This is a genomic window from Saccharopolyspora ipomoeae, from assembly GCF_029952525.1.
GTDB classification, from domain to species: Bacteria; Actinomycetota; Actinomycetes; order Mycobacteriales; family Pseudonocardiaceae; genus Saccharopolyspora; species Saccharopolyspora ipomoeae.
Genome location: NZ_JASAOF010000020.1, coordinates 56,109 through 107,544, shown reverse-complemented (window position 1 = coordinate 107,544; position 51,436 = coordinate 56,109). Strand labels below are relative to the sequence as shown.

Below are 51,436 nucleotides of genomic sequence, written 5' to 3'. Positions count from 1 at the left end.
ACTTCGTGGGTGGGGGAAGTTTTCATGAAAACTTCCCCCACCCACGAAGTGGGGAGCGGGGTGGGACTCAGTCCTGGTGGGCTTCGACGAAGGCGTAGACGTCGGCTTCGTCGACCCCGGGGAAGGTGTCGGCCGGTAGCGCCGCCAGGACGTGCGAGTGGGCTCGCGCCGACGGCCAGACCATGCCCTCCCAGCGGCTGGCGAGCTCGGCCGGCGGGCGCTGGCAGCACTCGCCGTTCGGGCAGCCCGACTTCGAGTGGTTGTTGGTGTCACGACCCCGGAACCAGCGCGACTCCGTGTAGGGCACGCCGAGGGTGATCGCGAAGTCCCGGCCGCGGCTCGGGTCGACGTGCCCGACGCACCAGTGCGTGGCACCCGGCTTGTCGGTGTACTGGTAGTACGTCGAGTACCGGTCCGGTGAGGCGAAGACCTGCCGCCCGGCCCAGTACCGGCACATCCGCTGACCCTCGATCGCGCCCGTCGGGTCGGTGGGGAACACCAGCCCGTCGTTCTCGTAGGCCTTGTGGATGATGCCGGTCTCGTCGTTGCGGACGAAGTGGCAGACCAGGTCCAGGTACTGGGTGGCCAGGTTGGTGAACCGGTGCGCCGCCATCTCGTAGGACACCGAGAACACGTCGCGAAGGTCCTCCACCGCCAGGTCGCGCTCGGCCTTGGCGTCCTGCAGGAACGGCACCGCCGACTGCTCGGGGACCAGCACGGCGGCGGCGAAGTAGTTGGCCTCCACCCGCTGCCGCAGGAAGTCGGCGAAGTCGCGCGGCTGGCTGTGCCCCAGCGTCAGGTGGCCCAGCGTCTGCAGCAGGATCGTGCGCGGGCTGTGCATGCCCAGCGATTCCCTGCGCAGGAAGATCCGGCGGTTCTTCTGGTCGGTCACCGAGCGCACCGAGCGCGGCAGGTCGGTGACGAACTTCAGCCGGTAGCCCATGTGCGTGGCGATGGACTGGATGAGCCCCTCCGAGAGCGGCCCGCCGTGGTACCCGATGCGCTTGAGCAGGTCGCTGGCGGCCTTCTCGATCTCGGGGAAGTAGTTGTTGTGCTCGCGCATCATGCCGCGCAGCTCGGCGTTGGCCTTGCGGGCCTCCTCCGGGGTGGCGACCTTCTGCGTCTCGCGGCGCTTGAGCTCCTCGTAGAGGCTCAGCACGTGTTCGAGGGCCTCGGTGGGCAGCCGCTTGCCGACCTTCAGCGGTGGCAGCGACAGCCGCTGGTAGATCGGGTCGAGCTGGGCCTTCTCCACCGCGATCTCCAGCTCGGCGCGCCGGTTGGGGGCCTTCTTCGACAGCAGTTCGTCGACGGAGGTGCCCAGCGCGTCGGCCAGCGACCGCAGCAACGACAGCTTCGGCTCGCGGTGGCCGTTCTCCAGCAACGACAGCTGTGACGGCGCTCTCCCCACGCGGTCGCCGAGCTCAACGAGGGTCAGTCCGGCGGCTCGGCGCAAGTGCCTGAGGCGCTGACCAAACACCAGAAGGTCGTGTTCCGTAGAAAAACTACGGTCTTCTTCGCTCGCGAACTCCGTCATGGCGTTGATGCTAGCAGAAAAACTCGGAAATTTACCTCGAAAATCTGGCCCAGTTTCGCTTGAAGGCGCGCAATATTGATTCCAGCAGGTCGCCAGCGATCCCGGAAGGGGAAAAAATCATGAGCATCCGCGAGCAGGCGAAGAAGGCCGCTGAGGAGCTGCAGCGCGAGTGGGACACCAGCCCGCGCTGGAAGGGCATCGAGCGTACGCACTCGGCTGAGACCGTCGTCCGCCTCCGCGGCTCGGTGCAGGAAGAGCACACCCTGGCCCGTCAGGGCTCGGAGCGGCTGTGGAAGCTGCTGCACGAGCTCGACTACGTCAACTCGCTGGGCGCGCTGACCGGTAACCAGGCGGTCCAGCAGGTCCGCGCCGGTCTCAAGGCCATCTACCTGTCCGGCTGGCAGGTCGCCGCCGACGCCAACCTGGCCGGCGAGACCTACCCGGACCAGTCGCTGTACCCGGCCAACTCGGTCCCGCAGGTCGTCCGCCGCATCAACAACGCCCTCAAGCGCGCCGACCAGATCAACTGGGCCGAGGCGCTGGACCCGGAGGGTGGCGCCATCGAGGGTGAGGACACCCACTGGCTCGCCCCGATCGTCGCCGACGCCGAGGCCGGCTTCGGTGGCGTCCTCAACGCCTACGAGCTGATGCGCGGCATGATCGCCGCCGGCGCCGCGGGCGTGCACTGGGAGGACCAGCTCGCTTCCGAGAAGAAGTGCGGTCACCTGGGCGGCAAGGTGCTCATCCCCACCAGCCAGCACGTCAAGACGCTGAACGCCGCCCGCCTGGCCGCCGACGTCGCCGGTGTGCCGTCCCTCGTCATCGCGCGTACCGACGCCGAGGCCGCGACGCTGCTGACCAGCGACATCGACGACCGCGACAAGCCGTTCATCACCGGTGAGCGCACCGCCGAGGGCTTCTACAAGGTCCGCAACGGCATCGAGCCCTGCATCGCCCGCGCCAAGGCCTACGCGCCGTACTCCGACCTGATCTGGATGGAGACCGGCACGCCGGACCTGGAGATGGCCCGCAAGTTCGCCGAGGCCGTCAAGTCCGAGTACCCGGACCAGATGCTGGCCTACAACTGCTCGCCGTCCTTCAACTGGAAGAAGAACCTGGACGACAGCACCATCGCCAAGTTCCAGCGCGAGCTCGGCCACATGGGCTTCAAGTTCCAGTTCATCACCCTGGCGGGCTTCCACGCCCTGAACTACAGCATGTTCGACCTGGCCAAGGGCTACGCCAGCGACGGCATGACCGCCTACGTCGAGCTGCAGGAGAAGGAGTTCGGCTCGGAAGACCGCGGTTACACCGCCACTCGCCACCAGCGCGAGGCCGGTACCGGTTACTTCGACACGATCAGCACTGCCATCAACCCGGACTCGTCGACCACCGCGCTGGCCGGTTCGACCGAGACCGCGCAGTTCCACTGATCGTGTGGTTGATGGTGGCCGGCGCGCCTGCTGCGCCGGCCACCCCCTGAACGCACCAGCGGCCCTGTGGCGGGGTGTCGGAAAAATCGCAATGGTGCGAAAGCGGGAGGGACCCAGGCGTCGGGTCCCTCCCGTTTTTTCTTTTGTGATGGCGGTGGTTGCTGCCGGGGCTCTTCTGGTGTCGAAATCTCCTGTGCTGTGGGTGGTTTCGTCTACTGACAAGACTCCGTGGTCCCTGTGCTCGGCGGTGCCGGAAGCGGAACCTGAGCGGCTCTCTGGCTCCGGGATCCGAGACTTATGTATGCCAATACACGGCGTGTCGGCTGTCCTCCCCAGAGAGCCGCTCAGAACCCGCGGCGGTGCGGGTTGCGAGGGTGGGGTAAGGAGAAACCGGCTTCGCCGGTTGCCCTATGGGGTCTTCTCGTTCGGGTTTGGTGAACGGTGGGGGTGTTGTGGGGTTGTTCGGAGGTAGTTTTTGAGCATGATCTTTTCGGGGCGGGTTCCTGTGGTGGGGGCGCCGATGGCAGGTGGGCCCAGCACTCCTGAGCTGGCCGCCGCGGTGAGCGGGGCCGGGGGAGTGGGGTTCCTGGCCGGGGCTCTGCTGAGCGAGGAGAAGCTCGGTGAGCAGATCTCGCGGATCCGGGAGCTGACTTCCGAGCCCTTCGGGGTGAACCTCTTCGTGCCGAGCGAGCGGCGGGACCTGCCACTCGACGAGTTCCGGGAGCGGGTCGCCGAGGTCGCCGGGCGGCACGGTGCGGAGCCCGGTCCGGCGGACTGGGACGACGACTCCTACCCGGCCAAGGTGCGGCTCCTCGTCGAGGCGCGGGTTCCGGTGGTGTCGTTCACCTTCGGGCTGCCCGAGGCCGCCACCGTGGACGAGCTGCACTCGGTCGGCTCCGAGGTCGTGATCACCGTGACCACCGCCGACGAGGCCCGGCAGGCCGCGCGGGTGGGGGCCGACGCGGTGTGCGTGCAGGGCATGGAGGCCGGTGGGCACCGCGGGGTGTTCTACGACGACCCCACCGAGCCCGGCGGCGGGCCGCTGCTCGGGTTGCTGGCGGCGATCCGCTCGGTGCGGGACGCGGTCGACCTGCCGATCATCGCCGCGGGCGGTCTGGTGCACGGTGCTGACGTGGCCGCGGTGCTCACCGCCGGTGCGGTCGCCGCGCAGCTGGGGACCGCGTTCCTGGTCTGCGACGAGGCCGGTACGCAGCCGGTGCAGCGCGCCGAGATGGCCGACGGGCAGCGGCAGACCGCGATCACCCGCGCCTTCAGCGGTCGCCCGGCGCGCGGTCTGGTGAACCGCTTCATGACCGGCAACCCCGACGCACCGGCGGCATACCCGCAGGTCAACAACCTCACCAAGCCGATGCGCGGTGCCGCGGGCAAGGCGGGGGACGCCGAGGCCATCTCGATGTGGGCGGGCCAGAGCTACGCCCACGCCCGCCCGATGCCCGCCGCGGAGCTGGTCGCGGTGCTGCGCCGGGAGGCCCAGGAGGCGCTGCGGTCGGTCACCGACCGGCTGTGACCTTCGCGGCCGCGAAATCCGCTGGGGCCGTTGGTCGAGGTCGGATACGTTGATCTCATGAGCGCTGTGACGTCGGTGAACCTGGCAGTAGTGCGGACCGGGGAGTGGACCGGTCGCATCGGGAAGTCCGGCATCGACAAGCGCCCGGCCGGGGGCCCGGTGCGATTCACCGACACCGGTGTCGCGGGCGACTCGGTCTGCGACACCAAGCACCACGGCGCCTGGTACCAGGCCGCCTACGCCTTCGACGCCGAGGAGCTCGCGTTCTGGTCGGCCGGGCTCGGCGCGGAGCTCGTGCCCGGCAACGCGGGCGAGAACCTGACGCTGTCCGGCGCCGACAGCACTTCGGCGCTGATCGGGGAGCGGTGGGCGATCGGCGGCGCCGTGCTGCGGGTGACCGGTCCGCGCCAGCCCTGCCGGGTGTTCGCCGGGTTCTGGGACCTGCCCGGCCTGGTCAAGCGCTTCACCGCGCACGGGCGCACCGGCGTCTACCTGGCCGTCGAGCAGCCCGGCGAGATCAGCGCGGGCGACGAGATCCGCGTGCTGTCCCGACCGGACCACGGCGTGGAGGTCGCCGAGCTCTTCGCGCTGACCATGCGGGGGCGCAGCGACCTCGCCGAGCACGTCGCGGGCTGCCTGCCGGACCTGCCGGAGAAGTGGCGCGCCGCGGCCGCCGCCAAGATCGAATCGGCGCGCGTCACGACCTGACACCGCCGGTCACCAACAGTGATCGCGATGATCACTCGCACGCCCGAGCGGAATGCCCGTCCGGGTGTTGGCCGGGCGTCGAGGGCGCTGCCAGGTTGGTGTCATGGCGAGCGATTTGCAGCGTAAGAAGGTCTCCGTCGTGTTCACCGCGATGGACGCCGACGAGGACGGATTCCTGGAGCGCGCGGACTTCGAGGCGCTCACCGACCGGTGGACGGGCATCCGCGGCGGTGACGGCGCCGACCTGCGCGAGATCATGATGCGCTGGTGGGACGCGCTGAGCGCCACGGCCGATGCCGACCGCGACCAGCGGATCACCCAGGAGGAGATGCTCGCCGCCGTCGGCAACCTCCAGGCGATGCTCGACCTCGTGGTGGCGACCGGTGAGGCGATGTTCGAGGCCGTCGACGAGGACGGCGACGGCCGCGTGGCCGAACCCGAGTACGCCCGCATGATCGAGGCGTGGACCGGGCGCAGCGCGCCGAGCCGCGGCGAGTTCGGCCGCCTCGACCGCAACGGCGACGGCACCCTGTCGAGGTCCGAGTTCGTCACCCACTGGCTCGAGTTCTGGAGCGGCGACGACGAAGGAGCCCCCGGCAACCACCTCTTCGGCCTGATCTGACAGCGATCGGAATTCGTGGTCACCCCGCTCGGCGGTGCCGGCCGGTCCCACATCTGAAGCAGCGCCCCCGCCGCATTCTCACCAGCTGCACCTCCGCTTATCCGGTCTTTCCCGCGTGCTCCGCTCCAGGTGGATGGAACGGCGTGAAGTGCGCAGAATCGATACTGTGACGCGGCACACCCTGTTGTGCGGGCGTTCATTGTGGGAAAGATTGGGCTACAAACAGTTTGGCTTCCTAGTATTTGTGGGGGCCGGTTCGGCGGAGGTGCGGCGAGATGACGAGCGAGCTGGAGCACTTCATCGGAGGCAAGAGGGTGCCGGGGACCTCCGGCTCCTTCGGTGACGTGTTCGACCCCAACACGGGGCGGGTGCAGGCCAGGGTGCCGCTGGCCTCGGTGGACGAGGTCGCGGCCGCGGTCGACAACGCGGCCGCGGCGCAGCCGGCGTGGGCCGCGCAGAACCCGCAGAAGCGGGCGCGCGTGCTCATGAAGTTCCTGCAGCTGGTCAACGACGAGATGGAGGACCTGGCGCGGCTGCTGTCCTCCGAGCACGGCAAGACCGTGCCCGACGCCAAGGGAGACATCCAGCGCGGCCTGGAGGTCGTCGAGTTCGCGATCGGCATCCCGCACCTGCTCAAGGGCGAGTTCAGCGACAGCGTCGGCACCGGCATCGACGTCTACTCGCTGCGCCAGCCGCTGGGCGTGGTCGCCGGCATCACCCCGTTCAACTTCCCGGCGATGATCCCGCTGTGGAAGGCCGCGCCCGCGATCGCCTGCGGCAACGCCTTCGTGCTCAAGCCCTCCGAGCGCGACCCCTCGGTGCCGCTGCGACTCGCCGAGCTGTTCATCGAGGCGGGCGGCCCGCCCGGCATCTTCAACGTCGTCAACGGCGACAAGACCGCCGTCGACGCGCTGCTGACCGAACCGCGCATCGAGGCCGTCGGCTTCGTCGGCTCCTCCGACATCGCCGAGTACATCTACTCCACCGCCGCCGCCCACGGGAAGCGCGCGCAGTGCTTCGGCGGTGCCAAGAACCACCTCATCGTCATGCCCGACGCCGACCTCGACCAGGCCGCCGACGCCCTCATCGGCGCCGGGTACGGCTCGGCGGGCGAGCGCTGCATGGCGATCTCGGTGGCCGTGCCGGTCGGGGAGGCCACCGCGAACGCGCTCGTGGACAAGCTCGTCGAGAAGATCGCGGGCCTGAAGGTCGGCACCAGCTTCGACGCCGACGCCGACTACGGCCCGCTGGTCACCCGGCAGGCTTGGCAGCGCGTCCACGATCTCATCGGCGCCGGCGTCGACGAGGGCGCGAAGCTCGTGGTCGACGGCCGCGACTTCGCGCTGAAGGGCAACGAGGACGGCTTCTTCATGGGCCCGACGCTGTTCGACGACGTCACCGCGGACATGCGGATCTACCGCGAGGAGATCTTCGGCCCGGTGCTGTCGGTCGTGCGCGCCGCCGACTACGAGGAAGCGCTGCGGCTGCCCAACGACAACGAGTACGGCAACGGCGTCGCGATCTTCACCCGCGACGGCGACGCCGCCCGCGAGTTCGTCAACCGGGTCAACACCGGCATGGTCGGCGTGAACGTCCCGATCCCGGTGCCGATCGCCTACCACACCTTCGGCGGCTGGAAGCGGTCCGGATTCGGCGACCTCAACCAGCACGGGCCCGACTCGATCCGCTTCTACACCAAGACCAAGACGGTCACCTCCCGCTGGCCCTCCGGACTCAAGGAAGGCGCCAGCTTCACCATCCCGACCATGCACTGATCGCGCGGGTGGGGACCGGCGAACCCGGTCCCCACCCGGCCGCGAGGAGGGAGTCGACGTGTCCGTCGCAGCAGTGGCGAGCTCGCCCTTCGAGCTCACCGACGACCAGCGCGCCATCCGCGAGGCCGCGCTGGAATTCGCCCACGACCAGCTCGCCCCGCACGCCGTGGAGTGGGACCAGGACAAGCACTTCCCGGTCGAGACGCTGCGGGCAGCCGGAGAACTGGGCATCGGCGGCGTCTACGTCGACGAGGCCCACGGCGGCAGCGGGCTGAGCAGGTTCGACTCGGTGCTCATCTTCGAGGCGCTGGCCGGGGGAGATCCGTCGATCGCCGCCTACATCTCGATCCACAACATGTGCGCGGGGATGATCGACCGGTTCGGCAGCGACGCCCAGCGGGCGCGCTGGCTGCCGGGGTTGTGCTCGATGGAACGCCTCGCCAGCTACTGCCTGACCGAGCCCGGCGCGGGTTCCGACGCGGCCGCGCTGCAGACCAGGGCGGTCCGCGACGGCGACGACTACGTGCTCACCGGGGTCAAGCAGTTCATCTCCGGCGGCGGCAGCTCCGACGTCTACGTGGTCATGGCCCGCACCGGCGAGCCCGGCCACAAGGGCATCTCCACCTTCGTCGTGGAGGCCGGGGCCGAAGGGCTCTCCTTCGGCGCCAACGAGAAGAAGATGGGCTGGAACGCCCAGCCCACCCGCCAGGTCATCTTCGACGGCGTCCGGGTGCCCGCCGACCAGCGGCTGGGCGAGGAGGGCATCGGCTTCCGGATCGCCATGGCCGGGCTGGACGGCGGACGGCTCAGCGTCGGCGCCTGCTCGCTCGGCGGCGCGCAGGCCGCGCTGGACAAGTCGCTGGGCTACGTCCGCGAGCGCAGCGCGTTCGGCTCCAAGCTCAGCGAGTTCGAGGCGCTGCAGTTCAAGCTCGCCGACATGGCCACCGAGCTGGAGGCCGCGCGGCTGCTGCTGTGGCGGGCGGCCTGGGCGCTGGACACCAAGGACCCGTCGGCCACCAGGTTGTGCGCGATGGCCAAGCGGCTGGCCACCGACGTGGGGTTCACCGTGGCCAACGAGGCACTTCAGATCCACGGGGGATACGGATACCTTGCCGAGTACGGCCTGGAGAAGATCGTCCGCGACCTGCGGGTGCATCAGATCCTGGAAGGCACCAACGAAATCATGCGGCTGATCATCTCCCGCGGTCTGCTGGCGGCCTGACCGCCGCCGCGGGGGCAGCACCTTGCACAACGATGGAGTTTCCGATGACGGAGTCCGAGATCCTGGTCGCCGAGAACGGCTCGCTCGGGCGGATCACGCTCAACCGCCCGAAGGCCCTCAACTCGCTGACCCTCGGCATGGTCCGGGAGATGACCGAGGCGATCGAGGGCTGGCGCGACGCCGGGCACATCCGGGCGATCCTGATCGACGGAGCCGGTGAGCGCGGCCTGTGCGCGGGCGGCGACGTGCGCGCCCTGCACGACGCCGCCAAGGCCGGGGACGAGTCGCTGCCCTCGGCGTTCTGGACCGAGGAGTACCGGCTCAACTCCGCGCTGGCCAACTACCCGAAGCCGGTCGTGGGGATCATGGACGGCATCTGCATGGGCGGCGGCGTCGGCATCACCGCCCACGGCTCGCACCGGGTGGTCACCGAGCGCTCCAAGGTCGGCATGCCCGAGACCGGCATCGGCTTCATCCCCGACGTCGGCGGCACCTACCTGATGTCGCGCGCCCCCGGCGAGCTGGGCACGCACCTGGCGCTGACCGGCAGCGCGGTCGGCGGCGCGGACGCGCTGTACTGCGACCTGGCCGACCACTACGTCGACAGCGCCCGGCTGCCCGCGCTCGTCGAGGCGCTGAGCAGCGGCGACGTCGACGAGGTGCTGAGCCGGTTCGCCGCCGAGGCGCCCGAGCCGCCGCTGGCCGAGCACCGCGAGTGGATCGACGCGGCCTACGCGGGCGACGACGTCGAGGCGATCCTGTCCCGGCTGGCCGAGCGCCCGGAGCAGGCCGCGCAGGACGCCGCGAAGACCATCGGCACCAAGTCCCCGACCGCGCTGAAGGTGACGCTGCGGGCGCTGCGCAGCGACTACGCCTCGCTGGAGCAGGCGCTCACCCAGGAGTACCGGCTGGCGATGGCGTGCGTGCGCATCGGCGACTTCGTCGAGGGCGTGCGCGCCGCCCTGGTGGACAAGGACCGCAACCCGCAGTGGTCGCCCACCAGCCTGTCCGAAGTGGACGAATCGCGGGTGCAGAAGTTCTTCGAACCGGCAGCCGACGAGCCGACGATCTTCGGCTGAGCAGCGGGTGCCGGGGCCTTGGCGGTAGTTCGAGCAGAAGGGTAGTGACAATGGCTGTCATCGGTTTCATCGGACTCGGTCACATGGGCGGTCCGATGTCGGCGAACCTCGTCAAGGCCGGGCACGCCGTGCGCGGTTACGACCTCGTCCCGACCGCGCTGGCCACCGCCGCCGACAACGGCGTGACCACGGTGTCGTCCATCGCCGAGGCGGTGGACGGGGCCGACGCGGTGATCACCATGCTGCCCAGCGGGAAGCACCTGCTGGACGCCTACGACGAGGTGCTGCCGAACGCCGCCTCCGGCGCGCTGCTGATCGACTCCTCCACGGTGGACGTCGCCGACGCGCGCACCGCGCACGACCGCGCGCAGCAGGCCGGTTTCGGCAGCATCGACGCCCCCGTCTCCGGCGGCACGGCCGGGGCCGAGGCGGGGACGCTGACGTTCATGGTCGGCGGCTCGGAAACCGACTTCCAGCGCGCCGAGAGCGTGCTGGAACCGATGGCGCGCAAGGTGATCCACTGCGGCGGTCCCGGCAACGGGCAGGTCACCAAGATGTGCAACAACCTCATCCTGGGCGCCTCGATGATCGCCGTCGGCGAGGCGTTCGTGCTGGGCGAGCGGCTGGGGCTGTCGCACGAGGCGCTCTACGACGTCGCCTCGGTCTCCACCGGCCAGTGCTGGGCGCTGACCACCAACTGCCCGGTGCCCGACCTGGTGGAGACCAGCCGCGCCAACCACGACTACGAACCCGGCTTCGCCGCGGCCCTGATGCTCAAGGACCTCAACCTGGCGGTGTCGGCGGCCGAGCAGTCCGGCACCGACACGGCCATCGGCCGCCTGGCCACCGAGCTCTACCGCCGCTTCAACGAGGAAGGCGGCGGCGGTCAGGACTTCGGGGCCATCATCAAGTCCATCCGGGAGCACTCCGGGAGCTGACGCCGCTGAGCGCTCGGCCGGGTGACGACGTCGCCCGGCCGAGCGCTGTGCGACGGGCGCCACGGTCACCCGCCGGGGGTGCGCGCAGTGCGGCGGTGCCGCGCGTACGCTGCGCGTTGTGTTGGAGTTGCTGGTCGAGTGGTACGACGGCGTCGAGCTGTGGTTGGTGCAGCTCGTCTACCCGCTGCAGGTCGCCCTGGTCCTCGCAGTCCTGGTGCCGTTGTGCTGGGGGGTGGCGCGAGTCGTCGACCGCGCGGTGGACGGCATCAGCGCCCGATTCACCCGCGCGAGTGACTCCGAACCGCCGATCGAACGCGGCGACGGGGAGATGACCGGGCGGAGGGGAAGAGCTGCGTGAGCTCGCGGAAGCGCATTACGTCGGCGTTGGTCGGGCTGGTCGCCCTGGTCGTGCTGGGGTGGTTCGGCAAGGACGTCGTCGCCGACTCGCCGACCAGCACCGAGGTGCCGGGTGCCAGCCAGTCGGGGCTGCAGGTCCAGCAGCTGTCGAAGCTCCCGCCGGAAGCGGGCAAGACCTACCAGCTGATCGTCAAGGGCGGGCCGTTCCCGTACCCGGGCAAGGACGGCTCGACGTTCGGCAACCGCGAGGGCGAGCTGCCCGCGCAGAAGTCCGGGTACTACAAGGAGTACACCGTGCCGACCCCCGGATCGAAGGATCGCGGGGCGCGCAGGCTGGTCACCGGCAGCCAAGAAGAGGTGTACTACACCAGTGATCACTACGAGTCGTTCGTGGTTGTGGATACGACGGGTTGAGTGCCATGTTCGGGACGAAACGGGCCAGCAGGTTGCGGAAGGAGCAGCCGGTGAGTGACCAGCCGACCGCCGACGTCACGACGCGCGAGGCCGTCGCCGCCGCCGAGGAGCGGGGCGCGACCGCTCACGTCCTCGACGGCGTCGACCTGACCAGCAAGCGCACCACGCTCGACGGGATCGCCGCGGTCCTGGACTTCCCGGAGTGGGCGGGGCGCAACCTGGACTCGCTGTTCGACTGCCTGACCGACCTGTCCTGGCTGCCCGAGGGCGAGCACGTGCTGATCTGGTCGGGCTTCCAGGACCTGGCCGACCACGATCCGAAGGCCTTCAACGGCATCAACTCGGTGCTGCGGGACGCGGCCGAGCGCCCCATGTGCGGCCGCCGCTTCACCGCGGTCCTGACCCGGTCGTGAACAGCCGCTGGTAATGGCGAATGCCGATGGCCGGTGGAACTTCCACCGGCCATCGGTCGTTTCGGGGTCACTTCAGGGCGTCGGGGACCCAGTTGGGCTTGCGCTTCTCGGCGAAGGCCGTGATGCCCTCCTGGCCCTCCTCGCCCGCGAAGTGCTTCGCCGAGAGCTGCAGCATCTCCGCGAAGTCCTCGGACATCGACGCCGGGCGCTGGGCGGTGAGCATGGCCTTGGTGGCGGCCAGCGCGTTCGGGCCGCCGAGGGCGAGCATGTCGGTGTAGCGCTTGACCTCCGCGTCGAGCTGCTCGGCCGGGACGGCGGAGTTGAGCAGGCCGATCTCCGCGGCGCGGGTGCCGTCGAAGGTCTCGCCGGTGAGGAACAGCTCGTGCGCCTGGCGGGCGTCGAGGCGGGGCAGCACGGTCACCGAGATCACCGCCGGGACCACGCCGATGCGGACCTCGGTGAAGGCGAACGTGGCGGACTCGGCGGCCACCGCGATGTCGCAGGCGGCGACGAGACCCACCCCGCCGGCGCGGGCCGGGCCCGCCAGCTTCGCCACGACCGGCTTCGGGCTGGTCCAGATCTGCTCCAGCAGCGCCGGGAACTCGTTGACGCCCTGCTGGTCGGAGTCCGCCGAGCGCGACTCCTTGAGGTCCATGCCCGCGCAGAACACCTTGCCGGTGTGGGTCAGGACGATCACGCGCACCGCGTCGTCGTCCATCGCGGTGTCCAGGTGCGCCTTGAGCTCGCGGCGGAGCTGGGCTGACAGGGCGTTGCGGTTGTGCGGCGAGTCCAGGGTGATCGTTCCGACCCCGTCCGCCACCTCGAAGTGCACGAGCTCATCCATGCCCGAGACGTTAACCAGCCCAACACCTCCGGCGCCACACCCGTTCCTCGACCTGGGTGCGGTTTTCGGGGAGGGGTAGTGGGACAGTTTTAGCCATAATTGTCCGGACAAAAAGGACATTGATCATGGGTGATTATGGCTAAAACTGTCCCACTGCCGAGCACCTTCGGCGCCCCCGGGGGGGAGAGACCTCGGGGGTGGGGGTCAGGTGGGTGGGTAGCGGGTGGTCCAGGTGGGTGGGCGGGGGCCGAACTCCTGGACTGCGTCTTGGGCGAGTTGGGCTATGACGTCGTGGAGTTCCAGTTCGGCGGTCCAGCGCTGGGGGATGGCGGCAGCCCCCGCGCCTGCGGCCGTGAGGGTGCCTGCGATGGCCGTGGTGGCGGCGCTGTTGCCGGAGTGGTTGGCCGCGATCGGGAGGGCGCGGTCGAACTCGCCGCCGGCTGCCAGGGCCGCGTGGAGGCCGATCGCGAGCGCCTCGGCGGCCGTGCCCGCCGTGCCGAGCTCGCGCTCCAGCTCCTCCGGGGTGAGCCGCTCTCCGGCCGCGAGGTCGCGGGCGGCCGTGAGGCGGCGGGTGACCTCCTCGTGCCCGGTGTGCGGGGCGAGCTGGGCGAGGACGCCGGTGGCCGCGTCCGCGAGCGGCTCGCCGACCAGCAGCCGCGAGACCAGGAACCCGAGCGCGCCCGCGCTGAGCAGCGCCGTCGGGTGGCCGTGGGTGAGGGCGGCGCTGCGCATGCCCAGCGCGAAGACCTCCGACGGGTCGTCCGACCACAGCGCCGCCGGGACCGCGCGCAGGATCGCGCTGCTGCCCGCCGAGTCGCTGACCGGCCGCTCCGGGGTGCCCATCGGCTGCTGGCCCTTGGCGAACGCGATCAGCGTGCGCATCATGGTGCGCCCCGGGTTCCGGGTCTGGAACAGCGCCCGCTGCTGCACCAGCCAGCCGTCGGGTTCCGGCGTGCCGCTCAGGAACTCGCCCGCGGCGCGCGGCCAGCTCAGGTGCTGGGTGTGCAGCCAGCGCTGGTACGCGTGCTGCAGGTGCCGGATCGGGTCGTCGGTGTCGCCGCTGCGGCGGGCGACGTTGGCGCGCAGCACGCCCTCGACGGAGAACAGCAGCAGCTGGGTGTCGCTGCCGACCCGGCCCGACGGGTGCCCGGCGGGGACGTAGTCGGTGAGCCCGTCGGCGCCGTGCCGCGCGCGGATCTCGTCCCACGGGTCTGAGGCGATCGGCATGCCCATCGCCTCGCCGACCGCGCAGCCCAGCACTGCGCCCAGGAACCGGTCCCGCGAGGCCGCCAGCCGCGGCACGCCGCTCAACCCGGTCCGGTAGTCCGATGTGGACGGAACGGCGGCGCCCGCGGAGTCGTCGGCGGGGTAGCGGCCCTCCCAGGCGGCGGATTCGTCGGGCTCGGGCCCGAACTCGGTGAGCGCGTCCCGCCCGAGCCGCTCCACCACCTCGACGATCGGCAGCCGCTCCAGCAGCTCGGCCGGGATCGCGGTGGGGCCGTGCAGCGCGCCGAGCAGCTGCCCGCACAGCATCGCCGCGCTCGCCGGGTCGCCGTCGTGCTCGGCGGCCGAGTCGATCGCCGTGCCGAAGTCGTCCTCGCAGGCCAGCGCCACCCGCGCGGCCGCCGCCAGCACGCCCAGACCGCTGCGGGAGGTGCCCAGGTGCGTCGAGCGCGGGCGGACGCCCGCAGGGCTGAGCAGACCCAGCCGCAGCGCCTCGCCGAGCGCCGTGCGACCCGACTGCCATCCCGAGATGCCTTGCCGCAGCGAGGTTTCCAGGTCGTGTCCGCGCAGCAGCCACAGCGTCGCGGCGCCGAGCACGCTCGCCGGGTTGTGCCCGTGCGGATGCCCGTGGGTGAGCGCGGCCAGATCGCCGCCGAGCGCGAACACCGCGCCCGGATCGCCCGACCACAGCGCGGCCAGCGCCCCCAGGGGCACGGCCGTGGCCGAATCGGCGTGGTTGATCGGGTGCTGCCTGCTGCCCTGCGGGTGCCCGGCGACGACCTTCGCCACCGAGGTCAGCAGCGTCGGCTCGTCGCTGGCCCGATCGCGCAGGCCGGGCTCGGTCACCAGCGAACCGCTGGGCCGGGGCGCGTCGCCGCCGCAGTCCCGCCACGGCACTCCGCGCGTGTGCAGCCAGCGGCGCAGCGCCGACTGGACGGCCGCGGTCGGCTCGCCGGAACCGGTGGAGCGCAGCTGGGTGTGCGCGCGGATCAGCCCTTCCAGCGCGAACAGCAGCGCGCCGGTGCGCTGACCCACGCGGCCGAGCGCGGCGAACTCGCCGACCGCACCGCCCAGCAGCAGGCCGAGCACGCGGGCCGAGGCACCGGGCAGACCGCCGTCGCGGCCGGCGAGACCGGTGTCCGCTGACCCCGCCTCCGGCGAGAGGCGGTGCTGGAGCTCGGCCGCCCACAGCGGGCGGGACGCGGGGTGGCCGTCCCAACGGCGCCAGACCGCCAGCAACCGGCGCTCCACCGGGTCGCGCCGGCAGGCGGCCAGCAGCGCGCGTTCGTCCGAGTCCAGCCCGCGTAAGTCCACTGAGGATTACCCGGCGTGCTGCGCCGCGGGTTCGGGCGTCTCGACGGGTTCCGGCCGCTCGACGGGTTCCGGGGCCTCGACCTCGGACGTGTCCGCCTCGGCCAGCAACCGCTCCAGGAGCTCTCTCAGCTCCAGCTGTTCGAGCCACTCCGGCGGGAGTTCGCCTGCTCCGCGCGCGGTGCCCATCAGGGCGCCGCAGATCGCCGCGGTCGCCGCGCTGTTGCCCGCGTGGGTGGCCGCCAGCGACACCGCGTCGGACACCGAGTTCGGGTGCGACAGCGCCGCCGCCACCGCGATGGCCAGCGCCTCCGGCGCGTGCCAGCCCAGTCCCAGCGACTCCAGCACCGTCGGCGACACCGGGCCGCTGGTGGCGATCTCCACCGCCGCCCGCAGACCGCGAGCGGTGTTCTCGGCGCCCTCCATCCGGTCCAGCTCGGCGAGCACGGCCTGCGCGGAGTCGATCAGCGTCCGGCCGCCGTCCAGCCCGCACACCAGGCCCGCCAGCGCCGCCGCAGGCAGGTAGCCGTCCGGGTGGCCGTGGGTGAGCACGCCGATGCGGGCACCCAGCTCGACGGCCTCGGTCAGGTCGGCGGCCTGGAAGCCGACCACCGCGCCGCGCGCCGCCGCGGTGGCGTTGCGGGCGTCGTTGGGCGGGTTGCCGGGGGTGGGGTTCTCGCCCCGGTCGCCCCAGCGGGCCATCGCGGTCAGCGTCGCTTCGTCCGGGAACCGCTGCGCGCGCAGCACGTCGGTCCCGGCGAGCGCGCCGCCGCCGTCCGGCGTCGGGCGGCCGCCCTGGGTGCGCACCCAGTCCCGCAGCGAGGCCCGCACCAGCGACGGCTTGTCCGGGTTCTCGCCGTTCAGCCCGGCAAGCACGAACGCGGTCTGCTGCGCGTAGGACGTGCCGGAGCCCCGGCGGCCGAACAGCTCGGCGTACTCGCGGACCCCGTCGGGGTTCTCGCGAAGCGTGGTGAGCAGGTCGCTGAACATCCAGGGCGCGCCGAGCGCGTCGCCGACGGCCGTGCCCAGCACGCAGCCGGTGAACCGGTCGTGGCGGCTGGGCCGGACCTGCTCCTCCTCGACGAGCTCGGGTTCCTCCTCGGGAACCTCCTCCTCGGCGGCGGCTTCGCCGACGAGCTGCGCGGCGCGCTCCTCGCCGAAGGCCTCCGCCAGGAGCTTGTGCAGGCCCTGGCCGAGGTCGGCGTTGGTGCTGCCGTCGTCGTTGTCGCGGAACTTGCGCCACGCCAGCAGCAACCGCAGTTCCTCGTCGGAGAGCCCGTCGTCGTCGGATCCCTGCTCCGCCGCCGATGCCTCGGCGGCGGGCTGCTCGGCAGCGGGCTCGGGGGTCGGCTCCTCGACCGGGGTCGCCGCGACGGGAGCTTCCTCCTCGACGACGGTCACCTCCGGTTCCGGCTCCTCCTCGATGACGGCGTCCTCGACGACGGGGGCGTCCTCGACCTCGGCATCCTCGACCGCGGGGGCGTCCTCGACCGCGGGGGCGTCCGGTCGCTCCTCGGGAACCGGGTAGCGCGCCGCCCACAGCTTCCCGGACGACGGCTTCGGGCCGAACTCCAGATCCGCGTCGGCGGCCAGGAACTCCAGGGTCTCGCGCAGCTCCAGCTTGTCCTGCCAGTGCGGCGGGATCGCGGTGGCGGTGTGGGCCGCGCCCATGATGCCGCCGCAGATCGCCGCGGTGGAGTCGCTGGCGCCGGAGTGGTTGGCGGCCAGCACCAGCGCGTCCGGGAACGACTCCGGGTGGGTGAGCGCCGCGCAGACGGCGATCGCCAGCACCTGGGCGCCCGAGTGCGCGGTGCCGAAGGCCTCCTCGATCTGCTCCGGCGTCGGCGTGCCGGTGGCGGCGAGCTCGACGGCCTTGCGCAGCGCGGTGATGGTCTCCTCGTGACCGTCCCACTCGGACAGCGCGATGAGCGTGCGATCCACCGCTTGCGGCAGCGAGCGGTTGGCCAGCAGCTGGTGCACCAGCAGCGCGAGCGCACCCGCGGGCAGGTAGGCGCTGGCGTGGCCGTGGGTGAGCAGCGCGGTCCGCACACCGGTGCGGAAGGCCTCGGCCGGGTCGTCGGACCACAGCGCGGCCGGGGCCGAGCGGGTCACCGCGCCCCAGTCGGCGGCGTCGTTCGGCGGCTTGTCCAGCGAGCCCTGCTCGTTGCCCCCGGCGAAACCGCGCAGCGCCTGCATGCTGGTCATGCCCCGGGCCCGCCGGTCGAACAGCTCGCGCTGGTCGACCAGCCAACCGTCGGGCTGCTCGCCGCTGCCGCCCGCCTCGGCCCAGTCGACGCCCTGGGTGTGCAGCCAGCGCTGGTAGGCCTGCTGCACGTGGACGGCCGGGTCGGCCGAACCGTGCAGGCGGCGGGCGGTGGAGGCGCGGATGAGGCCCTCGGTGGTGAAGGCGGTCAGCTGCGTCTCGTCGCTGATCGACCCGGCGGGCCGGTGACCGTCGACGTAGTCGATGAGCCCGGAATCGCCGTACTTGGCGCGGATCTCGGCCAGCGAGTCGGCCTCGATCGGGAAGCCGAGCGCGTCACCGGCAGCGGTGCCCAGCAGCATCCCCAGGATGCGCTGGGTGCGCAGGTCCTCCGGGGTGCTCGGCGGGGCGGGCGCGGCCGATTCCGGCGGCGACACCACGGATTCGACCTCCGGGGCGGTCACGACCGGTTCGGGGGACTCCTCCGGTTCCCCTGCGGTGCCCGGGGTTTCGCCGTCGTCGGCGGGGGTTTCGGCGCTGGGAGCTTCGGCGCCCGGGGTTTCCGGGTCGGGGGTTTCCGGGTTCGGCGCCTCCGCGCGCGGCAGGGAGGCGGCGAAGTCCAGGTCGGAGACGTCGCCGGCGGCCGGGTAGCGCTTGGCCCACGCGTCGCCGGTGGGCGGGGTGCCGCGGAACTCCAGCAGACCGTCCTTGGCCAGGGATTCCACGACCTCGCGCTGCCGCAGGTCGCGCAGCCACACGCCGGGCAGCGCGGCGGCGCCGTGCCGGGCGCCGACGATGTTGCCGCAGATCGCGGCGGTCGAGTCGCTGTCGCCGGAGTGGTTGATCGCGATCATCAGCGCGTCGGCGATGGTGTCGGTGCTCAGCGCCGCGCACACCGCGATGGCCAGCGCCTCGTGCCCGGACCAGCCGCTGCCGAGGACGTCCTTGACCTGCTCGGGCGTGGGCTTGCCCTTCCCGGCGAGGTCGACGGCGGCCTGCAGCGCGCGTTCGGTGTCCTCGTGGTCGCGGCAGGTCTTGAGCAGCTCGCGCGCCTGCGCCAGCGCGGACTCCAGGGATTCCTCCCGCAGCAGCCGGTGCACCAGCACCGCCAGCACACCGGCGGGCAGGTAGGCGTTGGGCTGGGAGTGGGTCAGCGCGGCGGTGGCGGCGGCGAGCTCGAAGACCGAGCGGGCGTCGTCCGACCACAGCGCGACCGGGGCGGCGCGGACCACGCCGCCGCAGTCGTCGGAGTCGTTGATGGGCCGCTCGAACGTGCCGGGCGCCCCGACCGAGGCGAACTCGCGGAGCGCGCTGATGGAGCTGCTGTTGGGGGAGCGGACCGCGAACAGGTCGGACTGCTCGACCAGCCAGCCGTTGGCCTTGGGGTGCTTGGCGGCGAACGGGCCGGCCGAGCGCATCCACGCGTAGCCCTGGGTGTGCAGCCACCGCTGGTAGGCCAGCTGCACCGCGGGCAGCGGACCGGCGGAGTCGCCGCTGCGGGCCAGGCTGTGCGCGCGGATCAGGCCTTCCAGCGTGAACAGGGTCAGCTGGGTGTCGTCCGTGAACTCGCCGGGGTGCTCGGCGTTGCGGTCGTACTCGGTGACGCCGTCGTCGCCGAAGCGGCTGCGGATCTGGTCGATCGGGTAGAACTCCACCGGCGCGCCCAGCGCGTCGCCGATCGCCCCGGCCAGCATCGATCCCAGGAACCGGCGGCCGAACTCGGTCTCGGCCGGGTCGGCGGGAGCGGCGGAGCCGGCAGGCGTGGTGGGGACGGCGGGGGTGGCGGGACCGACCGGTACGGCCGGGGCCGGGGTCGGCGGCACCGGGGGCACGGCGGTCCCGGCGGGCGGCGACATCGGCGTGCCCGCGGGCGGGGAGGCCGGAGGTCCCGGGGGCACCGGAGTGCCCGGAGCGACCGGGGTGCCGGCGACCGAGTTGCCGGCGACCGGGGTGCCGGCGGGCGGGGACATCGGCACGCCAGCGGGTTTCGGCGGCACCGAGGCGGCGATCCGCACCAGGTCCTCACCGGGCATCCGGGCCTTGACCGGGCTCGTCGGGTTGATCTGCAGGTCGACCCCGGCGAGGGGGTTCGCGGCCAGCTGCCTGCCGGTCATGCGCTGCCAGGTCGTCCAGTTCGGCGGCAGGAAGCCGTCGGAGGTGAACACCTGGAGCTGGCGGCGCCCCGACTCGTGCTCCATCGTGAACAGCCCGCTGCCCTGCGGCTGGGCGAACAGGATCAGCTCGGAGTCGAGCATCGCGGCCAGCAGCGCCTGGCCCTGGGCGTACCCGGTGGTGGTCAGCTGCAGTGCGCGCTCGACGTCGTTGGTAGGCGCGGGAAGGCGCAGCGCGACCGGGGACGGGCGGTAGTTCGGGTTGGGGGAGAAGTCGTCGGTGATCTCACCCTGCTCGTCGACGCGGTAGCCGCCGATGAACCCCCACGGCGGCACCTCCGCGTTCGGGTCGGTGAAGATCGGGTCGACCACGTACAGCCAGGTGTTGGGCTGCTTCTTGGCCTGTTCCCGCATAGCCGGTGTGATGACCGGTCGACTCGGCTGCTGCGTGTTCATCTCGCCCTGTTGTCCCTGACTCCCTGTCCAGCCTTGCATTGATCGCCCCCACAGCGACGGTCACTCGAACGCGCGGGCCTGGCGGGCGAACGATGCACGGTGAGCTGCCGGTACCCCGTCCAGACGCCGCCCTGCACTCTCTCATGACCTCATGGGATGAATCGTAGTCTTTGAGAGAACAACTCTGCGTGAAAACTCAGCGGCGCGGGGTCCGGTGGATCACACGGCGGCCGGGGCGGGGAGGGTTCACCCGGCGGGACCGGAGCGCTCAATCGGACAGCGCGGCGGCCATCAGGCAGCCCAGGCACGGCATGCCCGCGGGCCCCTCCAGCGCCTCGGCCTGGCCGGGCGCGATGCTGAAACCGCAGTAGGCGCGCAAGGTTTCGGGAAGCGGGCCGCCGCTGGGCACGGGGAAGAAGTGACAGGACTTGTCCTGCTCGCTGCGCGCGAACTCAGGGCGGACCCGCGCGATCAGGTGCGGGATCGAGCTCATCGGGCACTGACCCCCTGCGCGCGCAACCCTGGCATCAACGGCACAGATCACATCATGCCGATCGCGTTGTGAGCGCGAACCCACTTGGCGAATTCTCGCCAATGCGTTGCGCGCGAGACGAATCGCGCTCCCGCTCAGGTCAGAGCGGGTACGGGAGCCTCGACCGAGGCCAGGTCGTAGCGGTGCAGCACCAGATCGGCGACACCCGCGTCGTCGGCCATCGGCGCGGCGAGCAGCGGCGCGCCGGCGTGCGCCGAGGCGAGCTCGACGATGCGGTCCGGCAGCAGACCCGGCGCCAGGAACCAGGAACCGACGGCGAACCGGCGCGCACCCCGGGCGCGCAGCAGCTCGATCGCCGCCGGAACGTCCGGTGCTGCGGCGGCCGCGAACGTCGCCACCGTGCCCGCCCACGCGGTGCGGGACTGCCAGCGGGCGGCCACGTCGGCCACCAGCCGGTTGGCCGGGGCGTGCGAGGAACCGGCCCCCGCCAGCAGCACGCCCAGCTCCGGGTCGTCCGGATCGGCGCCGGTGGCCAGCAGGCGCCGCCACGCGGCGGCGTCCAGGCGCGGGTCCGGGCCGAGCACGTCACCGATGCGCACCCGCAGGTCCGGGTGGCGCTGCTGCGCCTCGGCCACGGCCGCGGGCACGTCGACGCGCGCGTGGAAGGCGTGGCCGAGCAGCAGCGGCACGACCACGGCCTCCCGGTGCCCGTCGGCGCGCACGGCGTCGAGGACGTCGCCCAGCAGCGGCTGGGAGAGGTCCAGGAACGCCGCGCGCACGTCCAGCTCCGGCCGCAGCGCGCGCACCACGCCCAGCAGCCGGTGGACCGTCTCGGCGGAGCGAGGGTCCCGGCTGCCGTGCGCGACGGCGACCAGCGGCGCGGAGGTCATCGCGACGCTTCGGCGAACGGAGCCAGCGGAACGCCGATCAGACCGGCGGCCAGCGTGGTGCCGTCGGCGGGGTCGATCACCAGGAACGACCCGTTGCGGCGGCTGGCGGAGTAGTCGTCGACCGGCAGCTGCTCCGCGGTGCGCAGCTGCACCCGGCCGATCTCGTTGAGCTGCAGCGAATCCGGCGCGGCCACGCTGGTCAGCTGCTGCTCGTCGAAGCGCGCCGACAGCTCGGTCACCATCGCCTGCACCGTGCGCGCACCGTGCTTGACCAGCACCTTCTGGCCCGGGTTCAGGGCCTTCTCGGCCAGCCAGCAGACCGTGGCGTCGAGCTCGTCGGTCAGAGCCGGCGCGGTGTCGGCCGCGGCGATGAGGTCACCGCGCGAGATGTCGACGTCGTCGTCCAGCAGCAGCGTCACCGAGTGACCGGCCGCGGCTTCCGCGCGCTCGCCGTCGGCGGTGTCCACCTTGGACACCTTGGTGCGCACCCCGGCGGGCAGCACGACGACGTCGTCACCGGCCCGCACCACACCGGCGGCGACCTGACCGGCGTAGCCGCGGTAGTCGGGGTGCTCGGCGGTGCGCGGGCGGATCACGTACTGCACCGGCATCCGGAACGGCGCGTCGTGCGGGTCCGGCGCGACCGGCACGCTCTCCAGGTGCTCCAGCAGCGACGGGCCGGAGTACCACGGCGTGTTCTCCGAGCGCTCCATCACGTTGTCGCCCAGCAGCGCCGACACCGGGATGGTCACCACGGCGTCGTCGGCGTAGCCCAGCGCCTCGGCGTGCGCGGCGAACTCCGCGGCGATGCGGGTGAAGGTCGCCTCGTCGAAGTCCACCATGTCGATCTTGTTGACCGCGAGCACCAGCTGCGGCACGCCCAGCAGCGCCAGCACCGCCGCGTGCCGCCGGGTCTGCTCGACGACGCCGTTGCGGGCGTCGACCAGCAGCACCGCCAGCTGCGCGGTGGAGGCGCCGGTCACGGTGTTGCGGGTGTACTGCACGTGGCCGGGGGTGTCGGCCAGCACGAAGGTGCGCTTCGGCGTGGCGAAGTAGCGGTAGGCCACGTCGATGGTGATGCCCTGCTCGCGCTCCGCGCGCAGGCCGTCGACCAGCAGCGACAGGTCCGGCGTGGCCAGGCCGCGGTCCGCGCTGGCGCGGTGCACCGCGTCCAGCTGGTCGGCCAGCACCGACTTGGTGTCGTGCAGCAGCCGACCCACCAGCGTGGACTTGCCGTCGTCGACGGAGCCCGCGGTGGCCAGGCGCAGCAGGTCGGTGTGCACCGGCAGCGTCACCTCGGTGCCGCTGTCCGGAGCGGTGCGGGTCGTGGTCTCGGTCATCTGGAAACCCACTCCTGGTGGTAAAGGCTTGGTCGTCGGGAAAGTTTCAGCGGGTCGCGAGGGTCGGGCGTCAGCCAAGCGGCGTGAGCCGCTTTCTCTTCCACCACCTGAGCAAATCGCACCGCCGGGGGTTCTGAGCGGCTTCGTGGTGAGGACGCCGCGACGCCGTGTATTGGCATACATAAGGAGTGGCGCCCGGAGCCACGGAGCCGCTCAGGTTCCCCTACTGGCACCGCTAAGCAAGTCAAGTGCGACCCAATTTGTCAGAAGTAGCCTTCGCGCTTGCGGTCTTCCATGGCCGCTTCGCTGATACGGTCGTCGGCTCGGGTGGCGCCGCGCTCGGTGAGGCGGCTGGCGGCGACCTCGGCGATGACGTCGTCGACCGTGTAGGCCTCGGACTCGACCGCGCCGGTGCAGGAACCGTCGCCGACCGTGCGGTAGCGCACCGTCTTGGACTCCGGGTTCTCGCCCTCGCGCGGACCGCCCCAGGGGCCGGAGGTCAGCCACATGCCGTCGCGCTGGTAGACCTCGCGGCGGTGCGCGAAGTAGATCTCCGGCAGCTCGATCTTCTCCCGCTGGATGTAGCGCCAGATGTCCAGCTCGGTCCAGTTCGACAGAGGGAACACGCGCACGTGCTCACCCGGGCGGTGCCGTCCGTTGTAGAGGTTCCACAGCTCCGGGCGCTGCCGGCGCGGGTCCCACTGCCCGAAGGCGTTGCGCAGGCTGAAGATGCGCTCCTTGGCGCGGGCGCGCTCCTCGTCCCGGCGACCGCCGCCGAAGACGGCGTCGAACTTGTTGTCGCTGATGGAGTCCAGCAGCGGCTGGGTCTGCAGCGGGTTGCGGGTGCCGTCGGCGCGCTCGGCCAGCCGCCCGTCGTCCAGGTAGTCCTGCACCTTGGCCACCACCAGGCGCAGCTGGTGCTTCTCGACGATGTCGTCGCGGAAGTCCAGCACCTCCGGGAAGTTGTGGCCGGTGTCGACGTGCAGCAGCGAGAACGGCACCGGGGCGGGCCAGAACGCCTTGATCGCCAGGTGCACCAGCACCGTGGAGTCCTTGCCGCCGGAGAACAGGATGACCGGGCGGTCGAACTCCCCGGCCACCTCGCGGAAGATGTGGATCGCCTCGGACTCCAGCGCGGCCAGGTTGTCCACCTGCGGCGGCGCGGACACCTCGGTGTCTGCTGTGGTCATTTCCCCTCCGTCGTCTCCCCGGACACCCGAACCCGGGTCAGAAAGTCGTTCTCGTGCGGCTGAGAGCTCAGCCGTGCAAACCGCATTCGGTCTTGGAGCTGCCCGCCCAGCGCCCGCTGCGCGGGTCCGCTCCGGGCAGCGGCTTGGCGGTGCAGGGCTGGCACCCGATGGACGGGTACCCCGCCGGAACCAGCGGGTTGACCAGCACGCCGTTGTCGTCGATGTAGCGCTGCATCTCCTCGTCGGACCACGCCGCCAGCGGGTTGACCTTCACCAGCCCGTTGCGGTCGTCCCAGGTCAGCACCGGGGTGTTGGCACGCGTCGGGGCCTCCACCCGGCGCACGCCCGTCACCCAGGCCTCGTAGCGGGACAGCGTGTTGCGCAGCGGCACGACCTTGCGCAGGAAGCAGCAGCGCTGCGCGTCGCGCTCGTGCAGGCGCGGACCCTCGGTCGCGTCCTGCTCGGCCACGGTCTGCTCCGGCAGCGCGTTGACCATCTTCACGTCGTAGACCTGCTCGACCGCGTCGCGCGTGCCGATGGTCTCGGCGAAGTGGTAGCCGGTCTCCAGGAACAGGATCTCCACGCCGGGCATGGCCTTGGCGGCCAGGTCGACCAGCACCGCGTCCTGCATGTTGGAGGCCACGATCAACCGGCCGTCGCCGAAGTTCTCGGCGGCCCAGCGCAGGGACTCCTCGGCCGTGGCCTCGGCCAGTTCCGGCGCGGCCTTCTCGACCAGGGCCTTGAGCTCCTCGTCGCTGCGCCGCGACCCGATCTTCGTGGTGGTGGTTTCGGCGGTCATCAGTCTCCGTTCCCTCCCAGCGCCAGCCCGACCATCCGGACGGTGAACACCCGTCGGCAAGCCTGGCACTTCCAGGCCCCGGAGGGTTCTTCCTCCGGGGTGAGGTCCTCGTCACCGCAGTACGGGCAGTACTGCGGCACCGCCCGCTCGCTCACTTGAGGTCGTCTTCCTCGGCCCGGGCCACCCACTGCGCGAACCGCTCGCCGTCCTCGCGCTGGTCCAGGTAGTTGCGGACGAGCCGCTCCACGTAGGGGCCGACCTCGGCGGAGGTGACCTTGTGGCCGCGGATCTTGCGCCCGAACCCGGCGTCGACGGTCAGCCCGCCGCCCAGGTGCACCTGGAATCCCTCGACCTGGTTGCCGTCACCGTCCGGGACCATCTGGCCCTTCAGGCCGATGTCGGCGACCTGGGTGCGGGCGCAGGCGTTCGGGCAGCCGTTGAGGTTGATCGACACCGGGTCGGTGACCCCGGCCTGGACGTCGTCGAGCCGCTTCTCCAGCTCGGCGACCAGGTCGATCGCGCGCTGCTTGGTCTCGACGATCGCGAGCTTGCAGAACTCGATGCCGGTGCAGGCCATCACGCCGCGCCGCCACGGCGACGGGTCGGCGTGCAGGCCCAGCTCCGCCAGGTCCGCGATGAGACCGTCCACATCGGACTTCGCGACGTCGAGCACCAGCAGGTTCTGCTCGACGGTGGTGCGCACCCGCTTCGAGCCGACCCGCTCGGCGGCCTTGGCGACCTCCATCAGCGTCGAACCGCTGACCCGACCCGCCGCGGACTTCACGCCCACGTAGTAGTTGCCGTCGACCTGCTCGTGCACGCCCAGGTGGTCGCGGTGACCCGAGGGGGCCTCCGGCGCCGGGCCGTCGACGAGCTTGCGGCCGAGGTACTCGTCCTCCAGCACCTGGCGGAACTTCTCGGCACCCCAGTCGGCGATGAGGAACTTGATGCGCGCGCGGTGCCGCAGCCGGCGGTAGCCGTAGTCGCGGAAGATCTGCACGACCCCGTGCCAGACCTCGGCGACGTCCTCCTGCGGAACCCAGGCGCCCAGCCGCACCGCCAGCTTCGGGTTGGTCGACAGCCCGCCGCCGACCCACAGGTCGTAGCCCGGTCCGTGCTCGGGGTGCACCACGCCGACCAACGAGATGTCGTTGATCTCCGGAACGGTGTCCCAGCGCGGCGAACCCGAGATGGCGCTCTTGAACTTGCGCGGCAGGTTCGACAGCGACTTGTCGCCGATGAAGCGCTCGGTGATCTCGGCGATCGCCGAGGTGCCGTCGATGATCTCGTCGGCGGCGATGCCCGCCACCGGCGAACCCAGCACGACGCGCGGGCAGTCGCCGCACGCCTCGGTGGTCGACAGGCCGACGCTCTCCAGCTTCTCCCAGATCGTCGGCACGTCCTCGACCCGCACCCAGTGCAGCTGGATGTTCTGCCGGTCGGTGATGTCGGCGGTGTCGCGCGCGTAGGTCTGCGAGACCTCGCCGATCACGCGCAGCTGCTCGGTGGTCAGCGCACCGCCGTCGATGCGCACCCGCATCATGAAGTAGCGGTCGTCGAGCTCCTCGGGCTCGATCGTGCCGGTGCGAGCGCCCGGGATGCCCGGCGCGCGCTGCGTGTACAGACCCCACCAGCGGAAGCGACCGCGCAGGTCACCGGGATCGATCGAGTCGAATCCGCCGCGGGCGTAGATGTTCTCGATCCGCTGGCGCACGTTGAGCGGGTTGTCGTCCTTCTTGGAGCGCTCGTTGGCGTTGAGCGGTTCGCGGTAGCCGAGCGCCCACTGGCCCTCGCCGCGACCCTTGCGCTTGCGGGCTGGACGTGCAGGCGATTCCGTCGGGGGAGCCATGTCCGCGACCTCCGGGACTTTCAGGCGCGAAACCCCCGCGTGGCAGCACCGTCGGCGTGACGGCTCTCACTCCTCGGAGGCCCGGCGCCGACTGAACAAGACAAAAAGACGGCGGGGGATCAGGACGTGCCGAGGCACAGCGCGCTGGCCACCCGCCGCAGGTCAACGTACCGGCGGGCGACCAGGAGAAGCTTCAGCACAGTCGCACCCACGTCGCGCAGCCTGCCACGCGAGAACCGGCGGATCCAACCCGATCCGCATGGTGAGACAGTGGAGGTGTGCCTGCTCAACCCCCTACCGGAGAGCCCGCTCCGGCCGACGGGAGCCTGCCCGGAACGGCCTTGACCGGGCTGGGTTCGCGCCCCTTCGGCGTCTACGTCCACGTGCCCTTCTGCGCCACCCGCTGCGGGTACTGCGACTTCAACACCTACACCGCCGATGAGCTGGGCTCTTCGGCGAGCTTCGGCAGCTGGCTGGACGGTCTGCGGGCCGAGCTGGAACTGGGCGCGAAGGTCCTCTCGGCGGGTCCCGCACCGGCCGCCGACACGGTCTTCGTCGGCGGCGGAACGCCGTCCCTGCTCGGGGCCGAGCGGCTGGGGGCGGTGGTCGATGCGATTCGCGACACATTCGGCCTGGCAGCGGGCGCCGAGGTCACCACCGAGTCCAACCCGGAGTCCACCTCCCCGGAGTTCTTCGAACGGATTCGAAACTCCGGTTTCACCCGCGTGTCCCTCGGCATGCAATCGGCCGCCGAGCACGTCCTGAAGGTCCTCGAACGCACCCACACGCCCGGGCGCGCCGTGGCCGCCGCCCGCGAGGCCCGCGCCGCCGGGTTCGAGCACGTCAACCTCGACCTCATCTACGGCACACCGGGGGAACGCGAGCAGGACCTCGCAGCATCCCTGGACGCCGTCCTGGAGGCGGGCGTGGATCACGTCTCCGCGTACTCGCTGATCGTCGAGGACGGCACCGCGATGGCCCGCAAGGTCCGCCGCGGCGAACTGCCGATGCCCGACGAGGACGTCCTCGCCGACCGCTACGAGCTCATCGACGCGAAGCTCGCCGCGGCCGGGCTGCACTGGTACGAGGTCTCCAACTGGGCGACCGACGCCGACGCCGAGTGCCGCCACAACCTCGGCTACTGGCAGGGCGGCGACTGGTGGGGCGCCGGTCCCGGCGCGCACAGCCACGTCGGCGGAGTCCGCTGGTGGAACGTCAAGCACCCCGCCCGCTACTCGGCGGCCCTCGCCGAGGGGAACTCCCCGGCCCAGGCCCGCGAGCTGCTCACCGCCGAGGACCAGCGCATCGAGCGCGTCATGCTCGAACTCCGCGTCCGCAGCGGCCTGTCCGTCGACGCGCTCGACGACGACGGCCGCCGCGCCGCCGAGCGGGCCGCCACCGACGGCCTGCTGCACCCCGCCGCCCTCGACGCGGGCCGCTGCGTCCTCACCGACCGGGGCCGCCTCCTCGCCGACGCCGTCGTCGCCGACCTCCTGGGCTGAGAGCTGCGGCTCTCGGATCTGGAGGACGAACACCGTAAACTCGAAGGGGGTGCCCGGGGCGCCAAGCTCCGGGTGCGCGGATTCGCGTGGGCCCGTCCGCTCGCGAAATCCGCTGGGCAGGCTGTTGAGGAGGTGGCGCGGGTTGAACGCCGATGAACGCCGTTTCGAGGTCCTGCGGGCGATCGTGGCCGACTTCGTGTCGTCCAAGGAGCCGGTCGGGTCCAAGGCGTTGGTCGACCGCCACAACCTCGGTGTGTCCAGCGCCACGGTCCGCAACGACATGGCCGCGCTGGAGGAGGAGGGCTTCATCGTCCAGCCGCACACCAGCGCCGGGCGCATCCCCACCGACAAGGGCTACCGGTTGTTCGTCGACCGGTTGCACGAGGTCAAGCCGCTGACCGGTCCCGAACGCCGGGCCATCCGCAACTTCCTGGACGGCGCGCTGGACCTCGACGACGTGATGCGCCGCAGCGTGCGGCTGCTCGCGCAGCTCACCCAGCAGGTCGCGGTCGTGCAGTACCCCACCCTGACCCGGTCCACCGTCCGGCACGTCGAGGTGGTCACCATCACCCCGGCGCGGCTGATGCTGGTGCTCATCACCAACACCGGCCGCGTCGACCAGCGCATGGTCGACCTCGGCGACGTGATCACCGACGACGACGTGGCCCGGCTGCGCACCGTGCTCAACTCGGCGATGGCCGAGAAGCGGCTCGCCGACGCGTCGGCCGCGGTGGCCGAACTGCCCGACCAGGCCCCGCCCGAACTGCGCGACGCGCTGATCCGGGTGTGCAGCGTGCTCATCGAGTCGCTCGTGGAGCACCCGGAGGAGCGGATGGTGCTGGGCGGCACGCCCAACCTCACCCGCAACGTCGCCGACTTCCCGAACTCGTTGCGCCAGGTCCTCGAAGCACTGGAGGAGCAGGTGGTGGTGCTCAAGCTGCTCGCCGCCGCCCGCGACTCGAGTACCGTGCGCGTCAGCATCGGGGCCGAGAACGAGGCCCTGGAGATGCAGACGACTTCGGTGATCTCCACCGGATACGGTTCGGACGGCATGGTCTTGGGCGGCCTGGGCGTCGTGGGCCCGACCCGCATGGACTACCCCGGAACGATGGCGGCGGTCCGCGCCGTGGCCGCGTACGTGGGTGACATCCTGGACGGCCGGTGAGGTGGCACCGGCCTTGAACGGCGTTCACTCGACTTGAATCCAGCAGAGGAAGTACGGAGAAGGTGGCCAGGGACTACTACGCGACCCTCGGGGTTCCCCAGGACGCGACACCCGAGCAGATCAAGCGGGCGTACCGCAAGCTCGCCCGGGAGCTGCACCCCGACGTCAACCCGGACGATGCGGCGCAGGAGCGCTTCGCGGAGGTGACCACCGCCTACGAGGTGCTCTCCGACCCGAAGAAGCGCCAGGTCGTCGACCTCGGCGGGGACCCGATGGGCAACGGCGGAGGCGCCGGGGGAGGCATGGGCGGCGATCCGTTCGCCGGCTTCGGCGGCCTCGGCGACATCATGGACGCCTTCTTCGGCGGCGGGGGCGGAGGCGGCGGAGGCCGCGGCCCGCGCAGCCGCGTCCAGCCCGGTTCCGACGCGCTGCTGCGCCTGGAGCTCACGCTGGAGGAGTGCGCCAGCGGCGTGAACCGCGACATCACCGTGGACACGGCGGTGCTCTGCGACGTCTGCGACGGCGGCGGCTCGAAGGCCGGCAGCGCGCCCTCGACCTGCGACACCTGCGGTGGTCGCGGCGAGGTGCAGTCGGTGCAGCGGTCCTTCCTGGGCCAGGTCATGACCTCCCGCCCCTGCCCGGTCTGCCGCGGCTTCGGCGAGGTCATCACCGACCCGTGCCAGCAGTGCTCCGGCGACGGCCGGGTCCGCGCGCGGCGCACCATCACCGTCAAGATCCCGGCCGGTGTCGGCGACGGCATGCGCGTCCGGCTCGCCGGTGAGGGCGAGGTCGGTCCCGGCGGCGGACCGGCCGGCGACCTGTTCGTCGAGGTCGAGGAGCAGCCGCACGAGCGGTTCACCCGCGACGGCGCCGACCTGCACTGCAACGTCGAACTGCCGATGACCGCGGCCGCGCTGGGCACCGTGCTGCTGCTGGAGACGCTGGACGGCTCCCACGAGGAGGTCACCGTCGAGCCCGGCACGCAGCCCGGCACCGAGCACGTGATCACCGGTCGCGGCCTGCCCAAGCTGCGCTCCAACGGCAAGGTCAGCGGGCACGGCGACCTGCACATCCACCTCGACGTCGTGGTGCCGACCAACCTCGACGACACCCAGGCGGAGATGCTGCGCGACCTGGCCAAGCTGCGCGGCGAGGAGCAGCCCGAGCCGACCGTGACCGCCAACGGCAACGGCAGGCAGGGCCTGTTCTCCCGGTTCCGCTCCTTCGGGCACCGCTGATCCCGTGTCGCTGCCGGTCTTCGCCGTGGAACGGCTGCCCGCCGTCGGCCCGGCCACCCTGGACGGCCCGGAGGGCAAGCACGCGGCCACCGTGCGCCGCCTGCGCGTCGGCGAGGAGCTGCTGCTCTCCGACGCGCAGGGCGGCATGGCGCGCTGCGTCGTGGAGTCCGCCGAGCGCGACTCGCTGGGCCTGACGGTGTCGCAGACGTGGCACGAGCCGCTGCCCGACCTGCGGGTGCGCGTGGTTCAGGCGCTGGTAAAGGGGGATCGCGGGGAGCTCGCGGTCGAGCTGGCCACCGAGGCGGGCGTCGACGGGGTCGTGCCGTGGCGCGCGGCGCGCTGCGTGGCCAAGTGGGACGACGGCCCGCGCGGCGCGAAGGCCCTGGCCCGCTGGCGCAGCACCGCCGCCGCGGCCGCCAAGCAGGCCCGGCGCGCCTGGACCCCGGAGGTCGCCGAGCCGGTCGGCACCAAGCAGCTGGCCCGGCTCGTCGCCGAGGCCGACGCGGTGCTGGTCCTGCACGAGTCGGCGACCCGCCAGCTCACCGACGTCGAGCTGCCGGAATCCGGCGAGCTGCTGCTGGTGGTGGGCCCGGAGGGCGGCATCACCGACGACGAGCTCGCCGCGCTGAGCGAGGCGGGAGCCCAGGTCACCCGCCTGGGGCACACGGTGCTCCGCGCGTCCACGGCCGGTGCGGTCGCGCTCGGCGCGCTGGGAGCGCTGACGACCCGCTGGGCCTGACGCTCGGCACATCAAGATCAAAAACCCGGTGTGTTGCGTAGCGCGATCGGTTGATGCGGGGTTACGCTCGGTGGCGACACTCGCCGGACTCCTCCCCCCTTGGTCCGGCGAGCGCTGCGCCGCAAGTGGAGCCCCTCCCCCCAGCCCCGGTTGCGGCGCAGCACCCTCAACCCCTCGTTCCCAGGGCCTGCGAAGTTTTCATGAAAACTTCCCCACCCACCCACCACAACGGAAGTGACCAGGGGTTTCGAGTCGCACCGGAGAGGTCGTCTCTCGTAGGTGGGGGGAAGTTTTCATGAAAACTGCGCAGACCCCCGCCGAGGTCGCCTGGACGTCGACGTTGCGTTGGGTGGGGGAAGTTCTCATGAAAACTTCCCCCGGGGACTCGAACATCCACTTCGGATAACCTGCGGGCATGAGCGAGGAGACGGAGCTGTTCCTGCGCATCATCGCGCGGGAGATCCCGGCCGACGTCGTGCGGGAGAACGAGCGGGTCATCGCGATCCGCGACATCAACCCGCAGGCGCCGACGCACGTGCTGGTCATCCCCAAGAAGCGGTACCGCAACGCCGCCGAGCTCGCGGCCGCCGACCCGGCGCTGCTGAGCGAGCTGATCAGCACCGCCCACGAGATCGCCGAGGCCGAGGGAATCGACGAGTCCGGTTATCGGTTGTTGTTCAACACCAACGCCGACGCGGGCCAGACCGTCTTCCACGTCCACCTGCACCTGCTCGGCGGGGAATGGCTCGGCGGCATGACCGGCGGTCCGCTCAAGGGCTGACCGGGACGTTCCGGGGGAGCAGGTCGGCAACTCGGTTGCTCCCTTGGACTACCATCGGTGCCAGGGAGAACTGACCGAACGACCCGCGCGCTACGCGCAGAAGGTGGGCCCGAACTACGTGGCCGGTTTCGCAGCGGGTGGCGCCGCCGCCCAGTCCGGTGAGCAGTCGCAACCCGCAACCGCTCAGTCCAAGGTGAACGTCCCCGACGACGTCGTGCTGACGCTGGTGGGGAGTCGGGACGAGAATCTGCGGGTGATCGAGGACCTGCTCGCCGCCGACGTCCATGTCCGGGGCAACGAGGTGACGCTCTCCGGGGATCCTGCGGAGGTCGCGTTCGCCGAGCGGGTGTTCGCCGAGCTCATCAGCCTCATCGGCAAGGGCGGTCAGCTCAAGCCCGACGTCGTCCGCCGCAGCGTGGGGATGCTCGCCGCCGACGACCAGGAGTCGCCGGCCGACGTGCTCAGCCTCGACATCGTGTCGCGGCGCGGGCGCACCATCCGTCCCAAGACGCTCAACCAGAAGCGCTACGTCGACGCCATCGACCACCACACCGTGGTGTTCGGCATCGGCCCGGCGGGCACCGGCAAGACCTACCTGGCGATGGCCAAGGCCGTGCAGGCGCTGCAGGCCAAGCAGGTCAACCGGATCATCCTGACCCGCCCGGCCGTCGAGGCCGGGGAGCGCCTGGGCTTCCTGCCCGGCACCCTCCACGAGAAGATCGACCCGTACCTGCGGCCGCTCTACGACGCGCTGCACGACATGGTCGACCCGGAGTCGGTGCCCCGCCTGACCCAGGCCGGCACGATCGAGATCGCGCCCCTGGCCTACATGCGCGGCCGGACCCTGAACGATTCCTTCATCATCCTCGACGAGGCGCAGAACACCACGCCCGAGCAGATGAAGATGTTCCTGACCCGGTTGGGCTTCGGGTCGAAGATCGTGGTCACCGGTGACGTCACGCAGATCGACCTGCCGGGCGGCCAGCGCAGCGGCCTGAAGATGGTGCAGGAGATCCTCGGGGACGTCGAGGACGTGCACTTCTCCCAGCTCGACAGCCACGACGTGGTGCGGCACCGCTTGGTCACCGACATCGTCAACGCGTACGACCGCTGGCACGCGCTCCACGACGACGACCAGCACGACGGACGACGCAACGGCCAGCGACGAGGACGAGCATGACCATCGAGATCGCCAACGAATCCGGCGTCGCGGTGCCCGAGGAGACGATCGTCTCGGTGGCCCGCTTCGCCCTCGACAAGATGAGCGTCAGCCAGCTCGCCGAGCTGTCCATCGTGCTGGTGGACCTCGACGTGATGGCCGACCTGCACGAGCGGTGGATGGACCTGCCCGGTCCCACCGACGTGATGTCGTTCCCGATGGACGAGTACGACTCGGCGCGCCGCCCCGACTCCGCCGGATCGGGTCCGGCGCTGCTCGGCGACATCGTGCTGTGCCCGGCGTTCGCCCGGGACCAGGCGAAGAAGGCCGGTCACAGCACGCTCGACGAGCTGCACCTGCTGACGGTGCACGGCGTCCTGCACCTGCTCGGCTACGACCACGCCGAGCCGGAGGAGGAGCGCGAGATGTTCGGCCTGCAGAACCGCATCCTGGCCCAGTACCGCGAGGCGCGGGACGAGGACGAGCGGGCGAAGACGCAGCGCAGCATGGACGACAAGGTCCTGGGCGCGGTCGGACTGGACGAGGAGCCGGGCTCCGGCCCGGCCCCGGCGAACTAGGGGAGTGGCGTTGGCCGGTTCCACCGCGTTCCTGGTGCTCGCGGTGCTGCTGGTGCTGGCGGCCGGGGTGTTCGCCGCCTCCGAGGCGGCCATCACGGTGGCCTCGCAGGCGCGCGCCGAAGACCTGGCCCGGCAGGGCCGCACCGGCGCCAAGCAGCTCATCGCGCTCCTCGGCGACCGGCCGAGGCACGTCAACCTGCTGCTCCTGCTCCGGCTCGCGTGCGAGATGGGCGCGACCGTGCTGGTCACGGTGGTCGCGCTGCGCATGGCCGAGTCCGAGACCTGGGCGCTGGTCATCGCCGTGCTGATCATGCTGGTGGCCTCGTACGTGCTGGTCGGCGTCGGTCCGCGCACGCTCGGCAGGCAGCACCCGTACGGCATCGGGCTGAAGATCGCCGCGCCGGTGCGGGTGCTGGCCCGGGTGCTCAACCCGCTGACCCGGCTGCTGATCCTGATCGGCAACATGATCACGCCCGGCAAGGGCTTCCGCGAGGGTCCGTTCTCCACCGAGGTCGAGCTGCGCGAGCTGGTCGACCTGGCCGGGGAGCGCGGCGTGGTGGCCGCGGGCGAGCGGGAGATGATCCACTCGGTCTTCGAGCTCGGCGACACCCTCGCGCGCGAGGTGATGGTGCCGCGCACCGAGATCATCTGGATCGAGCAGACCAAGTCCGCTCGGCAGGCGCTCGCGCTGTGCCTGCGGTCGGGCTTCTCCCGGATCCCGGTGATCGGCGACAGCGTCGACGACATCGTCGGCCTGGTCACGCTCAAGGACCTCACCCGGCTGGTGCTGGAGACCACCGACGCCGCCGGGCCCGCCGTGGCGGACCTGATGCGCCCGGCGAGCTTCGTGCCGGACACCAAGCGCCTCGACGAGCTGCTGCGCGAGATGCAGATCTCGCGGGCGCACCTGGCCATCGCCGTCGACGAGTACGGCGGGACGGCCGGGCTGCTGACCATCGAGGACATCGTGGAGGAGATCGTCGGGGAGATCACCGACGAGTCCGACCGCGAGGAGCACCGCCCGGTCGAGCGCCTGGAGGACGGGATGGTCCGGGTCAGCTCGCGGCTGCCGGTCGAGGACCTGGGCGAGCTGTTCGACGTCGAGCTCGACGACTCCGACGTGGAGACCGTGGGCGGCCTGCTGGCGCAGCGGCTGGGCCGGGTCCCGCTGCCGGGCGCCGAGACCGAGATCGCCGGGCTGCGGCTGCGCGCCGAGGGCGGCAAGGACCACCGGGGACGGATCCGCATCAACGCGCTGCTGGTCCGCCCGGTGAACAACGATCAAGCGCCGCTGCGCGGTGCCGAGCAGGAGGGAAGCAACAGCCGTGGCTGAGCACGTCGAGAAGGCGGCACCGCAGGAGCTCGACCCGGAGGACGCCAAGATCGTCACGCTCGCGCGCTCCTCCCGCGCCCGCAACGGCGCCGCCGAGGGAGCCGCGGTCCGCGACACCGACGGCCGCACATACGCGGCCACCACGGTCGCCCTGCCGTCCCTGCAGATCACCGCCCTGCAGGCCGCGGTCGCCGCCGCGGTCTCCAGCGGCGCCGAAGGCCTGGAGGCCGCCGCCGTCGTCACCGACGCGGAAGCCCTGGATCACGCCTCGATCGCCGCAGCCCACGACCTCACCAAGAACACCCCGGTCATCCGCGCCAACGCCCGGGGCGAAGCCCAGGGCCTCATCGCCGACTGACCCGACCAGCTCCTGCCGGGTTCCCGATTTCAACGGAAGTCGGGGACCTGATTTCCATTGAAATCGGGAACCCGGCTCCGGGACGGGGTGGTGGGTGGTGAGCAGCGGGAGACCGGGAGCCGTCACAATGGGGCGGTGACCTCCGAAGATGCCCACCGTTCCGGATTCGCCTGCTTCGTGGGCCGGCCCAACGCCGGCAAGTCGACGCTGACGAATCGCCTGGTCGGAACGAAGGTGGCGATCACCTCCAGCAAGCCCCAGACGACCCGTCACGCGATCCGCGGCATCGTGCACCGCCCGGACGCCCAGCTCATCATCGTCGACACCCCCGGTCTGCACCGCCCGCGCACGCTGCTCGGCCGCAGGCTGAACGACCTGGTCTACGAGACCTGGTCCGAGGTGGACGTCGTCGGTTTCTGCGTGCCCGCCGACGAGAAGGTCGGCCCCGGCGACCGGTTCATCGCCGAGCAGCTCAAGAAGGTCGCCCGCCGCACCCCGGTGGTCGGCGTCGTCACCAAGACCGACCTGGTGCCCAAGCAGCAGGTCGCCGAGCAGCTGCTGGCGCTGCAGGAGGTGATGGACTTCGCCGAGCTCATCCCGGTCTCGGCCAAGGACTCCTTCCAGGTCGACGAGCTCTCCGACGTGCTGGTCTCGCAGCTGCCCGAGGGCCCGCAGCTCTACCCGGACGGCGAGCTGACCGACGAGCCGGAGTCGACGCTGATCGCCGAGCTGATCCGCGAGGCGGCGCTGGAGGGCGTGCGCGACGAGCTGCCGCACTCGCTGGCGGTCACCGTCGAGGAGATGGTCCCGCGCGAGGGCCGCGACGACCTCATCGACGTGCACGCGCTGATCTACGTCGAGCGCTCCAGCCAGAAGGCCATCGTGATCGGCCGGGGCGGGGAACGCCTGCGCACGGTGGGTTCGCAGGCGCGCAGGCAGATCCAGGCGCTGCTGGGCAGCAAGATCTACCTGGACCTGCACGTCAAGATCGCCAAGGACTGGCAGCGGGATCCCAAGCAGCTGCGCAAGCTGGGGTTCTGATCACGTTTTGCTCGCGGGTTTCGCGGAACCGCCTTCGCGCGGTGTGCGTCTGAGCTACGTTTCCGAACGGCCTCGCAGCGGGCCTTCAGACGCTTCGAAAACCCTGTGACAAAAGGAATCCTGTCGTGAATTACCCCTACGGCGGCCCGCCGTCCGGTCCGCAGCAGCCTTACGGCGGCCCGCCTTCGGGCCCGCAGCCGCAGCAGCCCTTCGGTCCCCCGTCGGGGCCCCAGCCCCAGCAGCCGTACCCGCCGCAGCAGGGCTACCCGGGCCAGTACCCGCCGGCGCCCTACGGTGCGCCGGGTGCGCACCCGGCCGGTCAGCTGGCCGAGTGGGGCACGCGCGTGCTGGGCTACCTGATCGACGGTGGCATTCCGATGTTGGCGTTCTTCGTCCTGTACATGATCTCCGGCGCGGTGATGGGTGGTGTTCTGGCCGGTACCGGCGGCGATGAGGACACCGCGATGACCACCCTGATCATCTTCGGCATCGTGATGGGGATCTTCTACCTCGCGCTGCTGGTGTTCACGATCTGGAACACCTGCTACCGGCGCGGCACCACCGGTCAGACGATCGGCCAGAAGGTCGCCAAGATCAAGACGGTTTCGGAGGCGACCGGGCAGCCGATCGGTTTCGGCAACGCCTTCCTGCGCCAGATCTGCCACGTCCTCGACTCGGCGATCTGCGGTCTGCCCATCGGCTGGCTGTCGCCGCTGTGGGACGAGAAGAAGCAGACCTGGGCGGACAAGATCATGAAGACCGTCGTGGTCGCGGCCCCGGACGTGCCGCAGGCCCCGCAGGCGCCGGGAGCGCCGGGCGCCTTCCAGCCGCCGCAGCAGGGCTACGGGCAGCCGCCGCAGCAGTGGTGAGCTCGACCCGGATCGATGCCGTCGCGGGACGTCCCGCGACGGCATCGTCGTTCCTCCACCGGATGCGGCTGCCCGCCGCGACGGTGCTGGTCGGCTGCGCGGGCGCCGCGCTGGTGCTCGCCGCCGACCCGACCTCGGACGGCGGTTTCCCGCTGCCGCCGTGCCCGATCAAGCTCCTGACCGGCCTGGACTGCCCGGGCTGCGGGGGCACGCGGATGCTGTTCAGCCTGCTGCACGCCGACCTGCCCGCCGCGTGGCACTACAACGCGCTCGCCGTCCTGCTGCTGCCGCTGCTGGCCTGGTCGTGGATCGCGTGGGCGGCCGGTCGGCTCGGCACCGCCCTGCCGACCTGGACCCGGTGGCGCGGGACCCCGCACGTCCTGCTGGCCGTCACCGCCGCGTGGGTCGTCCTCCGCAACACCGTCCCCGCCCTGCGCGTCTAGCTCGGCGGACGACACCGTGCGGACCGCGGGATCGAAGTACCGTGGCCGGGCGAGACCGATACATGGGGGTGGAGCGATGACCGAGGAACCCGCACCGCAGGGCCAGCAGCCGCCGAGCGTCGAGCAGCCGCCGAACGTCGAGTACCCGCCGCCCGGGCAGTTCCCGCAGCCGCAGTTCAACTTCACCCCGCAGCCGCCGATGCCGATCAGGAACCACCTCGGCTGGGCGATCGCGGGCATGCTGCTGTTCTGGCCGCTCGGCATTCCCGCGCTGGTCAAGTGCGTGGAAGTCGCCCCGCTCTGGTACCAGGGCAACTACCGGGGAGCCGAGGACTCGTCGCGCGCGGCGAAGAACTGGGGCAAGGCCGGTGTGATCACCGGGGCCGTGCTCTACGGGCTGCTCTTCCTGCTCATGATCGTCTACTTCATCGCCTTCTTCGCCGTGATCAACCAGATGCGGCAGGAGATGCCGTACTGATCCGCGCTCACGCGCGTCCGAGGCAGGGCGGCCACGTGCGAAAATGGACGGGTGAGCCTCTACCGGGATACCGCGGTCGTGCTGCGGGTGCAGAAGCTGGGTGAGGCGGATCGGATCATCACGCTGCTGACCCGCCGCTACGGGAAGGTGCGCGGGGTCGCCAAGGGCGTGCGCCGCACGACCTCGCGCTTCGGTGCGCGGGTCGAGCCGTTCTGCCACGTCGACGTGCAGCTCTACACCGGCCGCACGCTCGACGTCATCACCCAGGTGCAGACCGTCGACGCCTTCGGCGTGCAGATCGTCGAGGACTACCAGCGGTACACCGCGGCCTGCGCGGTGCTGGAAACCGTCGACCGGCTGGCCGCTGAGGAGGGCGAGCCGGTGCTGCGCCTCTACCTGCTGGCCGTGGGCGCGCTGCGCGCCCTGTCCGGCCGGGACCGCGACTCCTCCCAGGTGCTCGACGCCTTCCTGCTGCGCGCCATGTCCTTCGCCGGGTGGGCGCCCGCGCTGACCGAGTGCGCGCGCTGCGGCCAGGCCGGCCCGCACGCGACGTTCAACGTCCAGGCCGGTGGCGCGGTGTGCGCGACGTGCCGTCCCGCTGGATCGGTCCGGCCATCGTCGTCGACGTTGCCGCTGATGGAGGCGTTGCTGCACGGTGACTGGGACGCCGCCGAGGCCGCCGCGAACCCGGTCCGCCGGGAGGCCAGCGGTCTGATCGCCGCGCACCTGCAGTGGTACATGGAGCGGCAGTTGCGGTCCTTGCCGTTGGTGGAGCGGACGGTGCCCGAGCTGATCCGCGAGCGGGCGGCGGAAGCGGCGCTGGTCGGAGTGGCGGAGGCCGAGAGCGGGCAGCCGCTGAACGGGTGACCGCGCTCGACGGGGACAATGGCCACGCACGTCGAGCACGCCGAAGGAGAACCTGGATATGTTGCGACGCCGCGGACGAGGCAAGGACGACCCGACGGTCCGGGCACCTGAGCCGCACTCCTCGGGGGCCGAGCCGCCGGCGTTGCCGGCCGAGTTCGTGCCCAACCACGTCGCGGTCGTCATGGACGGCAACGGGCGCTGGGCCAACGAGCGCGGGCTGCCGCGCGTCGAGGGGCACAAGCGCGGCGAGGCCGTGGTGCTTGAGCTGGCCAAGGGTGCCATCGAGCTCGGCGTGAAGTGGCTGTCGCTGTACGCGTTCTCCACGGAGAACTGGAAGCGCAGCCCCGAGGAGGTGCGCTTCCTGATGGGCTTCAACCGGGACGTGATCGCGCGCCGCGTCGACGAGCTCGACGAGATGGGCGTGCGGGTCCGCTGGGCGGGGCGCAAGCCGAAGCTGTGGCGCAGCGTGGTCAACACCCTGCAGGACGCCGAGGTTCGAACCGCTGGCAACGAAGTGCTCAACCTGACGATGTGCGTGAACTACGGTGGGCGCGCGGAGGTCGGTGACGCCGCGCGGGAGATCGCGCGACTGGCGGCCGCCGGGAAGATCAACCCGGACCGGGTGGACGAGCGGACGATCGCGAAGTACACCTACCAGCCGGAGATGCCGGACGTGGACCTGTTCATCCGGCCGTCGGGGGAGCAGCGGACGTCGAACTTCCTGCTCTGGCAGTCGGCCTACGCCGAGATGGTCTTCCAGGACACGCTGTTCCCGGACGTCGATCGCACGCACTTCTGGCAGGCGTGCGAGCAGTACGCGCGCCGGGACCGCCGCTTCGGCGGCGCAATCGATCGGTCGGCGACAGCCACGTCGGCCCAGGAGGGCTAGTTGATGACCCAAGAGGCCGCAACCACCGCGCGGTTGATGACCGCGGCCAAAGAAGCGCTGGAGAACTACCACGACGTGCACGTCGACGACGACGGTGCGCTGACGTTCCGGCACTCGGAGGTGCCGTGCGCGGTTCAGGCGATGCAGCTGGCCGAGGGCCTGACGGTGCTGAGCCTGACCTGCGTGGTCGCGTGGGACCTTCCTGCGGGCGACGAGCTGGCCCAGTCGGTCGCCGAACGCGCAGGTCAGGGGCTGTTCGGCACGTTGGGCGTGGTGCGCACGGAGCGGGGCGTGGACGTGACCCTGCGCTACGCGTTCCCGGCCGAGGGCATGGACCCGTCGCCGCTGGGCACGCTGCTGATGCTGGTGGTCGCCACGGCGTCCCAGCTGCGCTCGGAACTGCTCGCGGAGTCCGAGGGGACCGCCTGAGCCTCACCAGGTGACGGTTTTAGCCATAATCACCCGTGATCAAAGTCCGCTTTGTCCGGACGATTATGGCTAAAACCGTCCGCACGGCACTCGCGCGGGTGACTCGCCGGTGTGTCGGGAGTCCGACTGACCTGGGGCTTCGTCACATCGGCGGTCGCGGCCCCGCGGATCGGCCCGGGCCACTGGCACGATGGCGCTCGTGACCGAGATCGCCGACCCGCAGCGGATGCCCGGACCGCGACGAACGCGCCGTCCCGTCATCACCTCGCTGGAGGTGATGTGCGGGCTGCTCGTGCTGGCCGTGATCTTCCAGCCGCAGCTGACCGCGGTGCTCGACGTCCCGGCGCTGCGCACCGGGGCCACCGTGTTCGTCGCGGTGTGCGTGCAGGCCATGCCGTTCCTGGTGTTCGGGGTCCTGCTCAGCGGCCTCATCGCGGCGTTCGTGCCGCCTCGGGTGCTGCGCCGCGCGCTGCCCGCGCGCACCGGCGCGGCGGTGCCGGTGGCCGGTCTGGCCGGGGTCGCGCTGCCCGGATGCGAGTGCGCGTCGGTGCCGGTGGCGCGACGGCTGATGCAGCAGGGCGTCACCCCGGCCGTCGCGCTGACGTTCCTGCTGGCCGCGCCCGCGGTGAACCCGGTGGTCCTGGTCTCCACGGCGGTGGCCTTCCCCGCCGATCCGTGGATGGTGCCCGCGCGCTTCCTCGGCTCGCTGCTGACCGCCTGCGCGATGGGCTGGCTGTGGGCGAAGCTCGGCCGCGCCGAGTGGCTCGCCGAGCGCGCGCTGCGCCGCGTCGAAGCCCACCACGGCGAGGGCGGCCGGTGGGCTGTGTTCGCCGAATCCGCCCGGCACGACCTCGTCGAGGCGGGCGGGTTCCTCGTCCTGGGCGGGCTGACCTCGGCGGTGTTCAACGTGCTGGTGCCCGCCGAATGGCTGGAGACCCTCGGCGGCCAGCTGCTGCTCGGCGTGCTGGTCATGGCGGTGCTGGCGGTCGTGCTGGCGCTGTGCAGCGAGGCCGACGCGTTCGTGGTGGCCTCCATGCCCGGTCTGCCGCTGCTGCCGAAGCTGGTGTTCCTGGTGGTCGGCCCGGCGGTCGACCTCAAGCTGATCGCGCTGCAGTCCGGGGCCTTCGGCCGCCGCTTCGCCGCGCGGTTCGCACCGGCGACGTTCCTGGTCGCGATCGGATGCGCGTGCGCCGTGGGCGCCGCGCTGCTGGGAGGTGCCTGATGCGGCGGGAGAGCCAGAACATCCTGCTGGTGCTGCTCGGCGGCGCGCTGCTGAAGATCGCGCTCACCGGCGACTACCTGCGCTACGTCAAGCCCTCGCTGCACCCGTGGCTGATCGCCGCCGGGGTGGTGATGATCGCGCTCGCCGGTGTCGCCATCGTCCGAGACGTCCGCGCCGGGCACGCCGTGGACGGGCACGAGCACGGCACCCGCAGCCCGTGGATGCTGCTGCTCCCGGTCTTCGCGATCTTCTTGGTGGCCCCGCCCGCGCTGGGCTCGGACTCGGTCACCCGCGACCGCGCCGCCGCCGCTCCGGCCGAACCGAGCCAGGCGCGCTTCCCGCCGCTGCCACCGGGGGAGGCGCCGATGCTGAGCATGTCGGAGTTCCTGACCCGCGTGGTCTGGGACGACACCGGCGAGCTGAACGACCGCACGGTGCGGCTGCAGGGCTTCGTCGTGCACCCGACACCGCAGACCACCCAGCTCGCCCGGATGCGGATCAGCTGCTGCGCGGCCGATGCCACCCCGGTCAAGGTCGACCTGGCCAGCCCGCGCGCCGAGCAGCTCCCGGCCGACACCTGGATCGAGATCACCGGACGCCTCCGCCCGGGCACGGCCACCGAGGCCAACGACTACGTCCCGACCGTGGACCCGCAGACGATCAAGCAGATCCCGGCCCCGCCGGACAGCTACGAGTACTAGGTGAGGTCTCCCGGGTCCCGCTGCCGGCACCGCGCAGCACAGAACCTCGACACCGTCGTCAGAGGCCCTTGGCGGTGCAGTCCGGGCAGGTGCCGACGATCTCGACGGTGTGGCTGACGTCGGAGAAGCCGTGCTCGGCGCCGATGCGCTCGGCCCAGCTCTCCACCGGCGGGTCGGCGACCTCGACGGTGCGACCGCAGTGCCTGCACAGCAGGTGATGGTGGTGGTGGCTGGAGCAGCGGCGGTAGACCGCCTCGCCCGAGGGCGTGCGCAGCACGTCCACCTCGCCGGCGTCGGCGAGGGTCTGCAGCGTGCGGTAGACGGTCGTCAGACCGATCCCCTCGCCCTGCCGCCGCAGCTCCTCGTGCAGCTCCTGGGCCGAGCGGAAGTCGTTGACCTGGTCAAGCAGCTGCGACACCGCAGCGCGTTGCTTGGTGGCCCGCAGTCCCGGTACTCCGACGGTGGGCTCCTGGCCGGTGGTCACGCTGTCTCCGTCTCCTGTCCGCCGTTGCTCGCGTCGTCACCCGCGCGCTCGCGGGAGATCTCCTCGGCGTGGGCCGCCGCGTCCACCACGATATGCGCCAGGTGCTCGTCGACCAGTCGGTACATGACCTCCCGGCCGTGCCGCTCGCCGTAGACGACGCCCGCCGACTTCAGCACCCGCAGGTGCTGGCTGATCAGCGGCTGCGCGACGCCCAGCGCGTCGACCAGCTCGTGCACGCAGCGCTCCGAGGTGCGCAGCTGCAGCACGATCGCGATCCGCACGGGCGCGGCCAGCGCGCGCAGCAGCTCCCCGGCGTCGTGCAGCACCCGCTGGTCGCGCACCGGAACCGGCCGCACCTCGCGGTCCGGCGAGTGGACGTGGTCCTCCGGCCGGTCCGGACGCGGAGCCGCGCTCTGGTCGGGGGCCACGCCATGACGTTCCACGCGCCCCATCCTACGGGTAGCGGGGGAGCGCCCCGATCGGTCGATGCCGGTCCGATCACCCGCCGCGAGCGCACGGCGCCGCAGCGCGCACGGCCCAGCTCGAAAGCGGCGGTCGCGGCATCGGTACGCTGGGAAACCCCAGCTGGAACGGCTGGTTCGACAGGTTTCCAGTGACATCTCCGGAGTGAACGTGCCCGCCGACCAGATCGACACGATCGTCAGCCTCTGCAAACGCCGCGGATTCGTGTTCCCGTCCGGCGAGATCTACGGCGGTACCCGGTCGGCCTGGGACTACGGACCGCTGGGCGTGGAGCTCAAGGACAACATCAAGCGCCAGTGGTGGAAGCACATGGTGCAGGGCCGCGACGACGTCGTCGGCCTGGACTCGTCGGTGATCCTGCCGCGCCAGGTCTGGGAGGCATCCGGACACGTCGGCGCCTTCCACGACCCGCTGGTGGAGTGCACCTCCTGCCACCGCCGCTTCCGCGCCGACCAGCTCGCCGAGGAGTACTCCGAGCGCACCGGCAAGGAGGTCACCGAGGACGACCTGTCGGACGTCCCGTGCCCGAACTGCGGCAACCGCGGCCAGTACACCGAGCCGCGCGAGTTCAACATGATGCTCAAGACCTTCCTGGGCCCGGTGGAGTCCGAGGAGGGCCTGCACTACCTGCGGCCGGAGACGGCGCAGGGCATCTTCATCAACTTCGCCAACGTGATGACCACCGCGCGCAAGAAGCCGCCGTTCGGCATCGGCCAGATCGGCAAGAGCTTCCGCAACGAGATCACGCCCGGCAACTTCATCTTCCGGACCCGTGAGTTCGAGCAGATGGAGATGGAGTTCTTCGTCGAACCCGGCGAGGACGAGCAGTGGCACCAGTACTGGATCGACCAGCGGATGCGCTGGTACACGGACCTGGGCATCGCGGCGGACAACCTGCGGGAGTACGAGCACCCCGCCGACAAGCTGTCGCACTACTCCAAGCGCACCGTCGACATCGAGTACCGGTTCCGCTTCGGCGGTCAGGAGTGGGGCGAGCTGGAGGGCATCGCCAACCGCACCGACTTCGACCTCACCACGCACTCCAACCACTCGGGCGTGGACCTGACCTACTTCGACCAGGCCAGCAACTCCCGCTACCGCCCGTACGTGATCGAACCGGCGGCGGGCGTGGGCCGTCCGATGATGGCGTTCCTGATCGACGCCTACACCGAGGACGAGGCGCCCAACGCCAAGGGCGGCGTGGACAAGCGCGTGGTGCTCAAGCTGGACCGCAGGCTGGCTCCGGTGAAGGCCGCGGTGCTGCCGCTGTCGCGCAACGCCGAGCTCTCGCCGAAGGCCCGCGACGTGGCGGCGATGCTGCGCCGCAACTGGAACGTCGACTTCGACGACGCGGGCGCGATCGGCCGCCGCTACCGGCGGCAGGACGAGATCGGCACGCCGTTCTGCGTGACGATCGACTTCGACACCCTCTCCGACCAGGCGGTCACGGTCCGAGAGCGGGACACGATGAGCCAGGAGCGGGTGGCCGTCGACAAGCTGGAGGAGTACCTCGGCGCCCGGCTGATCGGCTGCTGATCACGATGCGGAACACCGGATCGCCGGGTCCGTCCCAGGACGGGCCCGGCCCGGTCGCGGCCGGGTGCGGGTCTGCGAGGATGCCTGGGTGAGCGCACATCATCCCGCCCACCGGTCGCGCACCGGGCGCATCCTCTCGCGTGCCCTGCTCGGCACGCTGCTGGTGGTCGTCCTGGTGATCGGCGGTACCGCGATCCGCGTGTGGCAGGTCGCCCGCGCCGACGACCGGCAGCCGGTGGACATCGTGGTGGTGCTGGGTGCCGCGCAGTACCACGGCAAGCCGTCGGACATCCTCGAAGCGAGGCTGGAGCAGGCCCTCGGGCTCTACGAGGACGGGCTGACCGACTACATCGTCACCGTCGGCGGCCGCAAGGCGGGCGACACCTACACCGAGGCGCAGGCCGGCAAGAACTGGCTGGTGGAGAACGGCGTTCCGCGCGACAAGATCGTCGACGTCGACGTCGGCAGCGACACCCTCGGCAGCATGCAGGCCGTCACCGACCTGGCCGAGCAGCGCCGCTGGGACACCGCTCTGATCGTCAGCGATCCGTGGCACTCGCTGCGCGCCCGCACGATGGCCACCGACATGGGTCTGGAGTCGTGGGCGTCCCCGGCCCGCTCGGGTCCGGTGGTGCAGACCCGCGAGATCCAGATGAAGTACATCGTCCGCGAGACCGGCGCCCTGCTCTACTACCGCCTCACCCACGCCCCGGCGGAGCTCAACGGCGACGGCCTGGGCTGAAGGCCGCGTTCTTCGCGCGGCGGTGCCGGTCGCTTGCTCGGGATGGGGCGAAAGCGCCTGCGGCGTTCGCCTGACGGTTAGGCCGCTCGTCGGGGTCGTGACGAGGTTTTGTCATCCCTGGGCTTTAGCCTCGGAGCGATGAGCTCCGTGAACCTGGCCGGGTACGGCGAGCACGACCTCCAGCGGTGGCACCCCGAGACGCCGAAGGAGGCCGCGTCGGCGCACCCGGACGACCGGACGCCCTTCGCGCGCGACCGCGCCCGGGTGCTGCACTCCGCGGCGTTGCGCCGACTCGCGGGGAAGACGCAGGTCATGGGCCCGAACGAGGGCGGTGACGTGCCGCGCACGCGGCTGACGCACTCGCTGGAGGTCGCGCAGATCGGCCGGGGCATCGCCACCGCGCTGGGCGCCGACGCCGACCTCGTCGACACCGCGGGACTGGCGCACGACATCGGCCACCCGCCCTTCGGGCACAACGGGGAGAAGGCCCTCGACGAGCTCGCGACCGGCTTCGGGGGTTTCGAGGGCAACGCGCAGACGTTGCGGATCCTCACCCGGCTCGAACCGAAGGTCACCGACGACGGCGAGATCGGGCGCGGCCTGAACCTCACCCGCGCCTGCCTGGACGCGGCGACGAAGTACCCGTGGCCGCAGCGCCCGGGGGAGACCAAGTTCGGCGTCTACGGCGATGACCTGGAGGTCTTCGGGTGGCTGCGCGAGGGTGCGCCCGAGGGGCGCCGGTGCCTGGAAGCGCAGATCATGGACTGGGCGGACGACGTGGCGTACTCGGTGCACGACGTCGAGGACGCGGTGATCTCCGGCCGGATCTCGCTGCGCGCGCTGACCGATCCGCAGGAGCGCGCGCAGATCGCCAAGCTCGCCGACGAGCGTTTCCTGCGCAGCGGGGAGACCGCGCTGCTGGAGGCGGCGGCCGAGGACCTAATGCGCTGGCCGGTGGTGGCCGCGGTGCTCGACCACGACGGCACGCTCTCCGCGCAGGTCGCGCTCAAGCGGCTGACCAGCGAACTCGTCGGACGGTTCGTGGCGGCGGCGGTCTCGGGCACGGTGGCCCGCTTCGGCCCGGGGCTGACGCGCTACCGCGCTGACCTGGTGCTCCCGGAGAAGGCGGTGGCCGAGGTGACGGTGCTCAAGGCGATGGCGGTGCGCTACGTGCTGCACGACGCCGAGCGCAGGCGCAAGCAGGCGCGGCAGCGGGAGCTGCTGGCCGAGCTCGTCGAGGCGCTGGCCGCGAGCGCCCCGGCGTCACTGGATCCGGTGCTGCGCGATGCCTGGATGCGAGCTTCGGACGATTCCTCCCGGTATCGGGTGGTTCTGGACCAGGTGGCGTCGCTGACGGATGCGCAGGCGGTGACCTGGCACGAACAGCATGTACACAACGTGTCCAAACCACTGTGACGTTAATCCGAATGGGGGTGAATGGATCTCGCTTCGTCGGGGACAATCCTTACCCAGAGTGGCGTCCGGCGGTTCTGCCGGCGGCACTGTGCCCTGATCCCCGTACCGCGCGGCACCCCGAGCCGAGCGGCGGCGGCCCGTCGTTCCCCCGACGCCGGGCCGCGAGGAGACCCCGAATGCGCAACCGGCACTACATCCAGAAGCTCGTCGTCGGTGGAGAGCCGTACGTCAACGCCGACAACCTCGCCGATTGGATCAAGGACCTCCGCTGGCAGGACCCCGCCGGCCAGCGGGCGGCCGAGTACATCGCCCAGGAACTCCGCCTCATGGGGCTCAGCGACATCGAGGAGTCCCTCCGCTGAGGCGGAACGGGAAAACCGGCTAGGAACCGGCGGCGTTCGCAGGCCGGTCCGACCTCCGCGCTCTGGCAGACTCGGGATCAAGCCCGAGCCCCCTCGACGCGGAACGGAGCCCTGCGGACGTGAACCACCTCGACTTCGCCCTGGCCCTGCACGAGTGCCTGGCTCCACCGCCGACGAAGACCTTCTGCTGGTCGCCGTACTCGGTGAGCAGCGCGCTCGGGCTCGCCGCCACCGCCACCGGCGGCCGCACCAGGCAGGAGCTGGTCGGCGCGCTGCGCGACGAACCGGCGACCCTGCTGGAACTGCTCGGCGCGTCCGCGGAGCTGACCGCGGCCTCCGGTGAGCAGCCGGTGCTGGCCGTCGCCAACACCCTCTGGGCGCACGCCGAGCTGCCCGTCGAGGACTCCTACCGGCTCGCGCTCCAGGACTGGCCGGGCAGCGCGGTGCGCAACGCCCCGTTCCGCGACGACCCGGAGGCGGCCCGCAAGCTCATCAACGCCGACGTCGCCGAGACCACCCGCGACCTCATCCCCGAGCTGCTGCCCGCCGGATCGGTCCACCCGCAGACCGTCGCGGCCCTGGTCAACGCCCTCTACCTGAAGGTCTCCTGGAAGGAGGCGTTCGAGGAGACCAAGACGGCCCCGCACCCGTTCCACGCGCCCGACGGCGACCGCGACGTGCCCACCATGACGGCCTCGCGGACCCTCGGCCACGCCGCCACCGACGGCTGGCAGGCCGTCGCGATCCCGGCCGCCGGGGGAGTGGAGGCGATCGCCCTGCTGCCTGACGAGGACCTGGCCACCGCCGAAGCCGGTCTCGACGCCGCGCGGCTGTCCGGCCTGCTCGGGGCGGTGGAGCAGCGCAAGGTCGAGCTGCTGATGCCGCGCTTCAAGGTCACCGGCGGAGCCGAGCTCACCGAACCCCTCGGCGCGCTGGGCGTGCACGACCTGTTCACGCCCGCCGCCGACTTCACCCCGCTCACCGACCGGTCGCTGCGGGTCTCGGAGGTCCTGCACGAGGCGGTCCTCGACGTCGACGAAGCGGGCCTGGAAGGAGCGGCGGCGACGGCGATGATGATGCGGCTGACCGCCGTCGTCCGCGAACCCGACCCGGTCCGCGTCGAGATCGACCGCCCGTTCCTGTTCCTGGTCCGCCACCGCGACAGCGGCGCGCTCTACTTCCTGGCCCGCATCACCGATCCGAGCTGATCCGGGCGGGGCTGATCCGAGCCCGGACTGTCACGCTTCGCGATCCCGTCTCGTCACTCCGGTGACGAACCCCGAGAGCCGGGGTGACGAGGAGGGAGAGAGCAGATGCCGCGCATTCCGGGCGTGCCGACCAGCGAAGCGAACCTGCTGACCAGGCTCACCTACAAGTTCTCCCGGCGCCGCTACGGCGCGGTGCTGGACCCGCTGGCCGTGGTCGCCCACCACCAGGGCCTGCTCATGGCCGCCGGCGTGTCGGAGATGGCGGTGGAGAAGGCCGCCACGACCTTGCCCGCGAACCTGCGCGAGCTGGCGATCTACAAGGTGGCCACCAAGATCGGCTGCTCCTGGTGCGTGGACTTCGGCGTCATGCTGCAGCGCAACGACGGCCTGGACGTCGAACGGCTCAAGCACATCGACGACTACCAGGACTCGGACTCCTACTCCGAGGTGGAGAAGCTCGTCCTCGCTTACGCCGACGCCATGACCGAGCAGCCCATGCAGGTCACCGACGAGCAGGTCGCCGAACTCGACCGGCGCCTCGGCCACAAGGGCGTGGTCGAGCTGACCCACATGATCGCCTTGGAGAACCAGCGCACCCGCTTCAACCACGCCCTCGGCCTCACGGCCCAGGGCTTCACCAGCGGCGAGGCGTGCAAGGTCCCGATGCCGTAGGTGGAGTGAGCGGGCGTGGGTCGCTCAGCGGTCGGCGGTCAGGGTCCGCAGGCGGTCCAACGTCTCGCGGAGGAGGTCGCGGAGGTCGTGGTTCTCGGGGGCGGTGACCCATCGCGAGAAGGCGACTCGGAAGACCGCGACGCTGGTCTCGGCGGCGAGGCTGGCCTCGATGTCGCCGACGCCTCGTTGTCGCAGCTTGTCGGCCAGGGCTGCGGACAGCGACGTGAGCTTGATCAACTCGCGTTCGCGGAGGTCGGCGTTGGCCATGATCACGGTTTGGCGCTTGCGGGCGAGCTCGCGGTCGTCGCCGACCATCTGGGCCACGGTGTCGAGCACGGCCGCGACGGCGTCCAGCGCTGACGTCGTGGCCGGCAGCCCGTCGAGTGCGGCCAGCGACTTCTCTTCCAGGACGGAGGAATCGTCGAAGAGGACTTCGCGCTTGTCGGCGAAGTACCGGAAGAACGTGCGGGCGGTGACGCCCGCACGTTCGGCCACGTCCGCCACCATCGTCTGCTCGAAGCCGCGTTCCAGGTAGAGCGACAGCGCGGCTTCGCGAAGCCTGTCGCGTGCCCCGGGCTTCCATCGTCCCATGCGGCGAGTCTAGGTGATGTCACCTCGTGACACGGCTCTCGGTTCGCTGCGATGTCATCCGATGACATCGGTGCTAGAGTCATGTCATCGGATGACATCAGTGGGTGGAGGTCACGATGAAGCGCATCCAGTACCACCAGTACGGCGGCCCCGAGGTCCTGCGCCTGGAGGAGTTCGAACCGGCTCGTCCCGGTCCGGGTGAGGTTCTCGTCCGCGTGCGGGCGGCCGCGGCCAACCCGATGGACTGGGGCGTCCGCAACGGAGCCATGAAGGTGGTGACCGGGCGGAAGTTCCCGCGCGGGCTGGGCTACGACTTCGCAGGCGTCGTCGAGGCCGTCGGCGAGGGCGCCACTCGGCTCGCCGTCGGTGACGAAGTGCTCGGCGGGGCGTCGATCAAGGCGTCCGGTGCATTCGCCGAGATGGTCCTGGCCGAGGAGAAGGGGGTGGTGACCAAGCCCGCGAACCTCTCCTTCGAGGAGGCGGCCGCCATCCCGACCGTGGGCCTCACCGCCCTCCAGGCCGTGCTCAAGACGGGAAAGCTGCAACCCGGGCAAGCGGTCTTCATCAACGGCTGCCTCGGCGGAGTCGGCCGATCCGCCGCACAGATCGCACTGGCGCACGGCGCCTCGGTGGGAGGCAGCTGCCGCAACCCGGCCACGCACGACGCCCGCCACCTCGGCCTCGACCCGATCGTCGAGTTCGGCTTCGACCCGACGGCGCTCAACGGCCGATTCGACCTCGTCGTCGACACCGCCGACACGCTCCCGGTCGACGCGGCGAAGAAGATGCTCAAGCCGGGCGGACGCATCGTCGGCATCCACCCCACACCCGCGAGCATGGCCAGGAGCGCACTGCCGGGCCCGTACCACGTCTTGATCGCCAGGCCCGTCACGGCGGACATCGAGGAGGTCGCGCGCGCCGCCGGACGCGACGCGCTGCGCGTCCCGGTCGCCCGAACGGTGCCGCTCACCGGGGCCATCGAGGCGCTCACCGAGCTCGAGCGCGAGGGCACGCCCAAGGGCGGCAAGCTCGTCATCACCACCGGCTGACCGTCGGCTCCGGCCTGGCACTCGATCGCAAGGAGCCCTCCGAATGACCGCACAGATCTGGGTGCTCGGCGGCACCGGGCGCAGCGGCCGCGAGATCGCGGCACAACTCGCCCGGCTGGGCCTGACGGCCGTCCTCGTCGGCCGGGACCCGAACCGCCTGCGCACCGCGGCCCGGCCGACCGGCAGCGAAACGCTGCTGGCGCCCACCTTCGCGGCTGCCGTCGCGGAAATCCGGCGGCAACACCCCGCCGTGGTCATCAACGCGGTCGGACCGTTCACCACAACGGCCCCCGAGGTGATCGACGCCTGCCGCGCCACCGGCAGCCACTACATCGACCTGGCCAACGATGTCGAAGCGCTCTCCGCCG

Annotated in this window: 52 protein-coding genes (1 of these 52 running past the window's edge); 37 read left to right on the top strand and 15 right to left on the bottom strand. The window is 71.3% G+C overall.

What is annotated here, in order from left to right:
• Window positions 1–67 precede the first annotated feature (67 nt).
• The gene (locus QFW96_RS24235; RefSeq protein WP_281458021.1) at window positions 68–1,534 is read right to left on the bottom strand and encodes a helix-turn-helix transcriptional regulator; all 1,467 of its coding nucleotides are present in this window, start codon (window positions 1,532–1,534) and stop codon (window positions 68–70) included.
• Between the two features lie 119 nt (window positions 1,535–1,653).
• Here QFW96_RS24235 and aceA point away from each other — a divergent pair, with 119 nt between their 5' ends.
• From aceA to QFW96_RS24180, 11 genes are all read left to right on the top strand, one after another.
• On the top strand, window positions 1,654–2,967 hold the full coding sequence (gene aceA, locus QFW96_RS24230; protein ID WP_281458020.1) for an isocitrate lyase: 1,314 nt from the start codon (window positions 1,654–1,656) through the stop codon (window positions 2,965–2,967).
• Window positions 2,968–3,448: 481 nt separating this feature from the next.
• The gene (locus QFW96_RS24225; protein ID WP_281458019.1) at window positions 3,449–4,495 is read left to right on the top strand and encodes an NAD(P)H-dependent flavin oxidoreductase; all 1,047 of its coding nucleotides are present in this window, start codon (window positions 3,449–3,451) and stop codon (window positions 4,493–4,495) included.
• 57 nt (window positions 4,496–4,552) lie between these two features.
• Entirely contained in the window at window positions 4,553–5,203 is a 651-nt protein-coding gene (locus QFW96_RS24220; protein ID WP_281458018.1) for an MOSC domain-containing protein, read from the top strand.
• Between the two features lie 103 nt (window positions 5,204–5,306).
• A complete protein-coding gene (locus QFW96_RS24215) occupies window positions 5,307–5,825 on the top strand; it encodes an EF-hand domain-containing protein (RefSeq protein WP_281458017.1) in 519 nt (172 codons plus the stop codon).
• Between the two features lie 275 nt (window positions 5,826–6,100).
• Complete coding sequence (locus tag QFW96_RS24210) at window positions 6,101–7,600, top strand: CoA-acylating methylmalonate-semialdehyde dehydrogenase (protein ID WP_281458016.1); 1,500 nt, start codon at window positions 6,101–6,103, stop codon at window positions 7,598–7,600.
• 58 nt (window positions 7,601–7,658) lie between these two features.
• Window positions 7,659–8,822, top strand: coding sequence for an isobutyryl-CoA dehydrogenase (locus tag QFW96_RS24205; RefSeq protein ID WP_281458015.1), 1,164 nt, complete (start codon window positions 7,659–7,661; stop codon window positions 8,820–8,822).
• Between the two features lie 44 nt (window positions 8,823–8,866).
• Window positions 8,867–9,901: an enoyl-CoA hydratase/isomerase family protein gene (locus tag QFW96_RS24200; protein ID WP_281458014.1), complete on the top strand. Its 1,035-nt coding sequence runs from the start codon at window positions 8,867–8,869 to the stop codon at window positions 9,899–9,901.
• Between the two features lie 50 nt (window positions 9,902–9,951).
• Complete coding sequence (mmsB, locus tag QFW96_RS24195; RefSeq protein WP_281458013.1) at window positions 9,952–10,839, top strand: 3-hydroxyisobutyrate dehydrogenase; 888 nt, start codon at window positions 9,952–9,954, stop codon at window positions 10,837–10,839.
• Between the two features lie 118 nt (window positions 10,840–10,957).
• Entirely contained in the window at window positions 10,958–11,197 is a 240-nt protein-coding gene (locus QFW96_RS24190; RefSeq protein ID WP_281458012.1) for a hypothetical protein, read from the top strand.
• Window positions 11,194–11,610 (top strand): guanyl-specific ribonuclease, encoded by a 417-nt coding sequence (locus tag QFW96_RS24185; RefSeq protein ID WP_281458011.1) that lies wholly within the window; start codon window positions 11,194–11,196, stop codon window positions 11,608–11,610. The genes QFW96_RS24190 and QFW96_RS24185 overlap by 4 nt, the downstream gene beginning before the upstream one ends.
• Before the next feature lie 50 nt (window positions 11,611–11,660).
• Window positions 11,661–12,023 carry a barstar family protein gene (locus tag QFW96_RS24180; RefSeq protein ID WP_425442043.1) on the top strand — a complete coding sequence of 121 codons (363 nt, stop codon included), beginning with the start codon at window positions 11,661–11,663 and terminating at the stop codon, window positions 12,021–12,023.
• Between the two features lie 67 nt (window positions 12,024–12,090).
• Here the strand turns inward: QFW96_RS24180 and QFW96_RS24175 are convergent, their stop codons facing one another.
• The 11 genes from QFW96_RS24175 to QFW96_RS30180 all read right to left on the bottom strand — a co-directional run bounded on the left by QFW96_RS24175 (window position 12,091) and on the right by QFW96_RS30180 (window position 26,945).
• Window positions 12,091–12,867 carry an enoyl-CoA hydratase family protein gene (locus tag QFW96_RS24175; protein ID WP_281458010.1) on the bottom strand — a complete coding sequence of 259 codons (777 nt, stop codon included), beginning with the start codon at window positions 12,865–12,867 and terminating at the stop codon, window positions 12,091–12,093.
• A 204-nt stretch (window positions 12,868–13,071) separates the two neighbouring features.
• Window positions 13,072–15,405, bottom strand: coding sequence for an ADP-ribosylglycohydrolase family protein (locus QFW96_RS24170; protein WP_281458009.1), 2,334 nt, complete (start codon window positions 15,403–15,405; stop codon window positions 13,072–13,074).
• Between the two features lie 6 nt (window positions 15,406–15,411).
• Complete coding sequence (locus tag QFW96_RS24165; RefSeq protein WP_281458008.1) at window positions 15,412–20,130, bottom strand: type VII secretion system-associated protein; 4,719 nt, start codon at window positions 20,128–20,130, stop codon at window positions 15,412–15,414.
• Between the two features lie 310 nt (window positions 20,131–20,440).
• Entirely contained in the window at window positions 20,441–20,665 is a 225-nt protein-coding gene (locus tag QFW96_RS24160) for a hypothetical protein (RefSeq protein ID WP_093421019.1), read from the bottom strand.
• A 134-nt stretch (window positions 20,666–20,799) separates the two neighbouring features.
• The gene (locus tag QFW96_RS24155) at window positions 20,800–21,555 is read right to left on the bottom strand and encodes a sirohydrochlorin chelatase (RefSeq protein ID WP_281458007.1); all 756 of its coding nucleotides are present in this window, start codon (window positions 21,553–21,555) and stop codon (window positions 20,800–20,802) included.
• Window positions 21,552–22,895 (bottom strand): sulfate adenylyltransferase subunit 1, encoded by a 1,344-nt coding sequence (locus QFW96_RS24150; protein WP_281458006.1) that lies wholly within the window; start codon window positions 22,893–22,895, stop codon window positions 21,552–21,554. The genes QFW96_RS24155 and QFW96_RS24150 overlap by 4 nt, the downstream gene beginning before the upstream one ends.
• 263 nt (window positions 22,896–23,158) lie before the next feature.
• Entirely contained in the window at window positions 23,159–24,085 is a 927-nt protein-coding gene (gene cysD, locus QFW96_RS24145; RefSeq protein WP_281458005.1) for a sulfate adenylyltransferase subunit CysD, read from the bottom strand.
• A gap of 67 nt (window positions 24,086–24,152) precedes the next feature.
• Window positions 24,153–24,884 (bottom strand): phosphoadenylyl-sulfate reductase, encoded by a 732-nt coding sequence (locus QFW96_RS24140; RefSeq protein ID WP_281458004.1) that lies wholly within the window; start codon window positions 24,882–24,884, stop codon window positions 24,153–24,155.
• Window positions 24,884–25,039, bottom strand: coding sequence for an Insertion element protein (locus tag QFW96_RS24135; RefSeq protein ID WP_281458003.1), 156 nt, complete (start codon window positions 25,037–25,039; stop codon window positions 24,884–24,886). Before QFW96_RS24135 ends, QFW96_RS24140 begins: the two co-directional genes overlap by 1 nt.
• Window positions 25,036–26,733, bottom strand: coding sequence for a nitrite/sulfite reductase (locus tag QFW96_RS24130; RefSeq protein WP_281458002.1), 1,698 nt, complete (start codon window positions 26,731–26,733; stop codon window positions 25,036–25,038). Before QFW96_RS24130 ends, QFW96_RS24135 begins: the two co-directional genes overlap by 4 nt.
• Window positions 26,734–26,852: 119 nt before the next feature.
• Window positions 26,853–26,945: a putative leader peptide gene (locus QFW96_RS30180; protein ID WP_343231403.1), complete on the bottom strand. Its 93-nt coding sequence runs from the start codon at window positions 26,943–26,945 to the stop codon at window positions 26,853–26,855.
• A 66-nt stretch (window positions 26,946–27,011) separates the two neighbouring features.
• On the opposite strand from QFW96_RS30180, the gene hemW reads away from it, so the two are divergent.
• The 18 genes from hemW (at window position 27,012) to QFW96_RS24040 (ending at window position 42,525) form a co-directional block, all read left to right on the top strand.
• A complete protein-coding gene (gene hemW / locus QFW96_RS24125; protein WP_281458001.1) occupies window positions 27,012–28,235 on the top strand; it encodes a radical SAM family heme chaperone HemW in 1,224 nt (407 codons plus the stop codon).
• Between the two features lie 142 nt (window positions 28,236–28,377).
• Complete coding sequence (gene hrcA, locus QFW96_RS24120) at window positions 28,378–29,400, top strand: heat-inducible transcriptional repressor HrcA (protein WP_281458000.1); 1,023 nt, start codon at window positions 28,378–28,380, stop codon at window positions 29,398–29,400.
• Between the two features lie 62 nt (window positions 29,401–29,462).
• Complete coding sequence (dnaJ, locus tag QFW96_RS24115) at window positions 29,463–30,638, top strand: molecular chaperone DnaJ (RefSeq protein WP_281457999.1); 1,176 nt, start codon at window positions 29,463–29,465, stop codon at window positions 30,636–30,638.
• Between the two features lie 4 nt (window positions 30,639–30,642).
• A complete protein-coding gene (locus tag QFW96_RS24110; protein ID WP_281457998.1) occupies window positions 30,643–31,377 on the top strand; it encodes a 16S rRNA (uracil(1498)-N(3))-methyltransferase in 735 nt (244 codons plus the stop codon).
• 415 nt (window positions 31,378–31,792) lie between these two features.
• Entirely contained in the window at window positions 31,793–32,158 is a 366-nt protein-coding gene (locus QFW96_RS24105) for a histidine triad nucleotide-binding protein (protein ID WP_281457997.1), read from the top strand.
• Between the two features lie 118 nt (window positions 32,159–32,276).
• The gene (locus QFW96_RS24100) at window positions 32,277–33,338 is read left to right on the top strand and encodes a PhoH family protein (RefSeq protein ID WP_281458024.1); all 1,062 of its coding nucleotides are present in this window, start codon (window positions 32,277–32,279) and stop codon (window positions 33,336–33,338) included.
• Window positions 33,335–33,895, top strand: a complete 561-nt coding sequence (gene ybeY, locus QFW96_RS24095; RefSeq protein ID WP_281457996.1) for an rRNA maturation RNase YbeY — start codon at window positions 33,335–33,337, stop codon at window positions 33,893–33,895. The genes QFW96_RS24100 and ybeY overlap by 4 nt, the downstream gene beginning before the upstream one ends.
• 10 nt (window positions 33,896–33,905) lie before the next feature.
• Window positions 33,906–35,228 (top strand): hemolysin family protein, encoded by a 1,323-nt coding sequence (locus QFW96_RS24090; RefSeq protein WP_281457995.1) that lies wholly within the window; start codon window positions 33,906–33,908, stop codon window positions 35,226–35,228.
• A complete protein-coding gene (locus QFW96_RS24085) occupies window positions 35,221–35,586 on the top strand; it encodes a cytidine deaminase (protein WP_281457994.1) in 366 nt (121 codons plus the stop codon). Before QFW96_RS24090 ends, QFW96_RS24085 begins: the two co-directional genes overlap by 8 nt.
• Before the next feature lie 135 nt (window positions 35,587–35,721).
• Window positions 35,722–36,627: a GTPase Era gene (era, locus tag QFW96_RS24080; RefSeq protein ID WP_281457993.1), complete on the top strand. Its 906-nt coding sequence runs from the start codon at window positions 35,722–35,724 to the stop codon at window positions 36,625–36,627.
• Between the two features lie 125 nt (window positions 36,628–36,752).
• Window positions 36,753–37,496 carry an RDD family protein gene (locus tag QFW96_RS24075; RefSeq protein ID WP_281457992.1) on the top strand — a complete coding sequence of 248 codons (744 nt, stop codon included), beginning with the start codon at window positions 36,753–36,755 and terminating at the stop codon, window positions 37,494–37,496.
• Window positions 37,493–37,939 carry a DUF2752 domain-containing protein gene (locus tag QFW96_RS24070; protein ID WP_281457991.1) on the top strand — a complete coding sequence of 149 codons (447 nt, stop codon included), beginning with the start codon at window positions 37,493–37,495 and terminating at the stop codon, window positions 37,937–37,939. The genes QFW96_RS24075 and QFW96_RS24070 overlap by 4 nt, the downstream gene beginning before the upstream one ends.
• Before the next feature lie 76 nt (window positions 37,940–38,015).
• Window positions 38,016–38,417, top strand: coding sequence for a CD225/dispanin family protein (locus tag QFW96_RS24065; RefSeq protein WP_281457990.1), 402 nt, complete (start codon window positions 38,016–38,018; stop codon window positions 38,415–38,417).
• 51 nt (window positions 38,418–38,468) lie between these two features.
• Complete coding sequence (gene recO / locus QFW96_RS24060; protein ID WP_281457989.1) at window positions 38,469–39,284, top strand: DNA repair protein RecO; 816 nt, start codon at window positions 38,469–38,471, stop codon at window positions 39,282–39,284.
• A 58-nt stretch (window positions 39,285–39,342) separates the two neighbouring features.
• Complete coding sequence (locus QFW96_RS24055) at window positions 39,343–40,173, top strand: isoprenyl transferase (protein ID WP_281457988.1); 831 nt, start codon at window positions 39,343–39,345, stop codon at window positions 40,171–40,173.
• 3 nt (window positions 40,174–40,176) lie between these two features.
• A complete protein-coding gene (locus QFW96_RS24050) occupies window positions 40,177–40,602 on the top strand; it encodes a hypothetical protein (protein ID WP_281457987.1) in 426 nt (141 codons plus the stop codon).
• 190 nt (window positions 40,603–40,792) lie between these two features.
• Window positions 40,793–41,824, top strand: a complete 1,032-nt coding sequence (locus tag QFW96_RS24045) for a permease (protein WP_281457986.1) — start codon at window positions 40,793–40,795, stop codon at window positions 41,822–41,824.
• On the top strand, window positions 41,824–42,525 hold the full coding sequence (locus tag QFW96_RS24040; protein ID WP_281457985.1) for a TIGR03943 family putative permease subunit: 702 nt from the start codon (window positions 41,824–41,826) through the stop codon (window positions 42,523–42,525). Before QFW96_RS24045 ends, QFW96_RS24040 begins: the two co-directional genes overlap by 1 nt.
• Before the next feature lie 58 nt (window positions 42,526–42,583).
• Here the strand turns inward: QFW96_RS24040 and QFW96_RS24035 are convergent, their stop codons facing one another.
• Window positions 42,584–43,009, bottom strand: a complete 426-nt coding sequence (locus tag QFW96_RS24035) for a Fur family transcriptional regulator (protein WP_281457984.1) — start codon at window positions 43,007–43,009, stop codon at window positions 42,584–42,586.
• The gene (locus QFW96_RS24030; protein ID WP_406692321.1) at window positions 43,006–43,461 is read right to left on the bottom strand and encodes an ArsR/SmtB family transcription factor; all 456 of its coding nucleotides are present in this window, start codon (window positions 43,459–43,461) and stop codon (window positions 43,006–43,008) included. The genes QFW96_RS24035 and QFW96_RS24030 overlap by 4 nt, the downstream gene beginning before the upstream one ends.
• A gap of 181 nt (window positions 43,462–43,642) precedes the next feature.
• Here QFW96_RS24030 and QFW96_RS24025 point away from each other — a divergent pair, with 181 nt between their 5' ends.
• From QFW96_RS24025 to QFW96_RS24000, 6 genes are all read left to right on the top strand, one after another.
• Entirely contained in the window at window positions 43,643–45,028 is a 1,386-nt protein-coding gene (locus tag QFW96_RS24025; RefSeq protein WP_281457983.1) for a glycine--tRNA ligase, read from the top strand.
• An 88-nt stretch (window positions 45,029–45,116) separates the two neighbouring features.
• On the top strand, window positions 45,117–45,770 hold the full coding sequence (locus tag QFW96_RS24020; protein ID WP_281457982.1) for a YdcF family protein: 654 nt from the start codon (window positions 45,117–45,119) through the stop codon (window positions 45,768–45,770).
• Between the two features lie 138 nt (window positions 45,771–45,908).
• A complete protein-coding gene (locus QFW96_RS24015; protein WP_281457981.1) occupies window positions 45,909–47,186 on the top strand; it encodes a deoxyguanosinetriphosphate triphosphohydrolase in 1,278 nt (425 codons plus the stop codon).
• A 176-nt stretch (window positions 47,187–47,362) separates the two neighbouring features.
• Window positions 47,363–47,548 (top strand): hypothetical protein, encoded by a 186-nt coding sequence (locus tag QFW96_RS24010; protein ID WP_093420954.1) that lies wholly within the window; start codon window positions 47,363–47,365, stop codon window positions 47,546–47,548.
• 119 nt (window positions 47,549–47,667) lie between these two features.
• Window positions 47,668–48,756 carry a serpin family protein gene (locus QFW96_RS24005; protein WP_281457980.1) on the top strand — a complete coding sequence of 363 codons (1,089 nt, stop codon included), beginning with the start codon at window positions 47,668–47,670 and terminating at the stop codon, window positions 48,754–48,756.
• Between the two features lie 105 nt (window positions 48,757–48,861).
• Window positions 48,862–49,428, top strand: coding sequence for a carboxymuconolactone decarboxylase family protein (locus QFW96_RS24000; protein ID WP_281457979.1), 567 nt, complete (start codon window positions 48,862–48,864; stop codon window positions 49,426–49,428).
• A 24-nt stretch (window positions 49,429–49,452) separates the two neighbouring features.
• On the opposite strand, the gene QFW96_RS23995 is transcribed toward QFW96_RS24000, so the two are convergent.
• Window positions 49,453–50,019 carry a TetR family transcriptional regulator gene (locus QFW96_RS23995; RefSeq protein WP_281457978.1) on the bottom strand — a complete coding sequence of 189 codons (567 nt, stop codon included), beginning with the start codon at window positions 50,017–50,019 and terminating at the stop codon, window positions 49,453–49,455.
• A gap of 116 nt (window positions 50,020–50,135) precedes the next feature.
• Between QFW96_RS23995 and QFW96_RS23990 the strand changes: the two genes are divergently transcribed.
• Both QFW96_RS23990 and QFW96_RS23985 read left to right on the top strand, forming a co-directional pair.
• The gene (locus QFW96_RS23990) at window positions 50,136–51,068 is read left to right on the top strand and encodes an NADP-dependent oxidoreductase (RefSeq protein ID WP_281457977.1); all 933 of its coding nucleotides are present in this window, start codon (window positions 50,136–50,138) and stop codon (window positions 51,066–51,068) included.
• A 43-nt stretch (window positions 51,069–51,111) separates the two neighbouring features.
• A protein-coding gene (locus tag QFW96_RS23985) for a saccharopine dehydrogenase NADP-binding domain-containing protein (protein WP_281457976.1) crosses the window boundary here: on the top strand, window positions 51,112–51,436 show its 5' portion. The gene runs 743 nt beyond the window's last position; 325 of the gene's 1,068 nt are visible here — the first part of the coding sequence; it begins with the start codon at window positions 51,112–51,114; the stop codon falls past the right edge of the window.

What these genes read in the sequence shown, in the direction of transcription:
- QFW96_RS23995 (WP_281457978.1), bottom strand. Translation starts at nt 50,019, where the DNA reads ATGGGACGATGGAAGCCCGGGGCACGCGACAGGCTTCGCGAAGCCGCG.
- QFW96_RS24200 (WP_281458014.1), top strand. Translation starts at nt 8,867, where the DNA reads ATGACGGAGTCCGAGATCCTGGTCGCCGAGAACGGCTCGCTCGGGCGG.
- QFW96_RS24065 (WP_281457990.1), top strand. Translation starts at nt 38,016, where the DNA reads ATGACCGAGGAACCCGCACCGCAGGGCCAGCAGCCGCCGAGCGTCGAG.
- QFW96_RS24235 (WP_281458021.1), bottom strand. Translation starts at nt 1,534, where the DNA reads ATGACGGAGTTCGCGAGCGAAGAAGACCGTAGTTTTTCTACGGAACAC.
- QFW96_RS24220 (WP_281458018.1), top strand. Translation starts at nt 4,553, where the DNA reads ATGAGCGCTGTGACGTCGGTGAACCTGGCAGTAGTGCGGACCGGGGAG.
- QFW96_RS24140 (WP_281458004.1), bottom strand. Translation starts at nt 24,884, where the DNA reads ATGACCGCCGAAACCACCACCACGAAGATCGGGTCGCGGCGCAGCGAC.
- QFW96_RS24105 (WP_281457997.1), top strand. Translation starts at nt 31,793, where the DNA reads ATGAGCGAGGAGACGGAGCTGTTCCTGCGCATCATCGCGCGGGAGATC.
- QFW96_RS24000 (WP_281457979.1), top strand. Translation starts at nt 48,862, where the DNA reads ATGCCGCGCATTCCGGGCGTGCCGACCAGCGAAGCGAACCTGCTGACC.
- QFW96_RS24155 (WP_281458007.1), bottom strand. Translation starts at nt 21,555, where the DNA reads ATGACCTCCGCGCCGCTGGTCGCCGTCGCGCACGGCAGCCGGGACCCT.
- aceA (WP_281458020.1), top strand. Translation starts at nt 1,654, where the DNA reads ATGAGCATCCGCGAGCAGGCGAAGAAGGCCGCTGAGGAGCTGCAGCGC.
- cysD (WP_281458005.1), bottom strand. Translation starts at nt 24,085, where the DNA reads ATGACCACAGCAGACACCGAGGTGTCCGCGCCGCCGCAGGTGGACAAC.
- QFW96_RS24040 (WP_281457985.1), top strand. Translation starts at nt 41,824, where the DNA reads ATGCGGCGGGAGAGCCAGAACATCCTGCTGGTGCTGCTCGGCGGCGCG.
- QFW96_RS24160 (WP_093421019.1), bottom strand. Translation starts at nt 20,665, where the DNA reads ATGAGCTCGATCCCGCACCTGATCGCGCGGGTCCGCCCTGAGTTCGCG.
- QFW96_RS24055 (WP_281457988.1), top strand. Translation starts at nt 39,343, where the DNA reads ATGTTGCGACGCCGCGGACGAGGCAAGGACGACCCGACGGTCCGGGCA.
- QFW96_RS24210 (WP_281458016.1), top strand. Translation starts at nt 6,101, where the DNA reads ATGACGAGCGAGCTGGAGCACTTCATCGGAGGCAAGAGGGTGCCGGGG.
- QFW96_RS24130 (WP_281458002.1), bottom strand. Translation starts at nt 26,733, where the DNA reads ATGGCTCCCCCGACGGAATCGCCTGCACGTCCAGCCCGCAAGCGCAAG.
- QFW96_RS24150 (WP_281458006.1), bottom strand. Translation starts at nt 22,895, where the DNA reads ATGACCGAGACCACGACCCGCACCGCTCCGGACAGCGGCACCGAGGTG.
- mmsB (WP_281458013.1), top strand. Translation starts at nt 9,952, where the DNA reads ATGGCTGTCATCGGTTTCATCGGACTCGGTCACATGGGCGGTCCGATG.
- QFW96_RS24045 (WP_281457986.1), top strand. Translation starts at nt 40,793, where the DNA reads ATGGCGCTCGTGACCGAGATCGCCGACCCGCAGCGGATGCCCGGACCG.
- QFW96_RS24165 (WP_281458008.1), bottom strand. Translation starts at nt 20,130, where the DNA reads ATGCGGGAACAGGCCAAGAAGCAGCCCAACACCTGGCTGTACGTGGTC.
- QFW96_RS23990 (WP_281457977.1), top strand. Translation starts at nt 50,136, where the DNA reads ATGAAGCGCATCCAGTACCACCAGTACGGCGGCCCCGAGGTCCTGCGC.
- QFW96_RS24225 (WP_281458019.1), top strand. Translation starts at nt 3,449, where the DNA reads ATGATCTTTTCGGGGCGGGTTCCTGTGGTGGGGGCGCCGATGGCAGGT.
- QFW96_RS24050 (WP_281457987.1), top strand. Translation starts at nt 40,177, where the DNA reads ATGACCCAAGAGGCCGCAACCACCGCGCGGTTGATGACCGCGGCCAAA.
- QFW96_RS24010 (WP_093420954.1), top strand. Translation starts at nt 47,363, where the DNA reads ATGCGCAACCGGCACTACATCCAGAAGCTCGTCGTCGGTGGAGAGCCG.
- ybeY (WP_281457996.1), top strand. Translation starts at nt 33,335, where the DNA reads ATGACCATCGAGATCGCCAACGAATCCGGCGTCGCGGTGCCCGAGGAG.
- QFW96_RS24015 (WP_281457981.1), top strand. Translation starts at nt 45,909, where the DNA reads ATGAGCTCCGTGAACCTGGCCGGGTACGGCGAGCACGACCTCCAGCGG.
- QFW96_RS24030 (WP_406692321.1), bottom strand. Translation starts at nt 43,461, where the DNA reads ATGGGGCGCGTGGAACGTCATGGCGTGGCCCCCGACCAGAGCGCGGCT.
- QFW96_RS24175 (WP_281458010.1), bottom strand. Translation starts at nt 12,867, where the DNA reads ATGGATGAGCTCGTGCACTTCGAGGTGGCGGACGGGGTCGGAACGATC.
- QFW96_RS24215 (WP_281458017.1), top strand. Translation starts at nt 5,307, where the DNA reads ATGGCGAGCGATTTGCAGCGTAAGAAGGTCTCCGTCGTGTTCACCGCG.